Here is a 56,449-nt window from a genome sequence, read left to right as displayed (position 1 = left end):
TGGCAATCGTGCACCAACGTGGTGCACATATTCGGACTCCGTCGGCCAGATCCCTGCCGCCCGTCGCATGTAGAGCAGGTTCCGACGGGACCACCCTCGCTGCTCGGGGAACTCCCTCTTGAGATCAGCGGCCAGCCGGTCGACAACTTTCGACCCCCACCCGTCAACCGACTGCCGGTCCAAGATCTCGCGCCCGATCGACCAGTAGAGGCGCATCACCTCGGTGTTGGCCGCCCGCGCTGCTCTGAACTGCGTCTGGCGTACGCGGTCCTTCAGCCTGGCCAGGAGATCGCTGTACCCGACCAGCTGCAGGACCGAGTCATCGTCTGTCGTCATTGCACCAGTATGAGCCATTCGCGCCGAGCCGGGCCCGTCACCGCATCCCCTTGAGCGCGAGGTATCCCTCCGCGACCGCGACGTCGACAGCCCGCGGCACCGGCACGACGCAGTCCTGCGGTCCCACGGCGCCCGTGGCGACCTGCGCGAGGCACAGCGTCTGGAGCGAGAACCCGATGTCCATCGACTGGATCGAGTTCCCGCGGGCGCCGGGGCCGGCGAGGTTGACCATGTGACCGCTGCCGAGGACGTGCACTGTGCGGCCGTCGGCGAAGGTGACCGAGCGGACGTCAGGCAGGGTCTCGCATGCCGTCGCACCGGTCTGCGCCTCGATCGCGGCGAGGTCGATCTCGTCGGGCTCGTGACCGGCGTTGGCCAGGATCACGCCGTCGCGCAGCAGGTCGGTGTGCTCGGGCCCGAGGACCCGTCCGCCGCCGGTGACCGTGATGACCACGTCGGCGTCCGCGAGCGCAGTCTCGAGCGACGTCGTCCGGAAGCCGTCCATGAGCGCGCGCAGGCACATGACCGGGTCGGCGTCGACGACGGTCACCTGGCTGCGGGCATTGCGGAAGGTGTCGGCGACGCCGCGCCCGCACCACCCGTAGCCGACGACCACGACGCGCTCGCCGTGCGTGATCCGGTTGGTGAAGCGCAGGTAGGACTCGAGGACGCTCTGGCCGACGCCGTGCTGGTTCTCTGCGAAGGCCTTGATGGGGCTGTCGTTGATGACGAGCACGGGTAGCCCGAGCGCCGCGCGGTGCGGCTCGAGGACCTGTCGCCCGGAGGTGGTCTCCTCGGTGCCGCCGAGCAGCCCGGCGTAGGGGCGCTCGAGGTACCGCAAGAACAGGTCTCCCCCGTTGTCGAGGAGCAGCTGCGGTTCGGCGTCGAGGACCTCGTCGATGTGCCGGGCGCGCACGGCGCGGTCGCGGGTGGGCTCGCCGACCACCCGCACCCCGCTGGCGCGTAAGTGCGCGACGGTCCCGGGCTGCGTGGACCCGAGGTTCCCTGTCGCGACGACCTCGGCGCCTCCGGCACGCAGCGTGGCGACGAGGGCTGCAGTCTTGGGCTCGAGGTGGATCGCGGATCCGATGGTCAGCCCGTCGAAGGGGCGCGTCTGGGCGATCTCCTCGCGGATGCCGGCCATGAGCCGGCACTGCTCGTCGACCCAGGCGATGCGGGCGGCGTCGGTCATGTCGTGTCTCCTCGTCAGGCGCGGCGGGCGTCCCCTCCTGGGTCGCTGCGTCCGTCATACGTATGACGGCTACTGTAGGACCGTGCCCAGAACCCGGTCAACCACGAGCCCTGCCCGCGGCTCGACGACCGCGACGGAGGTCGCCCGGGCAGCCGGTGTCTCGCAGAGCGCAGTCTCGCTCGTGATGTCCGGCAAGGCCGCGGGGCGGATCGCCCCGGCGACGGCCGCGCACATCCAGGAGGTCGCCCGCTCGCTCGGCTACAGGCCCAACGTCGCCGCCCGCACCCTGCGCACCGGGACCTCGGGGCTGCTCGGCCTCGTCGTCCTCGACGCCTCGCACCCCTTCTACGGCCACATGCTCTCGGCCGCCGACGACGCCGCAGCCGGGCACGGCCTCGCCCTCACGATGATCCAGACGCGCGGGCACGAGGACACCTGGGAGCAACGGCTCGCCGACCAGCTGTCCTCGGGCCACCTCGCGGGCGCGATCGTCTGCGGGGAACGCTTGTCCGAGGGCTCGCCGCTGCGCGACAGGCACGACAGGCTCGTCTTCGTCGAGGTCCCCGAGCCCGGCATGCGGTCGGTCGTCCTCGCGACCGCAGCAGCGGCCGCGGACGCCGTCGCGCTCCTCGCCTCCCACGGCCACAGCGAGATCGCGTACCTCGCCGCCGACTATCCGTCGGCCGTCTTCGCCTCTCGCGTCGCCGACTGCACCGACGCAGCGCGGCGGCACGGCGTCACGCTCCGGACCGACCCGCGGTGGCGGGCGACCTTCGACGTCGAGTCTGCGACGGCAGCCGCCGGACGCCTGCTCGACGACGGCGCCCGAGCCGTCGTGTGCGACGACGACCTGCTCGCCCTCGCCCTGCACCGCGTGGCGGCCGAGCGTGGGATCACCGTCCCGGAAGACCTGGAGTTCGTCGGGGTCGGCGACCTCGATACCGCCCGGCTGGTGAGCCCCGAGCTCACGACCGTCAGGCTCCCCGCGACGAGCATCGCGGCTTCGGCGGTCACCCTCCTCCTCGACGCGCTCGCCGGGCGGGAGACCCCGGAGACCACGACCGTCGAGGCTCCGCTCGTCGAACGCGGGACCACCCGGTCCGTCTGAGCGCACGCCCACCCGCGAGCGCCTGTCCGCCAGTGCTAGCGTGCCCAGATGACCGCGCACGCCGACGCCTCCGACCTCTCCCTCGACGACCTCTGGCCCGTCAGCGCCCTGCGCGTCGTCTCCGCCGACGCGCTCGGCGACGGTCGCAGCCTCGAGCTGCGGTACCTCGACGACGAGCTCGTCGTCGACCTTGCCCGTCTCGCGTCACGGGGCGTGCACTCCCCCGACACGATGCCCTTCGACGTCCCGTGGACCCGTGGGACCCCCGTCGAGGTCGCCCGCAGCGTGCTCGCCTACCAGTGGGGCGCGAGGTCACGCCTCTCCCCGGAGTCCTGGGCGCTCGAGCTCGGTGTGCTCGTCGACGGCGTACCGGTCGGCATCCAGGCACTCCAGACCGACCAGTTCCTCGTGACGCGGACCGTCGAGACCGGTTCGTGGCTCGGCCTCGAGCACCAGGGGGCGGGGATCGGCACAGCCATGCGTCACCTCGCGCTGCACCTGGCCTTCGACGGCTTCGGCGCCCGCGCGGCGACCACGAGCGCGTGGGAGGACAACCCCGCCTCGAACGCCGTCACCCGCAAGGTCGGCTACGAGCGCGACGGAGCCCGCACCGAGGTGCGCGAGGGCGCGCCTGTCGAGAAGCTGCGCTACAGGATGCGCCGCGAGGCGTGGGAGGCCCGCCCGGCCGAGCAGCGCCTCGACGTGAGCTACGCCGGGGTCGAGGGCACCCGACGGTTCTTCGGCATCGACTGACCGACCCTGCGGGGGCGAGGAATGCGGGGTGCGAGCCCGCGACCTAGGCTGAGACCAACCTTCCCCGCAGGCGCGACGCGAGGAGCGCAGCCTCGGCGTCGAGGCACCGCCAGCGGCACCGCCGCCGCCCAGCACGAGGAGCTCGCATGAGCGCACCACACCCCACCGGGACCACGGCCGACGGCCCGCGCGGCCGCGAGGTCCGGCTCACCCGACGCTGGCAGGTCGACCCCGGCACGGTCTGGGAGCTCGTGACGGTCTCTGAGCGCCTCGAGCAGTGGGTCGGCCGCTGGGAGGGCGACCCACGCAGCGGCCAGGTCGAGCTCTTCATGACCGCGGAGGGCGACGACGTCGAGGGCGCCGAGTGCACAGTCGTCAGCTGCGACCCGCCGCGGAGCGTCGTCCTCGACACCGCGGTCGGTGACGACAGCTGGCACCTGAGCCTCACGGTCGACCACGACGCGACCTCGGGCATGACGACCCTCACCCTCGCCCAGCTGCTGGCCGACGGCGCCATGGCGGACATCGGGCCGGGCTGGGAGTACTACCTCGACCGCCTGGCCGCGGTGATCGAGGGCCGGGACGTCCACGCAGTCTCCTTCGAGGACTACCACCCGTCGATGAGCGACTACTACGCGGCACTCGCCTGAGGGCAGGCGGCTCAGCACCTCCGACCCCCTACAGCCGTCCCCGGCATGAGACTCTGTGTCCATGCTGGACAACGCCTCCCTGTTCCCGGGAAAGCACTTCATCTCCACGGTCCTCGAGGCACTGGAGACCAAGACCGCGATGAGCAGCGCCCTCGTGCGCCAGTACCTCATGCGCGCGGCCATGGCCGGGGTGATCATCGGTCTCATGTACGGCGTGAACTTCGCCGTGATCGCGGCCTTCGAGGAGGCCGGTGACGGTCTCTACCTCATCGGCAAGATCGTCGGTGCGCTGTTCTTCGGGTGGGCGCTGGTGTTCATCTACTACAGCAAGTCCGAGCTGCTCACCTCGAACATGATGATCGTGTCGATCGGGCTCTACCACCGGCGCACGACCGTCGGGAAGGCCCTGCGGATCCTCGGCCTGTGCTACGTCGGCAACATCGTCGGCGGCCTGCTCGTGGCGGTCCTGTTCAGGTTCTCGTCGTTGACCTCCGGGGCGACCGGCGAGCTCATGACCGACGCTGTCGACCACAAGCTCGGGTACCTCACCGAGGGGGTCACCGGCTGGACCGACCTGCTGATCCGCGCGGTCCTGTGCAACTTCATGATCAACATCGCGATGCTGCTGGTCTACAACGGGATCATCAAGGACGACCTCACCCGGTGCCTCGTCATGGTGATCAGCGTCTTCGTCTTCGCCTTCCTCGGCCTCGAGCACTCCGTCGCCAACACGGTCCTGTTCTTCGTGGTCGGCCTGCAGGACGGCATCGACGTGGGGCTGGCGGCCGGCAACCTCGGGATCGCGCTGCTCGGCAACCTCCTCGGCGGCGGTCTGCTCATCGGGCTCTACTACGCCTACGTCAACGACGACTCCCGCTTCGTCGCCCGGACCACGCCGGGGGCGTGACCGGGTCCGCGAGCAACCGGGCAGCAAGGCAGAATTCCCTCATGCCGATCTCCACCCTGCCCACGGTCTCGCGCCGCATCGCCGACGAGCTCGCCGTCGGCGAGCACCAGGTCTCCGCCGCGGTCGCCCTGCTCGACGGGGGTGCGACAGTGCCCTTCGTCGCCCGCTACCGCAAAGAGGCGACTGGAGGCCTCGACGACGCCCAGCTGCGTACCCTCGACGAGCGGCTGCGCTACCTGCGCGAGCTCGACACCCGCCGCGCTGCGGTCCTCGCCTCGATCGAGGAGCAGGGGAAGCTCGACGACACGCTCCGGGCGTCGATCATGGCCGCCGAGACCAAGTCCCGGCTGGAAGACATCTACCTCCCCTTCAAGCCGCGCCGGCGCACGCGCGCGCAGATCGCCCGCGAGGCCGGTCTCGAGCCGCTCGCCGACCTCCTGCTGGCCGAGCCCGGGCGCGACCCGGAGTCCGAGGCCGGGGCCTTCGTCGACGCAGACCGTGGCGTCGCGGACCGTCAGGCGGCGCTCGACGGGGCGCGCTCCATCCTCGTGGAGCGCTTCGCCGAGGACGCCGACCTCGTCGGCGAGCTGCGCGAGCGCGCCTGGAAGACCGGTGACCTCGCTGCCCGCGTGGTCGCCGGTCAGGAGACCGCGGGCGAGAAGTTCTCGGACTACTTCGACCACCGCGAGCGCCTCACCAGGGCGCCCTCGCACCGCATCCTGGCCATGTTCCGCGGCGAGAAGGAGGGCGTGCTGACCCTCGAGGTCGACCCCGACCCGCAGCCGGACGGGGCGCGCCCGGCGGGTGAGCAGTCCGTCTACGAGCGGACCATCGCCTCGCGCTTCGGCATCTCGGCGGCTGGGCGCCCGGGCGACGCGTGGCTGGCGCAGACCGTGCGGCTCGCCTGGCGCGGGCGGGTCGGGATCCGCGTGGACGTCGACCTGCGCCTGCGGCTGCGCGAGCGCGCCGAGGCCGACGCGATCGGCGTGTTCGCGGCGAACCTCCGTGACCTGCTGCTCGCCGCCCCTGCCGGGCCGCGCCCGACGCTCGGGCTCGACCCGGGCTTCCGCACCGGTGTGAAGGTCGCCGTGGTCGACGCGACGGGCAAGGCCGTCGACACCGCGGTGATCCATCCGCACCAGGGTTCGGGCCGCTGGGACCAGTCCCTCGCGACGCTGTCTGCGCTGGTGACCGCGCACGGGGTCGAGCTGGTCGCGATCGGCAACGGCACGGCCTCGCGCGAGACCGACAGGCTGGCGGGCGAGCTGGTCGGCAAGCACCCCGGCCTGACGAAGGTCGTGGTGTCCGAGGCCGGTGCCTCGGTGTACTCCGCGTCCGCCTACGCGAGCGCCGAGCTGCCCGGCATGGACGTCTCGCTGCGCGGCGCGGTGTCGATCGCGCGACGGTTGCAGGACCCTCTCGCCGAGCTCGTCAAGATCGACGCGAGGTCGATCGGTGTCGGGCAGTACCAGCACGACCTCCCGCAGGGCGACCTGTCACGGTCGCTCGACGCCGTCGTCGAAGACGCCGTGAACGGTGTCGGGGTCGACGTGAACACAGCATCTGTGCCCCTGCTGGCGCGGGTGTCGGGCCTGGGGACCTCGCTCGCGGAGTCGATCGTCGCGCACCGCGACGCCCACGGCGCCTTCCCCTCGCGCCGGGCGCTCAAGGACGTGCCACGCCTGGGCCCGAAGGCCTTCGAGCAGTCGGCAGGGTTCTTGCGGGTGCGGGGCGGCGACGAGCCCCTCGACGCCTCGGCCGTGCACCCCGAGTCGTACCCCGTGGCGCGCGCGATGGCGAAGAAGGCAGGGTGCGGTCTCGGTGATCTGATCGGGAGCACCGAGGTGCTGCGCGGGTTGCAGCCCGTCGACTTCGTGGACGAGAAGCACGGTCTGCCGACGGTCCTCGACGTCCTCGCCGAGCTGGAGAAGCCCGGTCGAGACCCTCGCCCGACCTTCGCGGCGGCGCGCTTCGCCGAGGGGGTCGAGAAGGTCGCCGACCTCGTCCCCGGCATGGTGCTTGAAGGGGTCGTCACCAACTGTGCAGCCTTCGGTGCCTTCGTCGACGTCGGCGTCCACCAGGACGGTCTCGTGCACGTCTCGGCCCTGTCGGACAGGTTCGTCTCGGACCCCCGCGAGGTCGTCAAGCCGGGTGACGTGGTCAGGGTCAAGGTGCTGACCGTCGACGTCCGCCGCGGCAGGATCGGGCTGACGCTCCGCCTCGACGACCCGGTCCCGGGTGCCGGCGGGGCTGAGGCGGACCCGGCTGCGCGCGCCGGGGCAGTCGGCGGCACGGGCGGCGGTGTGGGTGCGCCGAGGAGCAGAGGCTCCCGGAACGCCGCAGCGACCCGCCGTCCGGAGCAGGGCGGCGCGGCGTCCGACAGGTCGGCGAAGGGTCGCGACGGCAAGGGGGCCACACCCCAGGACCGACCCGCACAAGGAGGCGACCGCCGCCGCGACGGACGGCAGGCCGCCCCGGAGAGTGCGATGGCCGAGGCCCTGCGCCGAGCAGGCTTCGGCAAGAGCTGAGTCCTGGCGGCCAGCACCCGGCCCCCTGCTCGCTGCCTGCCACCTGCAGAACCCGCCCCAGGTCGCACAGACAGCGCCGAGGTCGTACGGACACGCCAGAATCAGGCCTGCGCGGGCAAGATTCGGCGTGTCTGTACGACCTCGGCGTCAGGCGTACGACCTCTGCGTGAGGACGACTCCCCCAGCCCGTCCGCTGAACGACCTCGTCCCGAGTACGCGCCGAGACGTCGAGGTCGTACGGACACGCCAGAGTCAGGCCTGCGCGGGCAAGATTCGGCGTGTCTGTACGACCTCGGCGTCAGGCGTGCGACCTCGGCGTGAGAGGGACCACCTCGGCGGGGAGGTGTGACTCCGTCAGTCCGTCAGGGCGGGGTAGTCGGTGTAGCCCTCGGGGCCGGAGGCGTAGACGGTGGCCTGGTCGAGCTCGTTGAGCTCGCGGCCCTCCTGCCAGCGACGGACGAGGTCCGGGTTGGCGATCACGGGGCGGCCGACGGCGACGGCGTCGGAGTGCCCGGCGACGACGATCTCGGTCGCCTCGTCGCGGCTGGTGATGAGACCGAAGCCGGAGTTGGCGATGGTCGACCCGCCGAAGCGCGTGCGCAGGTCGCGGACGAGGGCGCCCGTCGGCTCCTTGTGCAGGATGCTCAGGTACGCCAGGCCCAGCGGCGCGAGGGCGTCGACGAGGCTGCCGTAGACGGCCCGGACGTCGGCCGCGTCGGTCTCGAGCGCACCCTGGATGTTGTGCTCGGGCGAGATGCGGATGCCCACGCGGTCGGCGCCGATCGCCTCGGCCACGGCACGGACGGTCTCGACCACGAAGCGCACGCGGTTCTCGACCGAGCCGCCGTACTCGTCCTCGCGCTGGTTGGACGCCGGCGAGAGGAACTCGTGGAGCAGGTACCCGTTGGCGGAGTGCAGCTCGACACCGTCGAAGCCACCGACCTCCACAGCGTTGCGGCTCGCGGTCACGAAGGCCTCGGTGATGCCGTGGATCTCGTCGACCGTGAGGGCGTGCGGCACGGGGTACGCGACCTTGCCTGCGGGGGTGTGGGTCTCGCCGTCGATGGCGATCGCGCTGGGGCCCTCGACCTGGCGGTCGCCGTTGATCGCGGGGTGGGTGACGCGACCCGCGTGCATGACCTGCGCGACGATCTGGCCGCCACGCTCGTGCACGGCGTCGGTGACGCGGCGCCACCCGGCGAGCTGGGCGTCGGTGACGAGGCCGGGCTGACCGACGAAGCCCTGACCGGCGTGCGTCGGGTACGTGCCCTCGCTGACGATGAGGCCGACGCTCGCGCGCTGCGCGTAGTAGTCGACGACGATGTCGCCCGGGATGCCCTCGGAGCCCGAGCGCATGCGGGTGAGAGGCGCCATGACGACGCGGTTGGCGAGCGTCAGCGCACCGAAGGTCACGGGGGTGAAGAGGTCAGTCATGGGTGGTCCGTTCGTCGGGGAGAGATGACGTCGTCGCTGAGTGGGCGCCGGAGAGGCGCTCGGGCGCGTGCGACGACCCGCAGGTGCCAACCGTCAACTACTGCGGATGCTTCCAGAGGTGGCGCACATCACTGGTTTGCGACCCGGCACCGGCCTGCGACCCGGCACTGACCTCCGACCCGGCCATCCTCTCCACAGGTCCTCCTGGTCGCGTCGCTAGAGTCGTGGGGCGCGACCGGGACCCGCATGGTGCTCAAGCACCCGGGCCCGCAGCTCTCCGGGCGCACGCCCGGTCTGGGCACGTACCCAGCCCGAGCACCCCGCCGTCCGAGCACCGCCGAGGAGGAGACCCGCGTGACCCGACCGACCCGCGGAGCGCTGACCGGCCCGGCCGGTACGACCCACCCCGGCTCCCCGACCCACGCGACCCGAGCACCCCGCGCGGCCCGACGAGCCGGGTCCGCCGCTGCGCCAGGCACGGCCGCGAGCGCACTCCTCGTCCTGGCGCTGCTCGCGGGCTGCGGCGGCTCGCCGGACCAGCACTCCCCCTCCACGACGTCGTCGCCGAGCGCAGAGTCGACAGGCGAACCGACCACCGGGTCCGACACCGCGGGGCCCCCGCCCGCGCCGACCGAGGACCCGACGACCAGCCCGTCGAGCGACTCGTCGCCCGCCAGTCCATCCCTCGTCGTGCACGCAGACGTGTCCTCGGGCGTCGTCGTCCTCGACGACGAGACCGCGGGCCCGGGCCCGGAGACCGGTGAGCCTGCGACGGTCTCCTCAGTCCCGGACGCAGACACCGGCGCCGTCCTGACCCTCACGCTCCCCGACCCGCAGACCTCCGTCTCCCTCGACGTCCCTGCCGCTGCGGGCGGCGCCGCCCGCAGCGAGGCGGACCGCTCGGCGGCTGTCACGAGCGCCGACGACCGGCTCGTGCTCGGTGTGTCGTCCCCCGAGAGCACCGCCCCCGACGGGTCCCACCCACCGGTCCGCTGGTCGGCCGACGACGACGGACCACGCCTCGTCCTCGACCTCGGTGACGTCGACCCCGCAGACTTCCCGCTCGTCGTGACCACGCACCTGGGCGCCTCCGTCGTCGCGTCGACCTCGTGGGGCGAGCGCGAGGGCGGGCGGTCGCTCGCGGTCACCCCGACAGACTGGGGCCGGGTCTCCGGGGCGACCGGGAGCGTCTTCGCGTGGGCCGACCTGCTGGCCGCAGACCCGACGGCTGACACCCCCGGCATGGAGGAACAGCTGCAGTGCCACCTGCTCGGCGCGCGGGAGAAGGCCACCTGGAACCTCGAGCCGTGGCGCCCAGCCGTGAGCCTCGTCGAGTACGCGCTCGCACGCTGCAACCCGACCTGAGGCGCGTGCCAGCAGTCCACCGGGCGTACGCCGGGGCACGCTCACCCGGGCGCGCGGCCAGCACCCGAGGACGCGTCGTCCCCGACACCCCCGACCCGCACCCGGCCCGCCGAGGCCTCAGCCCTGCGCCGCCTCCGGCGCCGGTCGAGCGGGCCGGCTCGTGAGGGCGATCGCGACGCACACGAGCACCAGGCCGACGATCTCGAGCCCGTGCGGCACCTGCCCGAGCATCACGACGCCGACGAGCAGCGCCGAGACCGGGAGGATCGCGAGCAGGATCGCGAACTGCGCGGGGCGCAGCCTGCGGAGCACCACCTGGTCGATCGCATAGGGGATGACCGAGGAGGCGACCGCGACGCCGACGAGGGCCAGCGCGCTCTGCCACCCGCCGAGCAGCGGCAGCGCGCCGGGCCCCGCGAAGGGCGCGAAGACGAGCGCCCCGGCCACCATCGCGAGGGCGAGCGGGGCCAGCCCTGTCCCCTGGGCCGAGACCCGGCGCCCCAGCAGGATGTACCCGCCCCAGGCTGCCGCGGCCGCGAAGATCAGCACGAGACCGACGACAGCGCCCTCTCCCCCGGCGTCGACGGTCACCCCGGCGAGCAGCACGACACCGCAGAGCGCGAGCGCGATGGCCACGCGCTCGCGGACCCCCTTCCCGGTGAGCGCGGCGACCGCGACAGGGCCGAGGAACTCCATCGCGACGGCGTTGCCGAGCGGCAGGTGCTCGAGCGCCGCGTAGAAGGTGAGGTTCATGGTCGCCAGGACCACGCCGAAGAGCACGCAGGCCAGCAGCGTCTGCCGGGTCCAGCGGGTCCGCCACGGACGCCCCCACACGACGAGCACGAGGGCCGCGACGGCGATGCGCGCCCATCCGACCGAGACCGCCGACGCTGTGTCGAAGAGCCCGACAGCGATCCCAGCCCCGAGGTACTGGCAGACCCCCGAGAGCAGGAACAGCAGCGGGGCGGGGAGTCTGTGCACGTGCACACCTTCTCCCACGACCCGCCGCTCGTCCACATCGTCGAGCGCGGAGGCTCCGGCGTCGTGCGCCCGGCCCCCCTGCGGCCGGGTGCGCGACGGCTCTCGAGCCCTCCGCGGCTACAGGGTCTTCTTGGCCAGCGACTTCTCCGACACCGGTTCCTCGCCGCTCGCCCGCGCCACCCGCCGGGCCTCGCGCGCCTCGTCCTGGCGCTGCTTCTCGACGCCTGAGGCGATGGTCGCGCGGATGTGCTCCGGCCCGTAGCCGAAGCCGTCCACGAGGTCCTGCGCGTAGGGCCGCAGCCGCGCGACGAGACGGTCGATGTACGACGAGACCGTCCGTGCGCGCTGCCCCGAGAGGCGCCCGTGGATGAGGTACCAGGCGAGGTTCTTCTCGATCACCGAGAGGCCGAAGAGGTCACGGACCCAGGTGAGGACCAGCTGCGTGCCGGGGTCGTCGACGTCCCCGAGGGCCTTGCTGAAGGCTTCCCACTGCACCAGGTCGGCGTGGGCCCGGGCCGCCTCGATGAGCTCGTGCTGGTGCGCGTTGAACAGCGCCGCAGCCTCCTCCCGGGGCAGCTTCGCGCTGGGCCGCAGGGCTGCGGCGAGGTCGGCGACCATCGTGTCGACGCGGTCGGTGAGCAGCTCGCGCTGCGCCTGCTCCTCACGGAGGTGACCGGCCGAGCGGCGCACCTCGCCGCGGTCCTGGATCGCCTGCGCCACGCGGCTCAGCGGCGTGCGGTACAGCACGCTGTCGGCCGCCCGCTCGACGACGAACCTGGCCATGCCCACGCCGTCGATGCCCTTGAACCCGGCGGCGTAGTCGGCCAGGAGCCGCTTGCCCACGAGCTGGAGCAGGACGGTGTTGTCTCCCTCGAAGGTGACGTAGACGTCGAGGTCGGCGCGCAGCGAGACGAGCCGGTTCTCGGTGAGGAACCCTTGCCCGCCGCAGGCCTCACGCGCGGTCTGGAGCGTCTCGAGGGCCCGCCAGGTCGAGATCGGCTTGAGGGCCGCGGCCATGGTCTCGAGGTCTTCGCGGGCCTCGGGTGTGTCGGTCTCACCCGAGAACACGGCGTGGAAGAGGTCGAGCAGACGGTCGTGCGCGAAGTGCCCGGCATAGGCCTGGGCGACCAGGGGCAGCAGCCGACGCTGGTGCTCGCCGTAGTCGAGCAGCACGGTCTCGTCGGACCCCGTCGCGGACGAGAACTGGCGGCGCTCGTTGCCGTAGCGCACAGCCGTGGCGAGGGCGATCTTGCTGGCCACCCCCGCGGCGCCGTCGAGGGACACGCGTCCCTGGACGAGGGACCCGAGCATGGTGAAGAACCGACGTCCGGGACTCTCGATCGGCGAGGTGTACGTGCCGTCGGGGGCGACCTGACCGTAGCGGGCGAGCAGGTTCTCGCGCGGGACACGGACGTGGTCGAAGTGCAGGCGACCGTTGTCGATCCCGTTGAGCCCGCCCTTGAGCCCGTCGTCCTCTCCCCCGACCCCGTCGACGAACGCCCCGGTGCTGCCGTCGGGGAGGGTCTCCCGGATGGTCGTGTAGAAGGCGTGGACGCCGTGGTTGACGCCGTGGGTGACGAGCTGGGCGAAGACCACGGCCGCTGTGCCGTGCTGGGCTGCGTTGCCGAGGTAGTCCTTCCACGCCGCCCGGAAGGGCGTGTGGAGGACGAACTCTTCGGTGGCCTCGTCGTAGGTGGCTGTCGTCGCGATGCTCGCGACGTCCGAGCCGTGTCCGGTCTCGGTCATCGCGAAGGCCCCGGGGACGTCGATGCTCATCGCACCCGGGAGCAGCCTGTCGTGCTGCTCGGGGGTCCCCAGGTGCAAGATCGCCGCACCGAAGAGCCCCCACTGGACGCCGGCCTTGATCTGGAGCGACGGGTCGGCGACGAGCAGCTCTTCGAAGCCCGCGATGTTGCCACCTGCGTCGTCGGAGCCGCCGAGCCGCTCGGGGAAGGCCCGCAGCACCTCGGCCTCCTCGACGAGCAGCTTGAGCTGGCCGATGACCCGCTCACGCGCGTCGGCCATGCTCGCGCCCTCGACCTTGGCGAAGCGCGGGTCTGCGCCGATCTCGCGAGACCGCCGACGCAGCGCGGCCCAGCGGCCGAGCATGAGGGTCTGGAGCCCGGGGACGTCGACAGTCGGCTGGTCTCCGTCTGCGCGGGTGGAGGGACGGGCGGCGGGTCGGGTTCTCTGGCGGTCCGAGACGGTGGTCATGGCGGGACTCCTTGGTGCAGACGACGGTGTCTGGGGTGTCTGGGATAGCTGACTGCTGGGTGCGGGGGTCGGAGGGCTGGAGGGTCGCAGGGGACAGGGGGTCGCAGCGGCTAGAGAGTCGGAGGTCGGGGGGCGAGGGTCGGAGGGGTTGAAGGGCTGAGGGCTCATGGGGTCGTCGGCGGCCCGGCGACGGTGCCGGGGCCCGTGACGACGGACGGGGCGGACGTCCCGCCCGGGCCGTCAGGGCGCGCGGCGTCCGCGGGCGAGGACCCCGACAGGGCCTCCCCAGAGCCAGGCAGTCACCCTGTCGGTCACCTCGTCGCGGCTCAGGGCGTCGGGGGCGTCGCGGGCCGACATCCACCACTCGCCCGTCCCCCGGATGAAGCCCACGGCCCCGGCACCCCAGGCGGCGGCGTCGACGGGGTCTGCGTCCATCTCCTGGGCGAAGGGCAGCGCGACGATCTCGATGACCGAGTCCAGGAAGGGCAGCCCGGGGGCTGTCCGGGTCACGAAGTAGTAGACGTTCGGTGAGTGCTCGATCATCTCGAGGTAGACGGCGACCATGGACCGCAGGGCGTCACGCGGCGTCGAGGCCGTCCGGGCAGCGGAGGTGAGCGCCTCGCGCATCTGCGCCACCACGGCTTCTCCGACGGCCTGCTGCAGACCCGGCTTGTCGACGAAGTACCTGTAGACGATCGACTTCGACGTGCCGGCGCGCGTCGCGATCTCGTCCATCGACACCTCGGGGCCGACCTTGTGGACGGCACGTCGGGCGGCGTGGACCAGCTCGACGCGGCGCGCGGCGCGGTGGTCGTCCCAGCGGGTCGACCGTCCGTCGGGCGCCCCGTGGACGGCGGCCACGGCGCGGTCCACGCGCTCCCCTGCACCAGCGGCACCGGTGCTCGTGGCGGGCTCGGTGGCGTCAGCTGTCGCGGCTTCTTCGGTGGCGTGGCTCACGAGACCGACGGTATCAGGTACCTCCGGTCGCGGACAGTGGGACGGCGGGCTGTGCACGCAGCACGCGGTCCTCGCACCCGTCGCACCCAGGGCTCTCGACCCAGAGCTCTGAACCCGTAGCCCCGAGCCCCGAGAACCCAGCGCACCCCACCCCGGGCACGACGACGGCGCGACGGGTGTCCCGTCGCGCCGTCGTCGCCCCGCCGGTCTGTCCGGCGCGACCTGACCGAGGTGTGCGGACCTGCGGTCAGAGGTCTCTCGTGCCCCGGGCCTCGCGCTGCGTCAGCAGGCGGGACGCCGAGGCCGGCTCACATCCCGCGCGTGCCGAAGCGGTCCCGCCCGGCGTCCTGCGGCCCGAGCGACATCTCCGCGAGCACCTCCGCGCGCAGCCGGCCGTGGTTCTCGGGGTTCGGCGCCGCCGAGAGCAGCAGCTTCGTGTACTCGTGCTGGGGGTTCATGATCACGTCGTCGGCCGGGCCTCGCTCGACGATCTTGCCCTTGAACAGCACGATGATCTCGTCCGAGAAGTGCCGCGCCGTCGCGAGGTCGTGCGTGATGTACAGGACCCCGAGGTTGTCCTCGCGCTGCAGGCGGGCCAGCAGGTTGAGGACCGAGAGGCGGATCGACACGTCGAGCATCGAGACGGGCTCGTCGGCCACGAGGAACCGCGCCCCGGGTGCGAGCGCCCGTGCGATGGCCACGCGCTGACGCTGACCGCCCGACAGCTCGTGCGGGCTGCGGCGTGCATAGCCCGACGCCGGCGTGAGGCTCACGCGCTCGAGCAGCCTCTCGACCTCGGCGTCGGCCTCGGCTTGCCCCTTGACCCTCCCGTGCAGGCGCAGCGGCCGCTCGAGGTGGTGCTGGATCGTGTGGAAGGGGTTGAGCGACGCGAAGGGGTCCTGGAACACCATCTGCACGTCGTGCCTGTAGCTGGCCAGCCCCCGCCCACGGGTCGCGCTGACCTTCCCGTCGAGCAGGATCTCCCCGCTCGAGGGGGTCTCGAGCTTGGCGATCATGCGGGCGATGGTCGACTTGCCCGAGCCGCTCTCGCCCACGAGGGCGATGGTCTTGCCAGGCTCGAGCGTGAACGAGACGTCGTCGACGGCGCGGAAGCGCTTGCCGCGTCCGCCCTGCAGACGGAAGTCCTTGACCAGGTGCTTTACCTCGAGCGATGCCATGGTCACGCCCCCTCTCCGGTGCGGATGAACGAGCCGCGCTCGCCGGTCAGGCTCGGGAAGGAGCTGAGCAGGCGCTGCGTGTACGGGTGCTGGGCGTTCTCGTAGATGTTCTCGGCGGTGTCGAGCTCGACGATCTCGCCCTGGAGCATCACCGCGATCCGGTCGCTGATCTCGAGGAGCAGCGGCAGGTCGTGGGTGATGAAGATGACCGCGAAGTTGAACTCTTCACGCAGCCGCATGATCTCGCGCAGGATCCCGCGCTGGACGACCACGTCGAGGGCCGTCGTGGGCTCGTCCATGATCATGACCTGCGGGTTGAGGGCGAGGGCCATCGCGATCATCACGCGCTGGCGCATGCCGCCCGAGAGCTGGTGGGCAAAGCTGTCGAGACGGTTCGGGTCGACCCCGACCTTGCGGAGCAGCTCTTGCGAGCGCTCCTCCTTCTCCTTCTTGCTCATGCCCGGGCGGTGCGTGGTGAAGACGTCGAAGAGCTGGGCCCGGATGGAGATCACCGGGTTGAGCGAGTTCATCGCGCCCTGGAACACCATCGAGATCTTGTCCCAGCGGAAGGCGCGCAACGACTCGCCGTGCAGCCCACCGAGGTCGATGTCCGTGCCGTCGTGGTCGTGGAAGGTGACGGTCCCGGCCTTGAGGGCCGCGGGGGGACGCAGCAGCTGGTTGATGCCGTAGGCGAGCGTCGTCTTGCCGCAGCCGCTCTCCCCCGCGAGACCGAGGATCTCGCCGCGGTGGAGCGTGAGCGAGACGTCGCGGACTGCGTGGACCGCGGGCTCGACCTCGTAGTCGATCGAGACGTTGCGTGCGGTGAGGACGGGGTCGGCGGCACGGACCTCGCCGTCGGCACGGTGGCTGCCCTGGGCAGCGACGGGCGGGTTCACGAGGTCACCTTCTTCTGCTCGGCGCGGGCGGACTTGGCCGCACGGCGCGACTCCTTGTGCTTGCGGCGTGCCTCGCGGACGCTCTTGGCCTGGGCGGAGCCCGTGCGCAGCTTGGGGTTGATGATCTCGTCGATGCTGAAGTTGACGAGGGACAGCGCACCACCGAGCAGGGCGATGAGGATGCCCGGCGGGATGAACCACCACCACGCACCGCGGGTGAGCGCGGCGCCCTGCTGGGCGTCGTTGAGCATGGTGCCCCAGGTGACGCCACCGGTCGGGCCGAGACCGAGGAAGGACAGGCCTGCCTCACCGAGGATCGCGGCGACCACGGCGAAGAGGAACTGCGCGGCTGCGAGCGGCAAGAGGTTCGGGATGATCTCGACGAAGATGATCCGCCAGGGGTTCTCGCCAGCCACCCGGGCTGCAGCGACATAGTCCCGGTTGCGAAGGGAGCGCGCCTGGCTCCTCAGCACGATGGCAGAACCGGCCCAAGACGTCACTCCGAGCAGCACCGCGAAGAGCCAGATGCTGCGTCCAGGGATGTACGACGAGACGACGATGAGGAGCGGAAGCCCGGGGATCACGAGCATGATGCTGCTGATGAAGAACAGGACCTCGTCCGTCCAGCCACCGAGGTAACCACCCACGACACCGAAGAAGACGGACAGGACGACGGTGATGAAACCCGCTCCGAGGCCGATCAGCAACGAGCTCCGGCCTCCGTGCGCGAGCTGGGCCAGGACGTCGGCTCCGAGCTGCGTGGTCCCGAGCAGATGACCGCCCTCACCTGGCCTCAGGAGCGAGGCGTTGTCGAGTGCCGTCGGTGACTCCGTGAAGAACGGGACGATCACGGTGAAGAGCACGATGGCAATCACCATCGCGAGACCGATAGCGAGCTTTGGGGACCGCCGGAGCAGCTGCCCGAACCGCCGCCAGGCCCCTACCTTCTCGACCCGCCCAGCGGTCACCGCCGTCGGGGTCTCTTCGATGATCTGGGCGGGCGCGATCCCGCCACCGCTCGCCTGTGCTGCGAGCTGCTGCTCGCGGATGTCGTCAGCCATTGTTGCGCGCCCTCGGGTCGATGAGTCCGTAGAACATGTCCATGATGAAGTTCGCCGCGAGCACGGTGAGCGTGATCACGAGGAACACGCCCTGCATGAGCGCGTAGTCGTTGCCCTGGACAGCCTGGATCATGAGCCGCCCGAGCCCTGGGTAGGTGAACACCTGCTCCATGACGATCGACCCGGCGACCACGAACCCGAGGGAGATCGTGAACCCGGCGATCGAGGGGAGGGAGGCGTTGCGGACGGCGTAGGTCATGAAGATGCGCGACGGGCGCAGCCCCTTGGCCTCCGCGGTGGTGATGTAGTCCTCCGACAGCGTCGACACCGTCATGTTGCGCATGCCGAGCAGCCAGCCGCCGACCGAGCTGAGGATGATCGTCAGCGCCGGGAGCGTGCCGTGCCAGATCGCGTCCTTGAGGAAGGCGAAGCTCACCTCAGGGTTGTCGAAGGTCCAGGTGTCCCAGCCGCCGATGATCGGGAACCAGCCGAGGGTGACCGAGAAGATGTAGATGAGCAGCAGCGCGAGCCAGAAGTACGGCACGGACTGCATGAAGGTCGTCGCCGGGATGATGTGGTCGGCCCACGTCCCGCGCTTCCAGCCGACGTAGGCGCCGACGAAGATCCCGATGAGGAAGGAGATGAGCGTCGCGAGACCGACCAGTGCCAGCGTCCAGGGCAGCGCCTGGCCGATGAGCGTGGTGACCTGCTCCGGGTAGTTCGAGATGGAGACACCGAGGTCTCCGCGGAGGATGCTGCCGAGGTAGCTCCAGTACTGGGACCACAGCGACGCACCGTCCGAGGTGCCGAGGAGGAGCTCCACGCTCCGGATCATCGCCGGGGTGACCTCGCCGCCCTGCCGTGCAAGCTTCTGCAGCAGGATGGTCGCGGGGTCCCCCGGCAAGAGCCTGGGAAGGACGAAGTTGAGTGTGACGGCGAACCACAGCGTTGCTAGGTAGAACGCGAACCGCCGGACGTAGAATTTCATTGCTCAACACTTCCCATGCTGTCGGAGCTCCTCCTCGGTCGTTCAGGTCAGTCTGTCGGCGTCAGGTTCGTGACGACGAGACCCGAGGCCATCGCTCCCCACGACGGCGGGAAGGCGTAGAGGTCCTCGTCCGTCGGCCAGCCCGTGAAGTCCTTCACGTTCTGGAAGGTCATGGTCGAGTTGATGACCAGCGGGATGTACGGCAGGTCGGTGACGATCGCGTCCTGGATGATCGTGTACTGCTCCAGGCGGGTGGCGTCGTCGTCCGTGGCCGCAGCGGCCACGACAGCCGCGTCGACGTCGGGGTTGCTGAACCTCGAGAAGTTCCAGTCACCCTGCGGGACCGTGGTCCCCACGGGCTGGGTCTTGTCGGTCGTGAACCAGTCCAGGTAGATCTGGTACGGGTCCGCGACGTTGGTGCCGTTCATGCCGTGCACCATGAGCTGGAAGCTGCCCGAGGTCTTCTGCTCGTCGACCTCGGCCTGCGAGGCCGTCGACGCCGTGATCTCGATACCTGCGGCAGCAGCCTGCTCGGCGATGAGCTTGGCGGCGTTGTTGTAGTCGGTCCAGCCGTCGATCGACACGAGGGTCATCGCGACGCGCTCGCCGTCCTTGGCGTAGATGCCGTCGCCGCCCTTGGCGTAGCCGGCGTCGGTGAGGACCTTCTCAGCGGCAGCGGCGTCGGCCGTCTGCGGGCTCTCCTCGGGCATCCCCTCGGCGAGCCACTTCTCGTCACGGGGCATGAGGGCGAAGGTCGGCGAGATGATGCCGGCCTTCTCCGAGAACGCCTTCGAGTTGATCTCCGTGCGGTCGAGCACGAGGTTGATCGCCTGGCGGACGGCGACGTCCGTCTGCGGGCCCGTGCACCCGAGCTCGGCGTTCGAGCAGGTGTAGATGACCGTGGGGTCCTGCGGGGTGTTGACCATGGAGATGCGACCGTCGGCGGTGACGGGCTCGGTGTCCGCGATGAACATCGCGGTCCAGTCGATCTTGCCGGTGGTGAGCAGGCTCTGCGCCGAGTTGTTGTCGTTGATGCCGAGGTAGCGGAGCTTCTCGACAGTCGGCTTCCCCTCCTGCCAGTACTCAGGGTTCTTCTTCAGGGTGAAGGCCTGCGACGAGGTCGAGTCGACCATGTAGGGGCCGGTGCCGACAGCCTCTTCGTTGGCCCAGGAGCCCGCCTCTTCGACGGTCTTGTCCTTCCAGATGTGCTCAGGGACGACAGCGGCCATGAACAGTCCGGCGACGGTGGTGTACTGCGCGGTCTCGAACTTCGCGACGACCGTCGTGTCGTCGGTCGCCTCGGCCGAGATCAGGCCGAGCGGCTTGGCCGGCTCGTAGTTCCAGGTGAAGGCGACGTCCTTCGCCGTGAAGGGGGTGCCGTCGTTCCACGTGACACCCTCGCGGGTCTTCACGGTGATCTCGGTGCCGTCCTCGTTGAACTCGTAGCTCATGCCGAGCATCGGGACCGGGTCGCCCGCGGCAGCACGGTTGAAGTAGAAGAGGGGCTCGTAGATCGGTCCGAGCGTCCCGTTCTGGATGCCCGTGGAGTACGGGTTGAAGTTCGCCACGAGCGGGGTCTGCGACCCGGCCCAGACGTTGAGGACAGACTCCTCGCCGCTGCTCCCGCCGGAGCCGCCGTCCGAGTCGCTGCTGCACCCCGAGGCGATCAGGGCGACACTCGAGGCCAGCGCGACTGCCGGGAGCAGTCTCCTGAGGCCCTCAGTTCGGATCATCGTTAATCCCTTCGGTCGTGTGCGACGCCGCGACGCCGCTCGCCCCTCAACTGCTGCGAGGCTTTAGTAAGGGAACCTAACGAACAGACTCTGAAAACACTAACCCTCTCACCGACTGTTACGCAATCGAGACCCACGCCACACTCCTGGTCTAGGACCTTCACCCGCCCGGTCGGAGTCCGCCGAGGCCCCTGACCAGGCGTCAGGCTCAGGCTGTCGCGACGCGGAGCGCGTCGGCCGCGGCACGGGCCACCACCGGGTCCGTCACCTCGACGCCCGCACCTGCACCGCCCCCGACACCGCCGTCCGCCGCCACGATGCCCTTGGCCGAGAGGTGCACGGCGTCGACACCGACAGCCACCAGCGTCGCGACGTCGACAGGGCGCACACCTCCGCCCGCCATCACCTGCAGGCGGCCCGCCGCGACCTCGACCATCTGCTGGAGCTGCTCGGCGCCGTCGACGCTGCGCTCGGCCCCGCCCGAGGTCAAGACCCTCGTGACACCCAGCCCGCAGAGCGTCTCGACGGCCGCGAGCGGGTCGACGAGGGTGTCGATCGCCCGGTGGAAGGTCACCTCTGCGCCGCTCGCCGCCTCGACGAGCCGCGCGACCTGCTCGGCGTCGACCTCTCCCTCGGGGGTGAGCGCACCGACGACGACCCCCGAGGCGCCTGCGGCGACCAGCGCACGGACGTCGCGCAGGTGGACACCGAGCTCGTCGGCGTCGTAGACGAAGCCGCCCGCGCGGGCGCGGACGAGGGTGTGGACCTCGAGAGGGAGGTCGCGGCCGTCGGCATGCGTAGCCGATCGGGCCGCGTCGACCACGGCCTCGACCAGGCCGACGCTCGGGGTGAGCCCGCCTGTCGCGCCGAGCGCGACGCACAGCTCGACGCGGGCAGCGCCGACCTCGGCGGCGACCCTGACGCCGGCGACATCCTGCACGGCGATCTCCAGCACGGGCGTGCGTGGCATGTGGCGCTCCTTCTCGGGTGGTGGGGCGGCAGGACCGGACAGCGGGCCCGGGGGACGACGCGCTGTGGGCTGTGGGCTGTGGGCTGTGGACCCAGCAGGCGGACTCGCGATGCCGGACGCGGATGTGGTCACCCACAGATGCACCCTCCCAGCCCAGCCCGGCGCGCACCCCAGGTCGTCCCCGCTGGTCAGCGTAGGGCGTCCGTCCACAGGCCGCGCTCTCGCCGGGTCGACCGAGCCGGTACCAGGTACCGTGGGTGTCGGTAAGTCTTCGCCCTCCGAGGTGCTCCTCCGAGGCGCCGGAGACCAGCCGCACCAGAGCGAGACCCGAGCGACGACGCGAGGAGACTGACGTGCCCCGAAGGACCGCAGCAGGACAGGGCGAGAGCCCGACAGCCCAGGCCGAGGCGCGTCGCGCGCTCACGGACGCCGTGATCGTCGGGGGGAACCGCATCCCCTTCGCACGAGCGGGCGGGGCGTACGCGGACGTCGGGAACAAGGACATGCTGACCGCCGCGATCGACGGCCTGGTCGCCCGCTTCGGCCTCCAGGGCGAACGGATCGGGGAGGTCGTCGCAGGCTCTGTGCTCAAGCACCCGAAGGACTTCAACCTCACCCGGGAGTGCGTCCTGGGTTCGGCCCTCGCGCCCACGACCCCGGCCTACGACCTCCAGCAGGCCTGCGCGACGGGCCTCGAGGCCGTCGTGTCCGTGAGCAACAAGATCCGCCTCGGTCAGATCGACTCAGCGATCGCGGGTGGCACGGACACGATCTCCGACGCACCGATCGCCGTGAGCGAGGGCCTCCGCCACGCGCTGCTCAAGGCCTCCCACGCCAAGACCCTCGGCGCCCGCCTCAAGGCCTTCGCCGCCGTCCGTCCCTCCGACCTCGCACCCGCTCCCCCGCGCACCGACGAGCCACGCACAGGCCTGTCGATGGGCGAGCACCAGGCGCTGACGACAGCCCGCTGGGGCATCACCCGCGAGGCGCAGGACGAGGTGGCCCTCGCGAGCCACCACAACCTCGCCGCAGCCTACGACGGCGGGTTCTTCGACGACCTCGTCACCCCGTTCCGCGGGCTGACCCGCGACCAGAACCTGCGACCCGACACGTCGGCCGAGAAGCTCGGCTCCCTCAAGCCCGCCTTCGGCACCTCGCTGTCGACACCTGCCACCATGACCGCGGGCAACTCGACACCCCTGACCGACGGCGCCTCCGTGGTCCTCGTGGCCTCGCGCGACTGGGCCGACGAGCACGACCTGCCGATCCTCGCCCGGGTGGTCGACGCCGAGACCGCCGCGGTCGACTTCGTGCACGGCCACGACGGCCTGCTCATGGCCCCAGCGCACGCTGTCCCCCGCTTGCTCGCCCGCAACGGGCTGACCCTCGGCGACATCGACCTCGTCGAGATCCACGAGGCCTTCGCCTCGACCGTGCTCACCACCCTCGCCGCGTGGGAGGACGAGGAGTACTGCCGGACCGAGCTCGGCCTCGACGGTGCGCTCGGCTCCGTCGACCGCACCCGGCTCAACGTCGCGGGCTCGTCGCTCGCCGCAGGCCACCCCTTCGCCGCGACAGGCGGACGCATCGTCGCGACGGCCGCCAAGCTGCTCGCAGCACGCGCTGCCGAGACAGGGCAGGTGTCCCGCGCGCTCATCTCGGTGTGCGCAGCGGGGGGCCTGGGTGTCGCAGCACTGCTCGAGTCGGTCCCGGGTGACAGCACCACAAGCACGACGGACGGAGCAGACCAGTGAGCGACGGCTACATCTCCCTCGTCAACGGCGGCATCGGCGGCAAGGTCGCCAAGACCCTCGGTCTTCCTCGCCCCTCGGTCCTGCGCAGGTACACCGAGGGCGCGACGCTGACCGCCGGCCCCGTCCTGGTGCTCGGGTCGACCACAGGGACCGGTGAAGACTCCGACATCGTCGCGCAGCTGCTGCTGTCGACGGGCTTCGCAGCACCCGACCTCGAGGTGCACCGCGCTGTCCTGGGCACCGAGCACGTCAGCTGGGGCGCTGTGGTCCTCGTGCTGACCGAGGTCGAGCACCCTGACGACCTGTCGGGCCCGGCGCTCGACCTCGCCTCGACCCTGCGCTCCCTCGCTCCCGGCGGACGTGTCGTGACGATCTCCCGGGCAGCGACCGACGACGACGCGCCGGCGGTGGCCGCAGCCCGCCAGGGCGTCGACGGGCTGCTCCGCTCTGTCGCGAAGGAGCTCCGCGGCGGCTCGACAGCCAACGGCATCGTGCTGACCGACGACGTCGACCTCAGCGCACCGTCGGTCGGCGCGGCCCTGCGGTTCTTGATGTCCGCCCGTTCGGCGTACGTCGACGGGCAGTCCCTCACCGTCGGCTCGACGGCTGGTTCCTCCTCCGACTGGGACCGTCCGCTCGACGGCCGTGTCGCCGTGGTCACGGGTGCCGCGCGAGGCATCGGTGCAGCGATCGCCGAGACCCTCGCCCGTGACGGCGCACGGGTCGTGGTGGTCGATGTCCCTGCCGCCGGTGAGGCCCTCGTGGGGGTCGCCAACCGGATCAAGGGCACGGCGCTCCAGCTCGACATCACCGCGCCGGACGCGGGTGAGAAGATCATCGAGCACGCCGTCTCGCGGCACGGGAGCATCGACATCGTGGTGCACAACGCGGGGATCACGCGCGACAAGCTGCTGGCCAACATGACCCCTGAGAAGTGGGACGCGGTCCTCGCGGTGAACATCGCCGCGCAGCTGCACATCAACGACACCCTCATGCGCTCTCCCGCCTTCGTGGACGCACCGCGGATCATCTCGCTCGCGTCGACGAGCGGCATCGCGGGGAACCGGGGGCAGACGAACTACGCGGCGTCCAAGGCCGGGGTGATCGGCATGGTGCGTCCGACGGGGAAGCTCATGGCGAAGGTCGACGGCACGGCGAACGCCGTCGCGCCGGGGTTCATCGAGACCGAGATGACCGCACGGATGCCCTTCGCGACCCGCGAGGTCGCACGGCGACTCAGCTCCGTGCAGCAGGGCGGCCTGCCGATCGACGTCGCCGAGGCCGTGGCCTTCCTCGCGAGCCCAGCCGCCGGCGGGATCAACGGCACGGTGCTCCGGGTCTGCGGCCAGAGCATGGTCGGCGCATGAGCGACGACCGCGACGAGACTGCCCCGTCGAAGGCGAGCGGACTGCCGGGCGCTGCTGGTCCGTCGAGCTCGGCCGAGAGCCCCCGCACCACGACCACCCTCGCGACGGTCCCGAGCCTCGGTGGCCTGTACGCGCGGGCCCTGCGCCCACGGCGCTCGCCAGACCTTACGCACGCGACTCTGCCCGACGTCACGTACAGGGTGGCCGACGTCGTCGCAGACGAGGCGCAGCTCGTCGCCTACCAGCGCCTCCTCGGTGAACCCGTCGACGGGACGCTCCCTGCGGGCTTCGTGCACGTGCTCGCCTTCCCCGTCGCGACGGCGCTCATGGTGCGTGACGACTTCCCGCTGCGGCTCGCCGGGATGGTGCACCTGTCCAACGCCGTCACCGTCCACCGTACGATCTCGTCCGACGAGCGCCTGCTCGTCCACGCCCACGCCGAGAACCTCCGCCCGCACCGCAAGGGCACCCAGGTCGACCTCGTCACCGAGGTGTCGGCGCGCTACGGAGCCGGTGACAGCACCGAGGTCGTGTGGCGGGGTGTGTCGACGTACCTCGCCAAGGGCGCGGTCACGGGCGCGGGGGCTGACTCGAGACTCGAGGACGGCTCCGCCCACCAGTCCTTCACGCCGCCGACCCCGACGGCCCGCTGGCACCTGGACGCCGCGACAGGCCGCCGCTACGCGGCAGTCTCGGGCGACCACAACCCCATCCACCTCTCCGCGCTCACAGCCAAGGCCTTCGGCTTCCCGCGCGCGATCGCCCACGGCATGTACACGGCCAGCCGCGCCCTCGCCCAGGTCGGCCCGTCCCGCGGCGAGGCCTTCGACTGGACCGTCGAGTTCGCGTCCCCGGTCCTGCTGCCCGGGACTGTCGACGTCGCGGTGTCACCACGACCACACCGGTCGACGTCATCTCCCTCGGCAGCAACCCCGCACCACCGGGCGTCGAGCTCTCCGGGATACGACGTCGTCGGCTGGGACGCCCGCCGGACGAGGCTCCACCTCACCGGGACCGTCGTCCCGCTCGGCTGAGCACGCGAGCACGCGAGAACGCGCGCTGCTCGGTCGGCGGGCACGCGAAGACGTGAGCTGCTCGGTCGGCCGAGCACACAAGAACGTGAGCTGCCCAGTCGGCCCAGCACACAAGAACGCGAGCCGCTCGGTCGGCCGGGCACCCGAGATCGAGGCGCCCGGTGCTCGGCGCCCGGTGCACCCCGCGTCACTGCCCAGAGACGCGGGCTCACGGGACGCGGAGGATCTTCAGGGGGTCTCGTCGGGCGGCCAGCACAGCCGGCACGATCCCCCCGACGACTGCGACGAGGACCGCCAGACCTGCGACCCCACCGACGAAGGATGCCGGCGGCAGGGCTCCCGACAGCCTGTGGACGACCACGAGCCCTGCGACCACGCCGAGCAGCGCTCCAGCCACACCTGCGACAGCCACCTGCGTGAGGACGGCGACGACCAGTGCACTGCGGGTGGCCCCCAGAGCACGCCGTCGCCCGAGCTCGCGTCGTCGTGAGGAGGTGGAGCCATAGGTCGTCACCACGACGACGACCAGCCCGACACCCAGGACGAGCAGCATGGTCCGGCGGGCACTCGCCCCCAGATCACCTGAGACCACGGCCTGCAGCGCGACCGTGCCCTCCGGAGCATCCACCGCGAGCGCGGCAGGATCTGCGGCCGGGAGCGCATGGGGGAGCGCCGCACCGAGGGTCGAGACGTCGGCGGCGTCACGCGCCATGAGGTAGACGGTGCGCACCACGGCGTCAGCAGACTCCTCGGACGCGACGAGGACAGTCTCGTCGAGCCTGGCTAATGCACCGGTCCCGGCGACGACGCCGACCACCGGGACGGTGCTGCTGCCGTCGGCCGCCACGACGGACCCGACACCGTCGGCGAGGTGGAGCGCTGCCGCGGCCGCTCTTCCGGCGACAGCCTCACCGACCTCCGGCGCCCGTCCGGCGACGATCGCGAGCTCGGTCGGGAGCCGACCGTAGACAGGTCTGCTGGCGACGGCACGCTCGTCCGTGGGGTAGGCCGCGTTGCGGACGTCGGTCACCACCCCGAGACCGAGCACCCACTCGACAGCGTCGATCGCCCCGACCACCGGGAGTCCCGCCGCGACGATCCGCCCGCTCCCCGACTCGTCCACGACAGTGAGGAGCCTGGCACCCGTCCCGTCGATGCGCGCCACCACCTGCTGCTCGGCGACTGCGGCTTGCCCTGTCGTGACCAGGGCGGACGCGCACACGACGAGCACGACGAAGGCCATGGTCGACGTCGCGAGAGGCTGCGCGAGAGCCCCCACGACACTGTCGACGAGCAGCGCGACGAGACGTGGTCGGCCGGGAGAGAGCCCTCCTGGGCGCTTCGCGGTCGGGTCGCCCTGCTCACGAGGACGATCTCTCACGGGAGCACCAGGCGGTGGTCTGCGGTGTCGGCGAGCCTCTCGTCATGGGTGGCGACCACGACAGTCGCGCCGGTCCGTGCATGGTCCTGGAGTGCATCCCAGACCACCCCCGCCGACCCGGCATCGAGGTTGCCCGTCGGTTCGTCTCCCAGGACGACCCGCGGTGACGTCAGCAGCGCGCGGCAGAGCGCGACGCGCTGCGCCTGTCCGCCGGAGATCTCACCGGGCTTGTGCGACGCCCTGTGCTCGACCCCGAACCTCCCGAGGAGCACCTGCGCGCGCTCGACCTGCACGACTCGGTCCATCCCGGCGAAGAGCCCCGCGTCGCACACGTTCTCCAGGATGCTCCGTGCGGGGTCGAGCAGAGCGTCCTGGAACACGAACCCGATGTCTCGCGCCCGGATCCTCGACCGCTCGAGGTCGGTCAGACCCTGGGTCGGCACACCGTCCCAGAGCACGTCACCAGCAGTAGGCCGCACCAGCAGACCGAGCACGTACAGCAACGTCGACTTCCCCGATCCCGAGGGGCCCGTGACCGCCGTGAGCGCCCCAGGTGCGAAGGCTGCGGACAAGCCGGAGAAGACAGGTGCTGCGGCGCGCGGGTACCGGAGACCGAGCCCTTCGACGACGACCGTCACGGCTCGCTCCCGATCAGCCTGACCTCGTCACCGACGTCGACCCCCTCCACGACCGTCAGCCCGTCCCCTTGCGCTCGGACCTCGACGGCTCGACGCTCCCCGGCGGGAGTGGTGACGAAGGTGGTCCCGTCCCCCGAGGTGCGGACCGCGGATGTCGGGACGGCTGAACCCGTGGCCTCAGGGACGACGACCCTCTCGGCGCGGTACGTCGCGGCCGCAGGATCACGCGGCACGTCCGCGCACCTGTCGCCGCACAGCGCGCTCCCGTCAGGCGCCGCCAGGACGAGGAGCGCGTCTCCGCTCTCGGTGGTCCGTGTGCTGGCGACGACGGCCTCGACAGGCCCGGAGTCGAGAGCGACTCTGAGCGGACCAGAGGTGACCTGCTCGACCTCGTCGAGGGAGACGGTGATGCTGAGCTCGGGCACGTCGGACACGATGTCCAGGACTGGCTGCCCGACACTCACCCGCGATCCGACGCCGACCTCGTCGTCCAGGACGATGCGGGCCGGGAGCGACGGGAGGTAGACGACGTCGCCGGCGCGGACGATCCCGTCGGCCTCGACGCCCAGCGAGCGCTGCCACTCTCGGACGGCGCTCGCGGTCACCTCGTCGAAGATCCCGTCGCCCGCAGCAGCCGTGAGGTGTCCGGTCTCGCGCAGGAGAGCCTGGACCTGGCCGACGTCGCGCCCCTGCATGCTCTGGGAGAGATCGCGGAAGGACGGGACCTCGCCGAGTCCGACGACCACCGGGCGGAGGTCGACCGTGTAGACGACGGTCCCCGGAATGACTGCCTCTGCGCCATCGACGTGCTGCGTCGTCACGACCCCCTCGCTCGCTCCTGCGCCGGCGGGGGTCTGCGTCCACTCTCCCCGCACGACGTAAGGGACGGATCGCCCGACAGTCGCCTCGACGACGGTGACGGTGAGGTCACCCGAGGCGACCACGTCGACTGCGGGTGGCTGGAGGGTCGCACGCGCACACACGAACCCGACTCCGGCCGCGCCCACGAGCGCGAGGCCCCAGAGCACCCGCCGTGCGTGGACCGACTCCCGGGCGTCCCTCGGCCTGTCCCGTCGAGGACCCCTCACCCCGGCTCCCTGGGGTCGAGCAGGATCAGCTTCTGGCTGCTGGCCGGGCAGACCTCCAGCAGCCTGAGCACCTCGTCAGTCTCGACCGCCCAGGAGCCACCGTCCCCGGTCTCGGTCAGCTCTGCGTAGGGCGAGTACTCCACGCTCCCCGAGACCCAGGCTTCCCTGCTCGGGGGCTCAGGGATCGAGTGCCCTTCAGCCTCCAAGCAGGTGATGACGTCGAGCATCCGGTCATACTCGAGATCACGGTCGTCCGAGAGGTAGCTCTGCTCCGGGACGAGCGCTGTGCACTCCTCCCAGGCTTCGTCAGCAAGCTCAGCCTCACCAGGCAGCGTCTCACCGCTCTCACTGGTCGGAGGCTGGATCGCGACCTTGCCAGCATGCGTCAAGACCGACTGCCCACGATCTTCGAGGCAAGCTGTCATGGCGCTCATGTACTCCTCGTCTTGTGCGACGACGTCCGCCATCCACCCTGGCGGCGAGTAGCGGAGTCCTTCTGATTCGTCTGTGGCTGTCCCGCACCCACTCAGGCAGAGCACCGCTAGGACCGCCACCGACTGGGTGCGCCGCATCACACGCAGGCGTAGCTACCCGAAGGAGTAGTGGCAGACGAGACCGACCACGTCCCCATAGCGGACTTCCCGCGGAGTGCGACCCGGTCTCCCGTTCGCAGGTTTCGCACCTCGACCTTGGTCACCGACGGCGCGGTGAGCACCAGCGTCCCGTTCGCACGCATCGTGCCCTGCGCCGTGACCATCTTCCCCGGCGACGTCGACGCACAGTTCCCATACCCCGACACCAGCCCTGCAGATGCAGGGGAAGCGATGCCTAGACCGGCAGCCGTCAGGGCAACCACGCTCAGCATCGTCAGAAGTCGTCTCTTCATCATCGCTCCGTCCGCGCCTAGCAGCGCACCTGTGCGCCGCAAGGCAGTCATGTGCCCGAATAACTCGTCCTGCGACGATATGGGCACCAGAGGCTTCTGTATAGGTTTGCGGCATATTGCACTACAGAAGTGCTGGATCGACAGCCCCACACCTTCGCCCGACTCACCGCCGCCCCACCCGCTCCAGCGCCGCGAGCGCAGCAGCCCGCCCCGTCCGGGTCGCACCGATGGTCGAGGCCCCGGCGCCGTACCCGGCCAAGAACACCCGGGGATCCCGGGGGACATGCACGCCGTCCGTCGCGATGCCGCCGCTCGGCTCGCGCAGGCGAAGCGGCGCGAGGTGGTCGACGGCCGGCTTGAAGCCGGTGGCCCAGAGGATGACGTCGGCCTGGACCTCGCCGTCCTCGAACACGACACCTGCCGGCGTGATCCGCGTGAACATGCCCCGGGAGACGAGCACGCCGTCGTCGATGCCCTGCTGGTACACGGGCGTGAGAGCGAGCCCAGTCGCGCCGACGACACTCAGGGTCTGCAGGCCGGCGGAGGTCCGCTCGACGACCCGCCGCTCGACATCGCGACCCCACTCCTGGTCGAAGCTGCGGACGTCGAAGACCGGCGGGCGCCGGGTGGCCCAGGTGGTCGTGGTGACCTCGGCGATCTGCAGCAAGAACTGGACGGCGGAGGCCCCTCCCCCGACCACCACGACGTGCTTCCCGCGGAAATCCTCGGCCGACACGAAGTCGTGGGTGTGCAGCTGCCTGCCGAGGAAGGTCTCGCGCCCCGGGTAGGCGGGCCAGTGCGGACGGGTCCACGTACCCGTCGCACTGACGACGGTGCGGGTGGTCCACGAACCGGCGTCGGAGGTCACGACGAGAGGTGACGTCCTGTCGACACCACGGTCGTCGACCTGACCGGCCCCACCTTCGACGACCTCACCACCCTCCCCTCTGACGAGCGGCCTGACCTCGCGCACCCGCACAGGGCGGACGACGTCGAGCCCGAAGCGCTCTTCGTACGCCCCGTAGTACCTGGAGACGACGGCGGACGCGGGCTCGGCCGGGTCAGGGTCGCCGAGCGGGAGGCCAGGCAGGTCGTGGATACCGTGCGCAGCACCGAGCGTCAGGGAGTCCCAGCGCTCGCGCCACGCTCCCCCGGGCCCGTCGCCCGAGTCGAGCACGACCATGTCCTCGCCGGGCACCAGCCCGCGCCGTCGCAGGTGGTGGGCGGCCGACAGCCCTGCCTGACCAGCCCCGATCACGACGACGTCGTACACGTGCACTCCTTGGTTGAAGGTTCAAGCACTACGGTAACCGCGTCGGTCCACCGGATGTTCCCGGCCAGCTGGAGAACACACGGCGCCGACAGACAGTCGCCTGCGATCTAGCCATACCTCTGAACGAGTGCGAAGACACTGCAGGCGCCGCCAGCCTCGACGAACAAGGGCGTAGAGGAGCGACCCGCACCGTCACCGAGCCGGGTTGGCGAGCCGGTCCAGACAGCCCTCGTCTCATCTCTCACCCATGACCTTCGTCCCGCTTCGTGACCTCTATCCCGATTACGGTTTTACCGCACCATCCGCCATCTCTCCGTCCAGAGCGCGACGACCGAGGCCAGCCCCACCCCTCGAGCCGCCACCCATGACCCAGAAGAGGAAAGTTGCTACTTACCTTCTTTCGCGACCACCTCTGGGACATCGTTTTCCTCTTAGGATCCACGTCCCTGACGGCCGCATTCGGTGCCCTGGTCGGCAGGCTCCAGAAACCTCCCGCAGACAGGGCGGGTCCCGATGCAGAACTTTGACGGCACGAGCCTGGCTTTTACCATTCTCGGCATCCTCCTCGGCACCCCTATCGCCCTAGCATTCTCGCCGTTGCTCGGGGGGCACGGACACGGTCGAGTCTCCCTCAACAGCGCAGTGGCACACTCCCTCGCGACGACCGATTGGCACGTCGTCGCAAGAATTCGAGCACAGTTCCCTTCAGGCGGCAGCACCAAGACGAGGACGAACGATGAAGAACTCGCGGCAGCCCTCGTCGCCCTCGTCGTCCTCGTGACTATCGTGACCGCGTACGTGAGAAACGCAGTCCTCATCGCGGGGCTGATGGCAGGACTCTCAATCCTGGCCACGGTCGTAGTCACTATCACCTTCACCGTGCTGTGGTGCCGCGGCGCAGTGGACGGCAGAGGCATCGCCGCGCGCCTCGCAGCCGTCTATATTGCAGTGATCGCCGGAGTCCTCTCAGCACTCTGGCTCGTCGAGCCTCCGCTCCACGCGGACGCTCTGGACGCCCTGGACGCCCTGGCGACAGCTCTACGCGATGGTGGCTCCATCTTCGATGCCGATGGCGTGCACGTCGGAGTCATCGTGACCCAGATGTTCGCAGCCCTATTCACGTTCGGCCTGCTCATAGCCTGCATCGCACTTGGCCTAGGCTCGGTCGCCGCGGTGTACGTGCACTCCAGCAGTCGACCGCGCTGGCTCTGGAAGTTTGCTTTCTGGACCAATCGGTGGGCGATGCACGCATTGACGTGGTGGACACTATTCATCCTTGCCTCTTTGTCCTTGATCATGACCAGCGGACTGGGATTCGACTGGTTGACGAGTGCATTCGCCTGGATCAACGAGAGGATCGACGCCCTGCTTCCTGCGACACCGGCTCCGGCTCCGGCTCCGAACTAGGCCAGCGCGGCGCGTCTCGATGGCGCAGCATCACCGAGCGTCCCAGGGCCCCGACTCGCGGACACATCGGCTGTCAGGCGCTCGTGAGAGGCTGGTCGCATGCCTGAACCGGACACCCTCGGCACCGCCGCAGCCTTCAGCCCAGAGGCCTATGTCGAGGTCCTGACCTTCGACGGGACCGACCTGAGCGGCATCGACGCCGTCGACTCCCGCATCATCGAGTGCAGCTTCACCGGGACGGACCTGTCGGGCGCCGAGCTCGCCTCGTCACGCGTGAGCGACTGCTCCTTCGACACGGTCAACGCAGCGACCCTCGACATCTCGAGCGGCGACTGGCAGGACACCCAGGTCCGCGCGAGCCGCCTCGGCGGCGTCCAGGCCTACGGCTCGCAGTGGTCGCGCGTCGCCTTCCACGGCACCAAGATCGACTACCTCAACCTGCGCGAGGCCCGCCTCGCGGACGTCACCTTCACCGACTGCGTGATCGGAGAGCTCGACCTCTCCTCGGCGCGCGGCACCCGGATGAGCTTTGTCGGGACGCGCATCGCCCAGCTCACCCTGAGCCGGGCAACCCTGACCCGGACCGACCTGCGCGGCGCGGAGCTCGGTCAGCTGACAGGCATCGCGGGCCTCAAAGGCACGACGGTCAGCACCGACCAGTTCCTCGACCTCGCCCCGCTGCTCGCGGCACACCTAGGCATCTCGATCCAGTGAGACCGGAACGCCAGGTCGCCCCGACCGCTGGAGCGCGCTCTCGACACTCACTGAGGGCATCAGACGCAGAGCCGAGTCCCGTCTCCGCGAACCACAGCCAGAGCTGTCCAGCCCCTCGGAAGTCTGAGGCTCAGCGCCTGCCACCGAGATGTCGTCGAACGAGCACCCACGCGATCAAGAGGGCCGACGCGACCACCACCGCACCGGAGAGGACCTGGAGGTAGGTCACGACCGGGCTGGCCGAGCCAGCCGCAGCGGCGCCCGGGACGACAAGCAGGATCACGAGCCCAGCGACGAGGCTCTGGCGGCGCCCGGCCACGAGGGCGGCGACCTCGCGCCCTAGCTGACGCACTTGGACCCCTTCCCCACGGCAAGCTCGAGACGGGACGGGCACAGACCGTTGAGCGCGATGTATGTAGCGCCTGCGACGAGGAGTCCCGCAACAGCTGCGCACGCAGGAATTCCGACACCCGGGATCGCGCAAACCAAGATGCCCAGGCTCGTGGCACCCCCGCCGGCGAGCACGGCCTGGTCAGTCCGGTTGAGATAGACGTAGAACGTCCATCCGAGCCCGACCGAGAGCCTAGAGGTCCGCTGCCCTTCGATGAGGGGCGCCTGATCGACGTCGTCCGGGACCGAGACGATGAGGCTCCCGGATCCGAAAGGAACGAGCTGGGCTCCGCCACCTCCCGCCTCCGTCGCCGCGAACTCCGCGACAGGAAGCTCATCGAACACTGGTGACTCGGTTGCCGTCGCAGGCGACACAAGGCCAACTGTCATCAAACCCGCGACGACCAAACCGGCTATGGACTTCTTGATATTACGGATCTTGTGCCTCCAATATACGCAAGTCATCATTGACCTGCTATAAGTGACACTACACCTAAAAAGGACTTTCAAGCGCACGGGCGGCTCCACCGGGTATTAAGCGCACGCGACGAAGCCTGCCGGGTGGACCCGCCGGCACGGCTCCGCCCCGGCCGGGTGGACCAGCCGGGGCGGAGTGCCGGGCGGGCTCCAGGAGCGCCCGCGGCGGCGAGCACGGCACGCAGCCGTGAGATCGTGACGGTCAGGCAGGCAGCGCTCAGGCGTCGACGAGCGATCCTGCGCGCGCAGCCGAGGCCTGCGGCTCCGGGACAGGGCCGCAGCCGGCAGCCCCTGCGATGAACCCAGCCGCAGCCGTGGCGATGAGACCAGACAGACCGGATCCCTCAGGCAGCGGACGCGGGTCGTCGGCGACGGTCCAGCAGGCGTCGACGATCTCGTAACGAGCAGTCGGGCCGTCAGTCACGTAGGTCTCGAGGGCGGCGACCAGACGGTCGACCTCCTCCTGCGTGGTCCCGACGCCCACGCTGGCCCGCACGGCACCCGAGGCGTAGCCGAGCCGGGCGAGGAGCGGGTGGGCGCAGAAGCGACCGTCGCGCACGCCGATCCCGTGCTCGGCCGAGAGGTAGGCAGCCACGAGGCCCGGGTCGTGCCCGACGACCGAGAAGGTCACCACGCCGACAGGGTCGGACGCGTCGGCCCAGGCCCGGACCACCTGGACGCCCGGGATGGACTCGAGGCCGCTCACCAGGCGCTCGCGCAGGTAGGCCTCGTGCGCCTCGAGCGTGCCCGCGGGCAGCGACGCGAGGGTCTCGCAGGCCGCGGCGAGGGCCACGGCGCCGATGACGTTCGGCGAGCCGGCCTCGTGCCGCGCCGGGGCGTTCGTCCACTGCACCTGGTCGAGGTCGACCTGGCGGACAGCCCCACCACCGGCGAGATAGGGCGTCCCGGCGTCGAGCCAGTCGCGACGGCCCACGAGGGCCCCCGACCCGAAGGGCGCGTACGTCTTGTGGCCCGAGTAGGAGATGTAGTCGACCCCGGTCTCGGCGAGCGAGAAGCGGCGGTGCGGCACCAGCTGAGCGCCGTCGATCGCGACGCGAGCCCCGGCCTCGTGGGCGATCGCGACCACGTCGGCGACAGGCAGCAGCTCGCCGGTGACGTTCGACGCCCCGGTGAGCGCGAGCAGCGCGTAGGGCGCCCGGGCGAGCTCGGCCCGGATCGCCTCGAGGGTCTCAGCCACGGTCTCCGCACCGTGCAGCACCGTCGCGCCGCCGGCCGACCGCTGCCACGGGAGGAGGTTGGCGTGGTGCTCGACGTCGAGGACGAGCACCCGGCCAGGCCTGCCGTCAGCGTCGGCCGGGACGCAGCCGGCGAGCAGGTTGAGCGAGTCTGTCGTGTTGCGCGTGACGACCGTGACGTCGTCGGGCCGGGCACCGACGAAGGCGCCGATGGTCTGGCGCGAGGCCTCGTAGAGGGCCGTCGACACCTGCGAGAGGTAGCCCGCGCCGCGGTGCACGGAGGCGTAGAGCGGCAGCACCTGGGTGACGCGGTCGGCGACGGCCTGGAGCGCCGGGGCGCTCGCTGCGCAGTCGAGGTTGGCGTAGGTGACCGTCCGGCCGTCGACGAGCGGGACGAGGGTGTCCGAGCCGACGACGGGCAGGCAGGACTGGGCTTCATGGGTGGCAGACATAGATCCTCCAGGACGTGGTGGGGATCGACGCACCTGGGTTCGACCGATTCCCGCGCTTGCCGGAGACCATCTGGTTCCGGCCAGGTCGTCACCCGGGGCACCCCACCGCGGAGGAGGGTTGCCGGCCAGCAAACCGGGGTTACGCGCTGGCACTCATGACCTGCGTCAAGGATTGGCGAGGTTTCCGGGGGTGTCAATCAGCGAGCGCAGTCTGTCTTGCATGCTGGACGGGCTGTCTCATTCTGGGGGTCGGGGGTGATGCTCAGAGGGACAACCATCCAGAGCGGCTGAGTGACCTGGCACGACGACGCCGCAGCAACCCCTCCGACGAGCTCGACGTCGGGGCGAGGGTGCTACCGCCACGGACCGATGGAGGCATGACATGAGCTACGCAGGCGACCTCACCCCGCAGCAGGCCTGGGACCTGCTCGAGACCACCCCCGACGCCGTCCTCGTCGACGTGCGCACGGTCGGCGAGTGGCAGCAGATCGGCGTCCCCGACCTCTCCCCGCTCGACGGTGACCGCGAGGTCGTCTTCACCGAGTGGGCGACGGCCTTCGGCCCCAACCCGCGCTTCCTCGACCAGCTGGCCGAGGCCGGCCTCACCCCGGGTGACGGCCGCCCGGTGATCTTCCTGTGCCGCTCGGGCAACCGCTCGATCGGTGCGGCGGTCGACGCGACGGCAGCCGGCTTCGGTCCGTCGTACAACGTGCTCGAGGGTTTCGAGGGCGACACGGACCTCTCCGGTGGGCGGACCGTCAACGGCTGGCGCCTGCGCGGCCTGCCGAGCACCACCTACACCGCCGGGGAGTGAGCCTCGATGACGACCACCCCTGAGAGCACGGCCGGCACGTCCGCCGCAACCGTCCCGTCATCCGACCCGGCTCGCCCTCCGCGCACGGTCCGTGCCGCGACCGCCGCTGTCCGCGGCGGCCAGGTCCGCTCCGAGTTCCAGGAGACCTCAGAGCCGATCTACCTCACCCAGGGCTACGTCTACGCGCAGGCCGCCGACGCCGAGGCCGCCTTCAAGGGCGAGACCGACCGCTTCATCTACTCCCGCTACGGCAACCCGACGGTCCACATGTTCGAGGAGCGCCTGCGACTCCTCGACGGCGCCGAGGCCTGCTACGCGACGGCGACAGGCATGTCCGCAGTCTTCACCTCCCTCGCGGCCCTCGTGAAGTCCGGGTCGCGCATCGTCTCGGCCCGAGCGCTCTTCGGGTCGACGGTCGTGATCTTCGACGAGATCTTCGCCGACTGGGGCGTCACGGTGGAGTACGTCGACGGCCACGAGACCGAGCAGTGGGAGGCGGCCCTGGCCACCCCGGCCGACGTCGTCTTCTTCGAGACCCCGTCCAACCCGATGCAGGACATCGTCGACGTCGAGCGGGTCTGCGAGCTCGCGCACGCCGCCGGCGCTGTCGTCGTCCTCGACAACGTCTTCGCGACGCCGATCCTGCAGAAGCCCTTCGAGCTCGGCGCCGACGTCGTGGTGTACTCGGCCACCAAGCACATCGACGGGCAGGGCCGCGTGCTCGGCGGGGCTATCCTCGGGTCGAAGGAGTACATCGAGGGACCTGTCCAGAAGTTCATCAGGAACACCGGACCCTCGCTCAGCCCCTTCAACGCCTGGGTGCTGCTCAAGGGACTCGAGACCTTGCCGATCCGTGTCGCGGCGCAGACCGCCGCAGCGCTGCGGGTCGCCGAGCACCTCGAGACGCTGCCGGGGATCACCCGGGTCCGCTACCCGTTCTTGCCGTCGCACCCGCAGCACGAGCTCGCCCGCAAGCAGCAGACCGGCGGCGGGACCGTCGTCACCTTCGACCTCGCTGTCCCCGAGGGCACCGACCCGGAGTCGGCCAAGAAGCGCACCTTCGCCTTCCTCGACGCCCTCGAGGTCATCGACATCTCGAACAACCTCGGCGACGCGAAGTCGCTCATCACGCACCCCGCGACGACCACGCACCGCAGGATCGGCCCTGAGGGCCGCGCCGCTGTCGGCATCGCCGAGACGACGGTGCGCCTGAGCGTCGGGCTCGAAGACGTGCAGGATCTCATCGAGGACGTGGAGATCGCGCTCCAGGCGTGAGGGCGGCGCGCGCCGTCGCCAAGACGACTGAGCCACGAACCGGCTGACCAGCGACATGCCGCGGCTAGGACCGCAGCGCCCTCGCCTCGTCCGCAGCAGGAGTGGTGAAGGCTCGGCTCACCGTGGACTCGGTCGGGTCCTCGATCCCTAGCTCGGCAGCGATGTCGGGCCACTGGACGACGGCCTCCGCCACCTCCCGCACGACCCGCTCTGCGCCAGGGACTTCCATGCCGAAGGCCGAGGCGTGGGCGAGCAAGGTCTCGATGCTCCGCCCTGCCCCCTCCCCGACCCTGCGGACCTGTGTGCTCTGCATCGCGGTGTAGACCGGAGGGAAGGGGTTGACGTCGAAGACCGGCGAGAGCCTCCATCCGGCACCAACCCTCAGCAACCCGTGGTTCTTCATGTGGTCGTCGACGTTGTTGACGAGCAGTGTGACGACCACACGTCTGAACAGGTCGGCCCTGTCAGCGCTCGGGTCGTCGCTGACATCTCCGAGGAGGTCGACGAGCTCGACGTAGTCGACCTCCTGGGTGGTCGTCTTCTCGACGAGCGAGTGGGCAGACATGTATCCCACCCGTCGTCCGAGATGATCGCGGTCGAAGCGCTCGAGCACCAGGATGCTCCGATCGTCCGAGATCCGGTGCAGCTCGGACCGCGGGACAGGTATCCCTGCCCGCCGGGCGATCTCCAGCGCCACAGCCTCCCAGGCCATCACGTCCCAACGGTCTTCGTCGGAAGGAAGCTTCGCCAGGTGGAGCGCCCCGTCCTCCGACCGGACGGTGGCCTTCGGGCGGGCTCCACCCATGGAGGTCCCAGCTCTCGTCAGCAGCTCGAGGTCCTCGTCGGTCGGCTCGTCTGACACTGCGCGTCGCGTGGACTCGACAAGCCTCGGCAGGTCGACAAGGGTCGGGACGTCACCGTTCGGCGCGGACTCGAAGGTCTCGCCGCCGTCCACGGAGTACCTCAGCGCCCCGAGCCGTGTGGCATCCCGTGCCATGAGCAGGAAGTCACCCTCATGGAGACTCCGGGCAGCTCGCCGTTCGCGGACCGCAGCCTTCCGCTCGGCAGCGAAGAGAAGTGTCCGCCCCCAGTGGTCCGGCCCGCTGTCCGCCAGAGCGCCGGGGACCAGGCGCTCGGTGGCGAACGTCATCGGCCCTCGGAGGAGTGGCATCTCTGGGCACAGCGCATAGCCGGACGGGCTGTCGAGCCAGTCTCGCGAGTACTCGAAGACCGTCGACATGAGCGGGTCCCCGTCTCGGCGGGTCCTGAACGACGCCTGCCCGACCCGGAGAGAGGTCCCGTCCGGCAGGTCGCTCCAGACCTCTACCTCTCGGCTCACGACCGCATCCTCACACGGCGAGGCAGGCCTTCCGCCACGCGCGCTCGCCCCAGCTCGGTCGACATCGGATCAGTCGCGGCGATCACGGCCGGGGAGAGCCCCAGGACGCGCAAGACTGCCATCACGTTGCCTAGCTGCGCGGTTCCCTCGCCACGCTCGATAGAACGCAGCGTCCCTCGGGTCACCCCCGCTCGCTCTGCGAGCAGCTCTGCCGTCAGCCCTTGGACCTTGCGCATCGTCGCGAGATTCTCGCCCAGGTCACGCAGATCACGCGACGTCCGTACTGAAGACACTTTCATCATGACCCCTTAGTGGTGCCTGAGGATACCACTCTCGGCCTTATCGGTCGCCCTGAGCTCCACTAAGTCACACCGAGCCGTCGATCTCGGCCATGCGGGCAGCTGCGGCGTCGCGACGACGCACGGGGCCCCAGCCGACGTATCGGCTGGGGCCCCGTGAACAGTGTGACGCAGAGGCGCGGTGGCGCCGATGGAACGCGAGGCGCTGGCCCGGTGCGGCCCGCGCAGGGCGCGTCAGGCGGTGACGAGCGTGCCGAGCACCGAGGTGAAGAAGGTCAGCCCGTCGGTCCCGGCGCGGGGTCCGGCCTCGGCGGCCGTCCCGAACCCGACCTCGACAGCGTGCTCGGGGTGCGGCATGAGGCCGACGACGTTGCCGGCGGCGTTCGTGATGCCGGCGATCCCGCGGCGCGAGCCGTTGGGGTTCTCGCCCGCGTAGCGGAACACGACGCGGCCCTCGCCCTCGAGCTCGTCGAGGGTGCGCTCGTCGGCGACGAACTGCCCGTCCTGGTTCTTGAGCGGGATGGTGATCTCCTGGCCGGCACGGAAGCCGCGCGTCCAGGCGGTGTCGGCGTTCTCGACCGTGAGGCGCTGCTCGCGGCACAGGAAGGACAGCGACTCGTTCTTGATCATCGAGCCGGGCAGCAGGTGCGACTCGGTGAGGATCTGGAAGCCGTTGCAGATGCCGAGGACGGGGAGCCCGCCCTTCGCGGCGTCGACGAGGACGTCCATGACGGGCGCGAAGCGGGAGATCGCCCCGGCGCGCAGGTAGTCCCCGTAGGAGAACCCTCCAGGCAGGACCACGGCGTCGACCCCGTGGAGGTCGGCGTCGGCGTGCCACAGCGGGACTGCGGTGCCACCGGCGATGCGGACCGCGCGGGCAGCGTCGCGGTCGTCGAGCGTGCCGGGGAAGGTGATGACGCCGATGCGCGCGCCAGTGAGGACGTCGCTCATGCCTGGGCGCCCTGGACGGCGTCGAGGCTCGCGGCGTCGACGACGGCCACGACGTCTTCGATGATCGGGTTGGAGAGCACCGTCGCTGCGGCCTCGCGGGCGGCGGCCAGGACCTCGTCGGTCACCGGTCCCTCGACCTCGAGCTCGAAGCGCTTGCCCTGGCGCACGCTGGTGAAGCCTGTGAGACCGAGGCGCGGCAGGGCGTTGGCGACGGCCTTCCCCTGCGGGTCGAGGATCTCGGGCTTGGGCATGACGTCGACGACTACGCGTCCCACGGGGGCTCCTAGTGCTCGGTTCTGGTCACGCGAGGGCGTGAGGGCGGAAGCGCGCGAGGCCCCGGCCGAGAGACGGCCAGGCGGTCCTCTGAGTGCTTCGCGCACAGTTTATCGCGAGGCTGCGCGCGGGCGTGCGCGCGTCTCGCGGTACGCCTCAGCGTGGCATCACCGGCACCCCGCTGATCTCCGGGGCTGCTGCCCCTCGGGGTCAGCGCTCGGCCGACCCGACCTCCGCGGCCTCGTCTAGCCAAGCTGCCAGGAGCGGGCTGGCCGGGTTGAGACGTCGCGCGCTCTCCGCACCGGTCTCGTCCGGCGGCATCGTCGTCACGAGGAGCAGAACATCTGCCCGGGCGTCCCCCGCCGCGAAGAGACCGTCGGCGTCTAGGGCTCGGAGGGCCGCCTCCATCGATGCCAGTCGGAGGTCGTACTCTGCCTGGGCCTGCTCTGCAGACATGTCGAAGAGATCGCCACGCGCCGTGAAGAGCTCCTCGAGCCCAGCGAGGTGCTCGTCTCCGTAGACGGCGAAAGGGCTGTCCGGCAGGTCCCACCGGGTCGCGTCGTCCGGGGTGACGATGAGATACGGCCGGAGCGCCTCACCGCTGGTGGCGAGCGCGTAGACGCAGAACGGTCCGGGGTGCTCGTCGTGGAGCTGCTGGACTGCGAGCCGCGTCCCGTGGACGATCTCGGCAGTCAGGGCAGGATCGGGAACCGAGGCCGCCGAGACGTCAGGTGCGGTCACGACCGGTCGGGTCAGCCCTCGGCCTTGCCGCGGCGCCAGTAGCCCATGAAGGCCACGGAGCGGCGGTCGATGCCCAGGTCGCTCACCAGGTGGCGGCGGAGCAGCTTGATGACGCCAGCCTCACCGGCGATCCAGGCGTAGCAGTCGGTCAGCGGGCGCGCCGAGTCTTCGACCGTCGGCACCTCCCACAGGATGTTCTGGTCGACGTCCACATCGTCCAGCTCGGCCGCGGCGGGGCGGGCCGGGAGGGTGATGCGCTCGATCGGCACCTCGTGGCACGACATGTCGCACAGCCCGGCAGCCTGCTTGGCGGCGCAGAGCTGCATGTGGGACCGGACGGCGCGGTCGAGGAGGCTGCCGTGCTCGACCGGCGCGGCGCCGCGTCGGCTGCGCGGCAGCCACGTGATCGAGACACCCTCGGCCAGGTCGAGCGGCAGCGCGTCGCCCTCGAGCGGGACCTCGACGAAGGCGTGCGCCTGCGTGCCGAGGGGCAGCGACTCGAGGATGGAGCAGATGGCGGGGGCGGCGGTCTCGTCGCCGGCGAGCAGCAGCGTGCTCGCGGAGGCGGGCGGAGCCCACTCGATGCCTGACGGCGGTCCGTCGTAGCGTGCGTTCGGACCGATGAGGACGCAGGGCGTGCCGACCTCGGCGGTCTTCAGCCAGCGGGCGGCCGGTCCGTCGTGGCCGTCCTCGGAGACGTGGACGACGAGGTCGATGTCGATCTCACCGAGCCCGACGTGCGGGCGGACGGCGCGGACCGTGTAGGTGCGCAGCGGGCAGCGGAGCTCGTCGGGAAGCTCGCGCCACGCGGCGTACCAGCTGTCACCCTCGAAGTCTGCGGCGTCCGGGCGGTGGCCGGCCTCGTTGGGGAGCACGAGCTTGATGCGCTGGTCGAGACCGTCGGTGCCGAAGGCAGCGGCGTCAGGCCCCGTGAAGGTGATGCGGACGAAGGACGGGCTCAGCTGCTGCACCCGGGAGACCGTGACGTCGAAGACGCGGTACGCGGGCTCGGCGCTCGTGACGGTCTCGGTCGTCGCTGTCGTCGTCATGCTTCGAGTATGGCATGCCTAACCTTCGGCAGGTAAGGCTTCACTGGCCACTCGTCCTGTGGAAGATCCCACACGATCGTCGCTCGTCAGGTGCCGTGGAGGCGGTGCGGTGCGCTCACGTACCCGGTCGCGGCACGGAACTCGACCAGCTCTTGGACTGCTGCAGCACGCTCTGCTCGAGGTCGGAGCTCGGGTGGGACCCAGCCGCTCACGTGCTTGCGCCACACCTGTCGCGCCTTCGCCCGAGGCCACGCGACGGTGCTCACGACTCCCAGGACGAGGTAGGCGGGCCACGCGCTCAGCGCAGACAGGACGACCTGCGTATCCCTCGACACGAGCGAGATGATGGAGAAGATCAGAGCCAGGATCACCATGTATCCCGCGTACCACCGGGCCCCGTGCAGGCGTCCCAAGAGATCGTCGATCATCCAGACTCTGTACTGGCCTGGGAGATCGCTCTCGAAGACCCTGTACCGCAGCCACGGCACCAGGGGCGGGTGCTCACGCAGGCGCAGCGACCAGCCGGCGCGGAGCACCGAGAGCCCATCCCGGAGCCTGACCACTCGTGCGTCTGGCCCCGCGAGGTCGAGCAGCGTCCCCACGAGGTCCTCGCCGTAGGCGTAGCGCCACCGGCGCGGATACGCCCGCAGCCACAGCCGTGCGGAGAGCTCGCGCCGCGACGCGCGACGGTCGACGTCAGACATGCGCCCCACCACCAGCAGGACCAGCCTCACCGTCGGCACGCAGCGCCGCTCGGTACTGGGCCAGCTCGACGTCCGCCTTCCAGCGCTCGGCCCGCGGACGCAGCTCACGCGGGAGCCAGGTGCTGATCTGACGCCGCCAGACTCGGCGCGGGGCCACGCGGGGCTGCAGCACCGCGAGCAGGACGACTGTCAGACCGAACATGATCGGGAGATCCCACGAGTCTGGGATCAGCACGGACCTGAGGGACGGTATGGCGGCACTGAGGATGAGGAAGAGTGCCGCCACGGTGACGAAGCCGACCGCTGCCATGCGCGCCGTGTAGAACCTGTCGAGCAGGTCGTCCATCACCCAGTACCGGTAACGGGCAGGCAACCTCATCTCGAAGAACCTGTACCCCAACCACGGCAGCAGCGGCGGGTGCTCCCGCCAGCGGAGTGACCACCCGGCTCTGACGACCGACACGCCGTCGCGCACCCGCACTGTCCGTGCGTCAGGCCCGGCGAGGTCGAGCAGCGTCCCCACGAGGTCCTCGCCGTAGGCGTAGCGCCACCGGCGCGGGTACGCCCGCAGCCACAGCCGGGCAGTCCGTTCAGCCGTTGTCATCCTGGAAGTCCCCCTGCCAGTCATGGTTCACGCACCCCCGAGCACCGGGCGGTTGAGCCCTCGGGGTCGGTCGAGCAGCCGCTGGGCGCGGGCCGCGAGGCGCGCGAGGTTCTCGGTCTCGGCCTGCGCGGCCTGCGCGCCGAGGCCGGTCGCGCGGTAGTACCTGCGCAACCGGCCGTCGACGATCTCTTCGCCGTCGGCGGCGACCATCCCGGCGGCGAGCAGCCTGTCGAGGTTGCCGTAGAGCGTCCCCGCGGCGAGCGTGACGTCGCCCCCGGACAGCTCGGCCACCTGCTTGATGACTCCGTAGCCGTGCTGGCGCTCGTCGACGAGTGTGAGCAGGATGAGGTACGCCTGCTGCGTCATCCGGAACGGGGTCATGCCACGACGCTAACGGTCCCGATATATATCGTCAAGCGATACGTGGCTCCGAGCAGCTCAGACCTTCGCGTGCTTCGCGCGCCCGAAGGAGTACACCCCGTACGCGGCGAACCCGATCGCGACGAGCGTCAGCAGGACAGGACCGTAGGGCAGCCCGGCGAGCGCGTGGAGCGCGGAGTCGAGCCCTTCAGCCTGCTCCGGGTCGCTCTGCACGGCGGCGACGACGAGCAGCACTCCGACGACGCCGAGAGCCGCGCCCTTGCCGATGTACCCGATGCGTCCGGCCCGGCGGACCCAGCGGCTGGGGCTCGACTCGAGGTCCTCGAGGAACTTCTCCTTCCAGCCCTTCACCACGTGGTAGACCCCGACAGCCACCACACCGAGGCCGACAACACCGACGAGGGCGCGGCCGGCACCCGACGACATGAGGCTGGAGGTCGCGCCACCAGACCCGCCACCCGAACCGCCGCTCGACCCGCTCGTGAGCACAGACACCGTGGTGAAGGCCAGCACGCCGTAGGTCACGGCCTTCGCGGCCGCCTTGATGCGGTCCTTCGCCTCGCCCCAGGCGACAGCCTCGGTGATCTGCCACAGCGCGAGGAGCACGAAGCCGACGAACAGCACCCACAGCAGCACCTGACCGGCTCCGTCGCCGGCGAGCTTCTGCAGGGCACCCTCCTGGTCGGCCTGCTCACCGCCCGAGGTCCACGCGAGCTGGACGGTCACCCAGGCGAGGAGCAGGTGCAGGACACCGCTCGCGCCGTAGCCGAGCCGTGCGCCCTTCTCGACGAGAGGGTGGTCCCCGGCGCGGGAGGCTGCACTCTGAACGTTTCCAGTCATGGGTCGAGACTGGCATCGGGTGACTCGCAGCGCACGCCCAGCCGGGGCCGACGTGACGACCGCCACGTCGCTGCAGGCTCGTCGCAGGCGCCCGCCGGGACACCTCAGGCGAGGCCCCGCGTCACGTGACAGGGCCAGGCGTCGCTCGTGCGCAGCCCGCTCCGCCTGAGCGAGCCGCGCACGTCAGCCCTGCTCCTAGAGCTCAGCCCCGGTCAGCCGCCTGTACGCGTCGAGGTACCTCTCGCGCGTCGCCTCGACGACCTCGTCAGACAGCGCGGGCGGCGGGGTGCCCGCGTCCTTGTCCCACCCGGACTCTGCCGACACGAGCCAGTCGCGGATCGGCTGCTTGTCGAAGCTCGGCTGCGCCTGCCCGGGCACCCAGCGGTCTGCTGCCCAGAAGCGGGAGGAGTCCGGCGTGAGCACCTCGTCGCCGAGGATGATCTCGCCCGTTGCCGGGTCGACCCCGAACTCGAGCTTGGTGTCGGCCAGGATGATGCCGCGCTCCCGGGCGATGCTCTCGGCCCGCGCGTAGACGGCCAGGGTCAGGTCGCGCAGCCTGGTCGCGTCCTCCAGCCCGATGGTCGAGGCCACGACCTCGAAGCTGACGTTCTCGTCGTGCTCCCCGACCTCGGCCTTGGTGGCCGGCGTGAAGATGGGCTCGGGCAGCCGCGACCCGTCCACGAGGCCCTCGGGCAGCGGGACCTCGCACACCGACCGGCTCTGGCGGTACTCGACCAGCCCAGACCCTGTGAGGTACCCGCGGACGACGCACTCGACGGGGAACATCTCGAGACGGCGGCACACCATGGCGCGTCCCGCGACGGCGTCGGGGACCAGACCGTCACCAGGCATCGCCGACGCCTCGGTGCTCACCACGTGGTTCCCGACGATGTCGGTCAGCTGCTCGAACCACCACAGGCTCAGCTGCGTCAGGACGGTCCCCTTGTCGGGGATCCCGGGGCTGAGCACGGCGTCGTAGGCGCTCACGCGGTCCGACGCGACGACGAGGACGACGTCGCCGAGCGGGTGCACGCCGCCGTAGTGCGACAGGTCGGGCTCGTAGAGGTCACGGACCTTGCCGGAGTAGACGTGCCGCCACCCCGAGAGCTCGAGGGGCGCGTCGCCCTGCGCCTGCGCGCTCATCGTGCGTCCGCCGCAGCCTGCTCGGCGATGTCCGTGCGGTGGTGCGAGCCGGGCAGCACGATGCGGTCGACACCGGAGTACGCGAGGCGCCGCGCCTCGGAGAGGCTCTCGCCGACGCCCACCACGGAGAGCACACGCCCGCCGGCGCTGCGCAGCACGCCCTCGTCGTCGGTCGCCGTGCCGGCGTGCAGCACGTGCACGCCCGGGAGGTTCTCGGCCTCGCCGACACCTGTGACCGGGCCGCCGGTCCGTGGGGCGGCCGGGTAGCCGTCCGAGGCCACCACGACCGTCACCGCGGCGTCGTCGCGCCAGCGGAGCGCCGGGAGGTCGGCGAGCCGACCCGTCGACGCGGACAGCAGCAGCTCGGAGAGCGGGGTCTCGAGGCGCGAGAGCACCACCTGGGTCTCCGGGTCGCCGAAGCGCGCGTTGAACTCGATGACGCGGGTGCCGCGGCTGGTGAGCGCGAGCCCGACGTAGAGGACCCCGACGAAGGGGATGCCGCGCGAGCGCATCTCGTCGATGGTCGGCTGCGCGATCGCCTCGACCACCTCGGCGGTCAGCCCCTCGGGCGCCCACGGCAGCGGGCTGTACGCGCCCATGCCGCCGGTGTTGGGGCCGGCGTCGCCGTCGAAGGCGCGCTTGAAGTCCTGCGCAGGGGCGAGCGGCACGACGGTCTGGCCGTCGCTGATGCAGAAGAGCGACACCTCGGGCCCGTCGAGGAACTCTTCGACGACGACGCGCGGGTCTCCCCCGCGGTCCGGGTTGGCGAAGCACTCCTGCGCGTGGCGCAGCGCCTCGAGCCGGTCGCTCGTCACCACGACACCCTTGCCGGCGGCGAGGCCGTCGTCCTTGACGACGAAGGGCGGACCGAAGTCGTCGAGGGCGTCACCCACCTGGTCGACCGTCGAGCAGACGTGAGCCTTCGCGGTCGGCACGTGGGCTGCGGCCATGACGTCCTTGGCGAAGGCCTTCGAGCCCTCGAGCCGCGCGGCGTCGGCGCTCGGGCCGAAGACCGGGGTCCCGGTCGCCCGGACGGCGTCGGCGACACCGGCGACGAGCGGAGCCTCGGGTCCGACGACCACGAGGTCGGCGCCGATCTGCTGCGTCAGCTCGGCGACGGCGCGACCGTCGAGGGCGTCGACCGTGTGCAGCGTGGCGAGGGCGGCGATCCCCGGGTTCCCGGGCGCCGCGTGCAGCTCGTGCCGTCCCCCGGCGGGGGCCTCCTGCGCGAGCGAGTGGACGATGGCGTGCTCACGAGCACCGGACCCGACGACGAGAATCTTCACGAGACGGGAGTCTACTGACCGAGCCCGCAGACGACAGCGGGTAGGACCCGTCCTGAGACAGGTCCCACCCGCGCGTGCCCGGCAGCCCTGGCAGCCCTGGTAGCGAGATCGTGACTTCGGAGCGAGATCGATGCCCCGGAAGGCCGAGCTCGCTCCGAAGTCACGATCTCGGGGCTAGGAGCCCCGATCCAGCTGGGCCAGGCCGGGGCTGGAAGCTGACCTCAGTCGTCGATGAGGTCGTGGCGCTGGATGGTGGCCTCGCGGCCGGGGCCGACGCCGATCGAGGAGATCCGTGCGCCCGACATCGCCTCGAGGGCGAGGACGTAGGCCTTCGCGTTCTCGGGGAGCTCGTCGAAGGTGCGGACGCCGGAGATGTCCTCGGTCCAGCCGGGGAACTCTTCGTAGATCGGGGTCGCGTGGTGGAAGGCGCTCTGGTCTGTCGGCATCTCGTCGTGGCGGACACCGTCGACGTCGTACGCGACGCAGACCGGGATCTTCTCGATGCCGGTGAGCACGTCGAGCTTGGTCATGACGAGGTCCGTGAGGCCGTTGACGCGCGAGGCGTAGCGGGCGATCACGGCGTCGTACCAGCCGCAGCGACGGGCGCGACCAGTGGTCACGCCGACCTCGCCGCCGACGCGGGCGAGGAACTCGCCCCACTCGTCGAAGAGCTCGGTCGGGAAGGGCCCCTCGCCGACGCGGGTCGTGTACGCCTTGATGACGCCGACCACGCGGTCGATCCGGGTCGGGCCGACACCCGCGCCCGTGATGACACCACCGGCGGTCGCGTTCGAGGACGTGACGAAGGGGTACGTGCCGTGGTCGATGTCGAGCATCGTCGCCTGGCCACCCTCGAAGAGGACTGTCTTGCCCTCGTCGAGAGCCGTGTTGAGCACGAGCGAGGTGTCGGCGACCATCGGGCGCAGACGCTCGGCGTACTGCATGAGCTCCTCGACGGTCTCGTCGACGGTGATCGCGCGGCGGTTGTAGACCTTCACGAGCAGGTGGTTCTTCTGCTCGAGGGCGCCCTCGACCTTGGCGCGCAGGATCTTCTCGTCGAAGAGGTCCCACACGCGGATGCCGACGCGGTTGATCTTGTCGGAGTAGGTCGGGCCGATGCCGCGGCCGGTCGTGCCGATCTTCCGCTTGCCGAGGAAGCGCTCGGTGACCTTGTCCATGATGCGGTTGTACGGCGCGATGACGTGCGCGCTGCCCGAGACGAGCAGGCGGGAGACGTCGACGCCGCGCGCGATGAGCGCGTCGAGCTCTTGGTAGAGGACCTCGATGTCGATGACGACACCGTTGCCGATGACGGGGGTGACGCCTGGTGAGAGGATCCCGGAGGGCAGCAGGTGCAGGGCGTACTTGTCACCGTTGATGACCACGGTGTGCCCGGCGTTGTTCCCGCCGTTGAACTTCACGACGTAGTCGACCCGAGAGCCGAGCTGGTCCGTCGCCTTGCCCTTGCCTTCGTCGCCCCACTGGGCACCGACGACGATCACGGCTGGCATGGAATCCCCACCTTCAACCTGCCTGTCTGTGGCAGCCGCAGCGGCTCGACTTCGCGCTGGTGCTCAGGACTCTCGGGCGGCAGTGACCCGATCTCCCCGGCGAGTTTACCGTCCGGAACCCCCGGACGCACGGGTCGTCCCACGACTGCAGGCCCGCGGTGAGACGAGACCGCCGGCCGCCTCTCCTCGAGGACGGCCGGCGGACGTCGCGCGGGCGGGGCGGCACGGTGCTGTCGGTGCAGTGCGACCCGGCGCTGTCAGGGCACCGGGCGCAGGCAGGTCAGCCCAGCAGAGGCGCGTCCCTCAGCACGGCTGGCCCATCCGTCAGCGCAGCGCGGCGACGGCGTCGGCCGAGACGCCAGAGTCGACGAGGAAGGTCTGGCAGCGTGCTGCCTCGTCGTCCTCGCCGATCGCGGCAGCTGCCTCCGCGAGCGCGAGCAGCGCCCGCAGGAATCCCTGGTTCGGCGCGTGCGTGACGGGGATCGGGCCCTGGCCGCGCCAGCCTGCGCGGCGCAGGGAGTCGAGGCCGCGGTGGTAGCCGGTGCGGGCGAAGGCGTAGGCGGTGACGTCGTCCCCGCGGTCGAGCGCGGCCTCAGCGAGGAGCGCCCAGGCGTAGGAGGAGGACGGGACGTCCCGCGCGACGTCCTGCGCGCTGCGTCCGCCGTCGATCTCGGCGCGTGCCGCGACGTCGGGGTGGTCGGCGCCGAGCAGCGTGGGTGCCGGGCCGAGGAGGTTCGAGGACGGGTCGAGGGGTGCGTGGCTCATGGGTCCCATTGTGCCCCGGCGGAGGCGTCAGGGCGCCGGCGCGATGGACCCTGTGGACAGAGGCGCCCAGGAACTCGACGGAGCCGTTGCCGAGTCGTGACCGGACCAGGGTGCGACCCTGGGAGGGCGTCGATAGAGTCGGGCCTCATGATCGAGATCGCAACATCCCCGGCGACCACCACGCTCGTGATCGCCGGCGACCTCGACCTCGCCGAACGTGACCAGTTCCCCGAGATCGCCGCGCGTGTGGTCGGTCTGCGGCGTCAGCTGCTGGTCATCGACATGTGCCGGGTGACCTTCATGGACTCCACGGGCGCGGCCTTCCTCATCTCGCTCGCCGACTCCGGCCGCAAGCGCGGCGGTGCGACGGTGCTGCGCGGCTGCGACGACCGCGACCTCTTCGTGCTCGAGGTCTGCGGCGCGCTCGAGCTGTTCCGCATCGACCCAGACCACTCCTGCGCCCCCGAGACCCCGGCCACGGGCGTCCCTGTCGTCGAGCACCGCTGACGCGCGAGCCCCGCTCGCGCCGCACCCACGCTCGCCCGGCTCCTCCGTGAGCGTCGCGTCGCCGCAGGCCCGCGCCCTGCGCCCACCGCCAGGGTGAAGCTCACCCGGTGTGGAGCACTCCCCATGTCCTCGACGCGCGCCGAGCCTCTAGGGTCTCCATGATGAACGAGCAGAGACGCGCAGCAGCGACGTCCACCAGGCACGGACGCAGGAACCAGACGATGGAGAGCACGTGGCACAGCTACGCATGACCGGGCACAGGGTGCTGGTCGCAGACCTCAGGGGCGAGACCATCCGAGCCGTCACAGGCTCGATGGTCGCCTACGAGGGGGACGTGACCTTCAAGAACGCCGGCATGGGCGGGGGTGACGGCTTCAAGGCCGCGTTCAAGCGCAAGATGACGGGCGAGTCGTTGTCCTTCATGGAGGTGACGGGCCACGGCAGCGTGCACTTCGCGGTCGACGCCCAGCACATCACGCTGGTGCAGCTCGAGAACGACACGATGAGCGTCGAGGCCTCCCAGCTGCTCGCGATCGACGGCCAGGTCCGCATGGACGTGAAGTTCTCGGGCCTGCGCGGTGCGACGTCGGGCCAGGGCCTGTTCACCACGACCGTGTCGGGCACGGGCACGATCGCGCTGCTGTCCGCGGGTGGTCCGCTCATCGCTCTCGGGGTCACCCCGCAGACCCCGCTGGTCGCCGACCCCGACGCCTTCGTCGCGTTCCAGGGCCAGCTCAACCAGAGCTTCGTCACCGACGTGACGTGGCGGTCCGCCGTCGGCGGCGGCAGCGGCGAGGCGTTCTCGTTGCGCTTCGACGGCCACGGCGTCGTCTACATCCAGCCCGAGGAGCGGTAGAGATGGTCATGGAGATCGAGAACGGCAAGGTCCTCAAGACGACGATCACCCCCGGTGCTCAGCTCACGGCCCGCAAGGGCAGCATGCTGTACTACCGCGGCGACGTGCGCTTCGTCCCGCACTCGATGGGCGGTGGCGGCGCCATGCCCGGCTTCGGTGCGATGGCCGGCGCGGCCGGCCGCATGATGCAGGGTGAGCACGTCGCCCTGATGACGGTCGAGGGTCAGGGCGAGTCGTACTTCGGGCACGACGGCCTGTACATCGACATCGTCCAGCTCGACGGCGCCAACCAGCTGACCGTCGAGGCGAGCCGGCTGCTCGCCTACGAGGGCTACCTGCAGACGGCGATCGTCCCGCTCACGCAGCAGGGCGGCATGCGCGGCGCGGTCCGCGGCGCCGTGACAGGGCAGGGCATGTTCACCACGCAGCTCAGCGGCCAGGGCTCGGTCGCGGTCCTCTCGCACGGCGGGACCTTCTCGCTCGAGGTCGGCCCCGGTCACCCCGAGGTCGTCGTCGACCCGCAGGCCTACGTCGGCCACCGCGGGCCGATCACCGTGGACCTCACGGCCAAGGTCGGGTTCCGCGACGTGGTCGGCAAGGGGTCCGGCGAGGCCACACAGCTGAAGTTCACCGGCCAGGGCACCGTGTGGGTCCAGGCGTCCGAGCAGAAGTTCTGAGCAGGAGACACGACATGAGCATCCAGATCCTCGACCCGTCGACCCTGCCGACGAACGACAACCTGCCGGGCAACTCCTACGCCTTCTGCGTCGACCTCGACGGCACGCCGTGGTTCACGTCCAAGGGCGCGATGATCGCGTACTACGGCACCGTCCAGTTCGAGCCGCTGAGCCGGACGAGCGTGACAGGCATGGTCGCCTCGCAGTTCTCCTCGCCGCTCTACGCCGACGACTGGGTGATCGCCCAGGGCCGCGGCAAGCTGATCCTCGGCGACCGCGGCTTCGACATCAACTCCTTCGACCTCGACGAGGGCAACCTGACGATCCGCGCCTCGAGCCTGCTCGCCTTCGAGCCTGGGCTGAGCCTCAAGCAGTCGATCGTCCCCGGGTTCCTCACGCTGCTCGGGACGGGCAAGTTCCTCGCCTCGTCGAACGGCCCCGTGATGTTCGCGGAACCGCCGCTGCGCGTCGACCCGCAGGCCCTCGTCGGGTGGGCTGACACGCCGGCGCCCTCGCACCACTTCGACGCCGAGTGGATGAGCTCGTTCCTCAGCGCCGCGGCAGGGTTCTTCGGCATGGACTCGGGCGAGGAGCGCCAGTTCGACTTCACAGGGACCGGCACGGTGCTCATCCAGTCGAGCGAGAAGGTCCTCGACGACACCCACATGTTCCGCCACGTGGAGTCGCAGACCGCGAGCCTGAGCCAGGTGAGCCTGCAGCAGCTGCACAGGTCGATCGGCGCACGCCTGCAGCAGTGACACCGGCGGCGCCGGCCTGGGGTGCGCCCCCGGCCGGCGCCGCCCTCTGGCGCGCGCAGACGCCTCAGCGCCCTGCGGCGCACGCACCTACAGCACCAGCCTCCACGGCCTACCTGCCCGGACAGCCCACCTGCCCAGCGGCCCACCCGCTCTCGGACGAGACGCGCTCAGGAGGTCTGCGTGGTCTGGGTGGTCTGCGGCCGCCGCACGGGGACAGGTCGCACCTTCGCCCACACGAGCTTGCCCGTGCCGCTCGGACGCCAGCCCCAGTCGGCGAGCCGCTCGACGATCTGCATGCCGTAGCCCCCGAGCCTGTTGGCGTGGCCGTCGGTCGTCACGGGCGGCGACGGGTTGGAGTCCTCGACCTCGATGCGCAGACCGTCGCCGGTGTCGAACAGGCGCAGCGCGATGTGCCCCCAGCCGTGCAGGACGCCGTTGGCGACGAGCTCGGAGACGACCAGCTCGGCGCTCGAGACGTCAGCGAGCTCCCACGCCTGGCAGGTGCGCAGCACGGCGTGCCGGGCCCGCCCGATCGACGCGGGCTCGCTCGGCAGCAGCCATCGGCGCGACCGCGGGCTGACAGCGGGCGCGAGGGCGTCACGCTCAGGGTCGGGGACCCGGACCACGACGACGGCCACGTCGTCCTCGGCAGCCTCGGCCAGCCGGGCGAGGAGGTCTTCGCCGATGCCCGCAGCGTCGGTCGCGGTGATGCTCGAGGCCACCTCGGTCAGCGCCGCCAGGCCCGCCCGCAGCGGTCGGTCGCGGCGCTCGATGAGCCCGTCCGTGTAGAAGAGCAGGGTGTCGCCCGGCTCGAGGGTGGTCGCGGCAGTCGACCTGGCGCGGGAGCCGAAGCCGACGAGCGCACCCGCCGCACCGTCGAGGGGCGTGACGGCACCCCGCCGCACCAGCAGCGGCGGGAGGTGCCCGGCCCGGGTGTACTCGAGCCGCCAGCGCAGGGGGCGCTCACCGTCTGTCCGCTCTCGCCCGTCGCGCGCTGTCAGCGCACCGGTCGTCCGGCGCAGCGTCGCGTAGACGAGGCTGGCCGAGCGCTGCACGCGCATCCCTGCCACGAGGTGGTCGACCCGCTCGAGGACAGGTCCCGGGGTCGCGAGCTCGAAGGCGTAGGAGCGGACCACCGAGCGCAGCTGCCCCATGGTCGCCGCAGCCTCGATGTCGTGACCCGCGACGTCGCCGATCACGAGGCCCACGACCTCGTCGTCGATCTGCACGATGTCGTACCAGTCGCCGCCGATCTGCGCGTCGTCCGACGTCGGCGCGTAGTACGTCCAGACGTCGAGACCGGTGACCTCGACCTGCTCGGGGAGCATGGACCGCTGGAGCGTCTCGGCGAGCTGGTGCTCGCGGGTGTGCAGCCGGAGGGTGTCGATCCCGACGGCGACCCTGTCGACGAGAGCCCTCACGAGCTTAGCCGACGTGGCCGGCTCGATGCTGTCGACCGCCGGCAGCGAGACGAAGAGCCCGAGGACCGACCGTCGCCCCGGGATCCCTACGACGCGCGCCACAGGCACGAGCGGACCGTCACCGTCGGCCTCGGTCAACCCTGCGCGCTCGCGCACCTGCTCTGCGACGTAGGCGGCGTCGCTCCCGGCCGGGTAGCCGGTCGACAGCGGGAAGTCGAGAGGGCCGTCGACGAGGCCCTCGACGAGCTCGCGCAGCGGGTCGATGAAGGTGGTCGGCCCTGTCGGCGCCGCCGCCGACTCCCCCTCCACCTGCGCGTCGCCGAGCGCGTCGGTCGCAGGCTGTCTCCGCCGAGGGCGCGAGAGCACGGCGGCCGGGACCCCCTCGGAGTACCGGAGCCCGTTCTCGTCGAGGAAGAACCCGCCCCACGCGACGACGCCACGGCTGTAGGCCGCCGAGATGTCTCGCAGGACGAAGGGGTACTCCATGTCGTTGAGGAGCCTCGACACGCCGCTGACGACCTCGAGCACGATCTCTGCGGTGCCGAGGCGACGAGAGGTCTGGGCACGGCTCGCGACGTCGCGCACCTGTCCCGACACGTCACTGAGCAGCACGAGCCACGCCTCGACGGCACCGTCCTCGTCGCGCACCTGGGAGAGCGTGTACTCGCACCAGATCTGACCACCGTCGGCGCGGACGTTGAGCATCCGCCAGGTCACCGGTGTCCCGGCCGCCGTCGGCGACATCGCCGCGTGCAGGGCCTCGACGTCGAGCGGGGTCCCGCCCTCGGCCTCCAGGACGCTCAGCGGCAGCCCGACCACAGCCGCCGGGTCGTGGCCGGTGAGCCTCTCGAAGGAGGCGTTGGCCCAGAGGATGGTGGGGACGTCGACGCTCGGGTCGAGCAGCGCTGCTGCGACCCCTGCGTGCTCGAGCGCGCGGTCGCGCAGGCCTGCGACGACGCCCGTGGCGTGGTCTGGCGCGCCCCTCTGCGCACCGTGACGTGGCGTCGCGGAATCCACTCGTACCCCTCCAGGTCCTCGGTGAGGACAGCATAGAGGGTGGGACTCGAGCGACGGCGGACCCTCACCGGCGGCCGGCGACGGCACGCAGACTTCCTCCGCACTGCCCTCATGAGGGGCCAGATCGCACGCAACTAGTCATCGAGGCGCTCTCAGGTCACAATGGTCACCTGTCGAAGGGAGCATCGTGGGCGAAGCCAACACCCCGCACGCTGCCGGTTCCACCGGACCGGCGGCATCGCCAGGACGCGACGACGTCGCGCTGGCGAGCACGAACGAGATCGAGCCTGGGTCCGTGCACGTCATCGTGGACGAGACCCACGCGCGCGTGGTCCTCTCGGGAGAGATCGACGCCGACCTGTCGGCCGACCTCCAGCAGGCGACCGAAGACGTCCGCGAGTCCGGCCTGCCGGTCGACGTCGACGTGCACCACGTGACCTTCATGGACTCCTCGGGCGTCGCGTTCCTCGCGCGCCTCACCTCTGTGACACCCGGCCGGGTCCGGCTGCACAACGTCCCGCCGACCGTGAAGTTCTTGCTCGAGGTGACCAGCATCGGGACGATGCTCGACATCGTCGAGGACGAGACGACCGCTGCGGAGCCGGCCGAAGGCTGAGCCCCGCCGCACGATGAAGAAGGGCCCCGGTGGATGTCCACCGGGGCCCTTCTCACGTGCGGTCAGCCAGGTCAGCCGATCGACTGGCCCGCCGAGCGGAGCTGCTGGGCAGCCTCGACGATGCGCTGAGCCATGCCGGCCTCAGCAGCCTTGCCCCAGGCGCGCGGGTCGTAGGCCTTCTTGTTGCCCACCTCGCCGTCGACCTTGAGGACGCCGTCGTAGTTGCGGAAGAAGTGGTCCGCGACAGGACGCGAGTACGCGTACTGGGTGTCGGTGTCGACGTTCATCTTGATGACGCCGTTGTCGACAGCCTCGGAGATCTCCTCGGCGGTCGAGCCGGAGCCACCGTGGAAGACGAGGTCGAAGGGGTTCTCCTTGCCGATGACCGAGCCGACACCCTCCTGGATCTCCTTGAGGAGCGACGGGCGCAGCTTGACGGCACCGGGCTTGTAGACGCCGTGCACGTTGCCGAAGGTGAGGGCCGTGAGGTAGCGGCCCTTCTCGCCGGTGCCGAGGGCACGGACGGTCGCGAGGCCGTCTTCGACGGTCGTGTAGAGCTTCTCGTTGATCTCGGCCTCGTGGCCGTCTTCCTCGCCACCGACGACGCCGACCTCGATCTCGAGGATCGTGCGGGCCGCGACGGAGAGCTCGAGGAGCTCCTCGGCGATGATGAGGTTCTCCTCGAGCGGCACGGTCGAGCCGTCCCACATGTGCGACTGGAACGTGGGGAGCTTGCCGGCCTTGACCTGCTCGGCCTCGAGGGCGAGGAGCGGGCGGACCCAGGAGTCGAGGTTCTGCTTGGCGCAGTGGTCCGTGTGGATCGCGACGGTGATGCCGTAGCCCTTGGCGACCTCGTGCGCGTAGGCGGCGAGGGCGAGCGAGCCCGCGACACGGTCCTTGACGGTCGAGCCGGAGGCGTACTCGGCGCCGCCGACCGACACCTGGATGATGCCGTCGCTCTCTGCCTCAGCGAAGCCCTGGAGGGCCGCGGTGACGGTCGAGGACGACGTGATGTTCACGGCCGGGTAGGCGAACTTGCCTGCCTTCGCGCGGTCGATCATCTCGGCGTAGACCTCGGGGGTTGCGATGGCCATCGATAGCTCCTGTGAGAGAGGGGGGATTCTGAACGACTTTCGTGCCAAGTCTGTCACGAAACCGGGGGTGCGTGCCTGGGCCGTTCGGCCTGTGGTCGCGGGGGTCCCAGCGGGGCTGGCGGGTCGGACCCGCTCAGACCACGGCGTGCTGCTGGACCCAGGCGTGCATCGCGACCGCGGCAGCCGCCCCGGCGTTGATCGAGCGCGTGGAGCCGAACTG

55 protein-coding genes and 2 riboswitches (2 of these 57 running past the window's edge) are annotated in these 56,449 nt (G+C 70.7%); of the genes, 18 read left to right on the top strand and 37 right to left on the bottom strand.

Annotation, left to right across the window (positions count from 1 at the left end):
* Positions 1–336 carry the 5' portion of a PDDEXK nuclease domain-containing protein gene (locus ASG53_RS01295; protein WP_056127431.1) on the bottom strand. The gene continues 723 nt to the left of window position 1, outside the view, so the window shows 336 of its 1,059 coding nt (coding positions 1–336); it begins with the start codon at positions 334–336; its stop codon lies beyond the left edge, outside the window.
* 37 nt (positions 337–373) lie between these two features.
* Complete coding sequence (locus ASG53_RS01290) at positions 374–1,528, bottom strand: adenosylhomocysteinase (RefSeq protein WP_056127429.1); 1,155 nt, start codon at positions 1,526–1,528, stop codon at positions 374–376.
* 82 nt (positions 1,529–1,610) lie between these two features.
* Between ASG53_RS01290 and ASG53_RS01285 the strand changes: the two genes are divergently transcribed.
* The 5 genes from ASG53_RS01285 to ASG53_RS01265 all read left to right on the top strand — a co-directional run bounded on the left by ASG53_RS01285 (position 1,611) and on the right by ASG53_RS01265 (position 7,474).
* Complete coding sequence (locus tag ASG53_RS01285) at positions 1,611–2,636, top strand: LacI family DNA-binding transcriptional regulator (RefSeq protein WP_162246121.1); 1,026 nt, start codon at positions 1,611–1,613, stop codon at positions 2,634–2,636.
* A 48-nt stretch (positions 2,637–2,684) separates the two neighbouring features.
* On the top strand, positions 2,685–3,389 hold the full coding sequence (locus ASG53_RS01280; protein WP_056127424.1) for a GNAT family N-acetyltransferase: 705 nt from the start codon (positions 2,685–2,687) through the stop codon (positions 3,387–3,389).
* A 146-nt stretch (positions 3,390–3,535) separates the two neighbouring features.
* Positions 3,536–4,039 (top strand): SRPBCC domain-containing protein, encoded by a 504-nt coding sequence (locus ASG53_RS01275; RefSeq protein ID WP_056127421.1) that lies wholly within the window; start codon positions 3,536–3,538, stop codon positions 4,037–4,039.
* 61 nt (positions 4,040–4,100) lie between these two features.
* Complete coding sequence (locus tag ASG53_RS01270) at positions 4,101–4,946, top strand: formate/nitrite transporter family protein (RefSeq protein WP_056127417.1); 846 nt, start codon at positions 4,101–4,103, stop codon at positions 4,944–4,946.
* Between the two features lie 41 nt (positions 4,947–4,987).
* The gene (locus ASG53_RS01265; protein ID WP_056127414.1) at positions 4,988–7,474 is read left to right on the top strand and encodes a Tex family protein; all 2,487 of its coding nucleotides are present in this window, start codon (positions 4,988–4,990) and stop codon (positions 7,472–7,474) included.
* A 354-nt stretch (positions 7,475–7,828) separates the two neighbouring features.
* Here the strand turns inward: ASG53_RS01265 and ASG53_RS01260 are convergent, their stop codons facing one another.
* A complete protein-coding gene (locus ASG53_RS01260; protein ID WP_056127411.1) occupies positions 7,829–8,908 on the bottom strand; it encodes an alkene reductase in 1,080 nt (359 codons plus the stop codon).
* Between the two features lie 354 nt (positions 8,909–9,262).
* Between ASG53_RS01260 and ASG53_RS01255 the strand changes: the two genes are divergently transcribed.
* Positions 9,263–10,273: a DUF2599 domain-containing protein gene (locus ASG53_RS01255; RefSeq protein ID WP_162246120.1), complete on the top strand. Its 1,011-nt coding sequence runs from the start codon at positions 9,263–9,265 to the stop codon at positions 10,271–10,273.
* Between the two features lie 117 nt (positions 10,274–10,390).
* Here ASG53_RS01255 and ASG53_RS01250 read toward each other — a convergent pair whose 3' ends face one another.
* The 9 genes from ASG53_RS01250 to ASG53_RS01210 all read right to left on the bottom strand — a co-directional run bounded on the left by ASG53_RS01250 (position 10,391) and on the right by ASG53_RS01210 (position 21,251).
* Positions 10,391–11,254, bottom strand: coding sequence for an EamA family transporter (locus ASG53_RS01250; protein ID WP_327286098.1), 864 nt, complete (start codon positions 11,252–11,254; stop codon positions 10,391–10,393).
* Between the two features lie 117 nt (positions 11,255–11,371).
* On the bottom strand, positions 11,372–13,468 hold the full coding sequence (locus ASG53_RS01245; protein WP_056127406.1) for an acyl-CoA dehydrogenase family protein: 2,097 nt from the start codon (positions 13,466–13,468) through the stop codon (positions 11,372–11,374).
* A 240-nt stretch (positions 13,469–13,708) separates the two neighbouring features.
* On the bottom strand, positions 13,709–14,425 hold the full coding sequence (locus ASG53_RS01240; protein WP_308507569.1) for a TetR/AcrR family transcriptional regulator: 717 nt from the start codon (positions 14,423–14,425) through the stop codon (positions 13,709–13,711).
* Between the two features lie 308 nt (positions 14,426–14,733).
* Complete coding sequence (locus ASG53_RS01235) at positions 14,734–15,603, bottom strand: ABC transporter ATP-binding protein (RefSeq protein ID WP_056127402.1); 870 nt, start codon at positions 15,601–15,603, stop codon at positions 14,734–14,736.
* Between the two features lie 2 nt (positions 15,604–15,605).
* Positions 15,606–16,499, bottom strand: a complete 894-nt coding sequence (locus tag ASG53_RS01230; protein WP_056127400.1) for an ABC transporter ATP-binding protein — start codon at positions 16,497–16,499, stop codon at positions 15,606–15,608.
* On the bottom strand, positions 16,496–17,560 hold the full coding sequence (locus ASG53_RS01225; RefSeq protein ID WP_056127397.1) for an ABC transporter permease: 1,065 nt from the start codon (positions 17,558–17,560) through the stop codon (positions 16,496–16,498). Before ASG53_RS01225 ends, ASG53_RS01230 begins: the two co-directional genes overlap by 4 nt.
* Positions 17,553–18,548 carry an ABC transporter permease gene (locus tag ASG53_RS01220; RefSeq protein ID WP_056127394.1) on the bottom strand — a complete coding sequence of 332 codons (996 nt, stop codon included), beginning with the start codon at positions 18,546–18,548 and terminating at the stop codon, positions 17,553–17,555. The genes ASG53_RS01225 and ASG53_RS01220 overlap by 8 nt, the downstream gene beginning before the upstream one ends.
* 47 nt (positions 18,549–18,595) lie before the next feature.
* Positions 18,596–20,281, bottom strand: a complete 1,686-nt coding sequence (locus tag ASG53_RS01215; protein WP_056127382.1) for an ABC transporter substrate-binding protein — start codon at positions 20,279–20,281, stop codon at positions 18,596–18,598.
* Positions 20,282–20,489: 208 nt separating this feature from the next.
* Positions 20,490–21,251 (bottom strand): copper homeostasis protein CutC, encoded by a 762-nt coding sequence (locus ASG53_RS01210; RefSeq protein ID WP_056127379.1) that lies wholly within the window; start codon positions 21,249–21,251, stop codon positions 20,490–20,492.
* Between the two features lie 353 nt (positions 21,252–21,604).
* Between ASG53_RS01210 and ASG53_RS01205 the strand changes: the two genes are divergently transcribed.
* From ASG53_RS01205 to ASG53_RS01195, 3 genes are read left to right on the top strand one after another with little or no spacing between them, the layout of a single operon-like run.
* On the top strand, positions 21,605–23,005 hold the full coding sequence (locus tag ASG53_RS01205) for an acetyl-CoA C-acetyltransferase (RefSeq protein WP_056127375.1): 1,401 nt from the start codon (positions 21,605–21,607) through the stop codon (positions 23,003–23,005).
* The gene (locus tag ASG53_RS01200; RefSeq protein ID WP_056127372.1) at positions 23,002–24,372 is read left to right on the top strand and encodes a 3-oxoacyl-ACP reductase; all 1,371 of its coding nucleotides are present in this window, start codon (positions 23,002–23,004) and stop codon (positions 24,370–24,372) included. The genes ASG53_RS01205 and ASG53_RS01200 overlap by 4 nt, the downstream gene beginning before the upstream one ends.
* Complete coding sequence (locus ASG53_RS01195; RefSeq protein WP_082543697.1) at positions 24,369–25,406, top strand: MaoC/PaaZ C-terminal domain-containing protein; 1,038 nt, start codon at positions 24,369–24,371, stop codon at positions 25,404–25,406. Before ASG53_RS01200 ends, ASG53_RS01195 begins: the two co-directional genes overlap by 4 nt.
* Before the next feature lie 208 nt (positions 25,407–25,614).
* Here the strand turns inward: ASG53_RS01195 and ASG53_RS01190 are convergent, their stop codons facing one another.
* The 5 genes from ASG53_RS01190 to ASG53_RS01170 form a co-directional block, all read right to left on the bottom strand.
* Positions 25,615–26,787: an FtsX-like permease family protein gene (locus ASG53_RS01190; protein WP_156382624.1), complete on the bottom strand. Its 1,173-nt coding sequence runs from the start codon at positions 26,785–26,787 to the stop codon at positions 25,615–25,617.
* Positions 26,784–27,425: an ABC transporter ATP-binding protein gene (locus ASG53_RS01185; RefSeq protein WP_056127365.1), complete on the bottom strand. Its 642-nt coding sequence runs from the start codon at positions 27,423–27,425 to the stop codon at positions 26,784–26,786. Before ASG53_RS01185 ends, ASG53_RS01190 begins: the two co-directional genes overlap by 4 nt.
* Complete coding sequence (locus ASG53_RS01180; protein WP_056127362.1) at positions 27,422–28,453, bottom strand: peptidoglycan-binding protein; 1,032 nt, start codon at positions 28,451–28,453, stop codon at positions 27,422–27,424. Before ASG53_RS01180 ends, ASG53_RS01185 begins: the two co-directional genes overlap by 4 nt.
* Positions 28,454–28,509: 56 nt before the next feature.
* A complete protein-coding gene (locus ASG53_RS01175) occupies positions 28,510–28,980 on the bottom strand; it encodes a hypothetical protein (RefSeq protein WP_056127359.1) in 471 nt (156 codons plus the stop codon).
* Between the two features lie 582 nt (positions 28,981–29,562).
* Entirely contained in the window at positions 29,563–30,672 is a 1,110-nt protein-coding gene (locus tag ASG53_RS01170) for an FAD-dependent oxidoreductase (RefSeq protein ID WP_056127355.1), read from the bottom strand.
* Between the two features lie 513 nt (positions 30,673–31,185).
* Between ASG53_RS01170 and ASG53_RS01165 the strand changes: the two genes are divergently transcribed.
* Together ASG53_RS01165 and ASG53_RS01160 are read left to right on the top strand one after the other, a co-directional pair.
* A complete protein-coding gene (locus ASG53_RS01165) occupies positions 31,186–32,079 on the top strand; it encodes a hypothetical protein (RefSeq protein WP_056127351.1) in 894 nt (297 codons plus the stop codon).
* A 99-nt stretch (positions 32,080–32,178) separates the two neighbouring features.
* Entirely contained in the window at positions 32,179–32,793 is a 615-nt protein-coding gene (locus ASG53_RS01160; protein ID WP_056127348.1) for a pentapeptide repeat-containing protein, read from the top strand.
* Between the two features lie 130 nt (positions 32,794–32,923).
* Here ASG53_RS01160 and ASG53_RS01155 read toward each other — a convergent pair whose 3' ends face one another.
* From ASG53_RS01155 to ASG53_RS01145, 3 genes are all read right to left on the bottom strand, one after another.
* Positions 32,924–33,145, bottom strand: a complete 222-nt coding sequence (locus ASG53_RS01155) for a hypothetical protein (protein ID WP_056127345.1) — start codon at positions 33,143–33,145, stop codon at positions 32,924–32,926.
* A complete protein-coding gene (locus tag ASG53_RS01150; RefSeq protein ID WP_056127341.1) occupies positions 33,133–33,528 on the bottom strand; it encodes a hypothetical protein in 396 nt (131 codons plus the stop codon). The genes ASG53_RS01155 and ASG53_RS01150 overlap by 13 nt, the downstream gene beginning before the upstream one ends.
* Before the next feature lie 349 nt (positions 33,529–33,877).
* The gene (locus ASG53_RS01145) at positions 33,878–35,308 is read right to left on the bottom strand and encodes an aminotransferase class V-fold PLP-dependent enzyme (protein ID WP_056127336.1); all 1,431 of its coding nucleotides are present in this window, start codon (positions 35,306–35,308) and stop codon (positions 33,878–33,880) included.
* A 47-nt stretch (positions 35,309–35,355) separates the two neighbouring features.
* Positions 35,356–35,469: riboswitch (SAM riboswitch) on the bottom strand.
* Positions 35,470–35,579: 110 nt separating this feature from the next.
* Positions 35,580–35,684: riboswitch (SAM riboswitch) on the top strand.
* Positions 35,685–35,690: 6 nt separating this feature from the next.
* Here ASG53_RS01145 and ASG53_RS01140 point away from each other — a divergent pair.
* Together ASG53_RS01140 and ASG53_RS01135 are read left to right on the top strand one after the other, a co-directional pair.
* Positions 35,691–36,122, top strand: a complete 432-nt coding sequence (locus ASG53_RS01140; protein WP_056127333.1) for a rhodanese-like domain-containing protein — start codon at positions 35,691–35,693, stop codon at positions 36,120–36,122.
* A 6-nt stretch (positions 36,123–36,128) separates the two neighbouring features.
* The gene (locus ASG53_RS01135; protein ID WP_056127329.1) at positions 36,129–37,397 is read left to right on the top strand and encodes an O-succinylhomoserine sulfhydrylase; all 1,269 of its coding nucleotides are present in this window, start codon (positions 36,129–36,131) and stop codon (positions 37,395–37,397) included.
* Between the two features lie 64 nt (positions 37,398–37,461).
* Here ASG53_RS01135 and ASG53_RS01130 read toward each other — a convergent pair whose 3' ends face one another.
* The 14 genes from ASG53_RS01130 to ASG53_RS01065 form a co-directional block, all read right to left on the bottom strand.
* The gene (locus ASG53_RS01130) at positions 37,462–38,736 is read right to left on the bottom strand and encodes a type II toxin-antitoxin system HipA family toxin (RefSeq protein ID WP_056127325.1); all 1,275 of its coding nucleotides are present in this window, start codon (positions 38,734–38,736) and stop codon (positions 37,462–37,464) included.
* Positions 38,733–39,035 (bottom strand): helix-turn-helix domain-containing protein, encoded by a 303-nt coding sequence (locus tag ASG53_RS01125; protein WP_056130429.1) that lies wholly within the window; start codon positions 39,033–39,035, stop codon positions 38,733–38,735. The genes ASG53_RS01130 and ASG53_RS01125 overlap by 4 nt, the downstream gene beginning before the upstream one ends.
* Before the next feature lie 234 nt (positions 39,036–39,269).
* Positions 39,270–39,986 (bottom strand): phosphoribosylformylglycinamidine synthase subunit PurQ, encoded by a 717-nt coding sequence (purQ, locus tag ASG53_RS01120; RefSeq protein WP_056127322.1) that lies wholly within the window; start codon positions 39,984–39,986, stop codon positions 39,270–39,272.
* Positions 39,983–40,261 carry a phosphoribosylformylglycinamidine synthase subunit PurS gene (gene purS, locus ASG53_RS01115; protein WP_056127318.1) on the bottom strand — a complete coding sequence of 93 codons (279 nt, stop codon included), beginning with the start codon at positions 40,259–40,261 and terminating at the stop codon, positions 39,983–39,985. Before purS ends, purQ begins: the two co-directional genes overlap by 4 nt.
* A gap of 208 nt (positions 40,262–40,469) precedes the next feature.
* A complete protein-coding gene (locus ASG53_RS01110) occupies positions 40,470–41,000 on the bottom strand; it encodes a DUF4303 domain-containing protein (protein ID WP_056127315.1) in 531 nt (176 codons plus the stop codon).
* 11 nt (positions 41,001–41,011) lie between these two features.
* Entirely contained in the window at positions 41,012–42,049 is a 1,038-nt protein-coding gene (locus ASG53_RS01105; RefSeq protein WP_056127312.1) for a siderophore-interacting protein, read from the bottom strand.
* 86 nt (positions 42,050–42,135) lie between these two features.
* Entirely contained in the window at positions 42,136–42,753 is a 618-nt protein-coding gene (locus ASG53_RS01100; RefSeq protein WP_082543856.1) for a hypothetical protein, read from the bottom strand.
* A complete protein-coding gene (locus ASG53_RS01095) occupies positions 42,746–43,357 on the bottom strand; it encodes a hypothetical protein (protein ID WP_082543695.1) in 612 nt (203 codons plus the stop codon). Before ASG53_RS01095 ends, ASG53_RS01100 begins: the two co-directional genes overlap by 8 nt.
* Before the next feature lie 27 nt (positions 43,358–43,384).
* A complete protein-coding gene (locus ASG53_RS01090) occupies positions 43,385–43,738 on the bottom strand; it encodes a PadR family transcriptional regulator (protein ID WP_235533787.1) in 354 nt (117 codons plus the stop codon).
* Positions 43,739–43,795: 57 nt separating this feature from the next.
* On the bottom strand, positions 43,796–44,578 hold the full coding sequence (locus ASG53_RS01085; protein WP_056127302.1) for a DUF1206 domain-containing protein: 783 nt from the start codon (positions 44,576–44,578) through the stop codon (positions 43,796–43,798).
* 195 nt (positions 44,579–44,773) lie between these two features.
* Positions 44,774–45,721, bottom strand: a complete 948-nt coding sequence (locus ASG53_RS01080) for a phosphoribosylaminoimidazolesuccinocarboxamide synthase (RefSeq protein ID WP_056127298.1) — start codon at positions 45,719–45,721, stop codon at positions 44,774–44,776.
* A complete protein-coding gene (gene purD / locus ASG53_RS01075; RefSeq protein ID WP_056127296.1) occupies positions 45,718–47,007 on the bottom strand; it encodes a phosphoribosylamine--glycine ligase in 1,290 nt (429 codons plus the stop codon). The genes ASG53_RS01080 and purD overlap by 4 nt, the downstream gene beginning before the upstream one ends.
* A 221-nt stretch (positions 47,008–47,228) precedes the next feature.
* A complete protein-coding gene (locus ASG53_RS01070) occupies positions 47,229–48,518 on the bottom strand; it encodes an adenylosuccinate synthase (RefSeq protein WP_056127293.1) in 1,290 nt (429 codons plus the stop codon).
* A gap of 324 nt (positions 48,519–48,842) precedes the next feature.
* Positions 48,843–49,283 carry a DUF3151 domain-containing protein gene (locus tag ASG53_RS01065; RefSeq protein ID WP_056127289.1) on the bottom strand — a complete coding sequence of 147 codons (441 nt, stop codon included), beginning with the start codon at positions 49,281–49,283 and terminating at the stop codon, positions 48,843–48,845.
* 147 nt (positions 49,284–49,430) lie between these two features.
* On the opposite strand from ASG53_RS01065, the gene ASG53_RS01060 reads away from it, so the two are divergent.
* The 4 genes from ASG53_RS01060 to ASG53_RS01045 all read left to right on the top strand — a co-directional run bounded on the left by ASG53_RS01060 (position 49,431) and on the right by ASG53_RS01045 (position 52,081).
* Complete coding sequence (locus ASG53_RS01060) at positions 49,431–49,790, top strand: STAS domain-containing protein (protein ID WP_056127286.1); 360 nt, start codon at positions 49,431–49,433, stop codon at positions 49,788–49,790.
* Between the two features lie 232 nt (positions 49,791–50,022).
* Positions 50,023–50,646: an AIM24 family protein gene (locus ASG53_RS01055; protein ID WP_235533785.1), complete on the top strand. Its 624-nt coding sequence runs from the start codon at positions 50,023–50,025 to the stop codon at positions 50,644–50,646.
* Positions 50,647–50,648: 2 nt separating this feature from the next.
* Complete coding sequence (locus ASG53_RS01050; protein ID WP_056127282.1) at positions 50,649–51,323, top strand: AIM24 family protein; 675 nt, start codon at positions 50,649–50,651, stop codon at positions 51,321–51,323.
* A 14-nt stretch (positions 51,324–51,337) separates the two neighbouring features.
* Positions 51,338–52,081: an AIM24 family protein gene (locus ASG53_RS01045; protein ID WP_056127279.1), complete on the top strand. Its 744-nt coding sequence runs from the start codon at positions 51,338–51,340 to the stop codon at positions 52,079–52,081.
* Positions 52,082–52,248: 167 nt separating this feature from the next.
* Here ASG53_RS01045 and ASG53_RS01040 read toward each other — a convergent pair whose 3' ends face one another.
* The gene (locus ASG53_RS01040; RefSeq protein ID WP_056127277.1) at positions 52,249–54,519 is read right to left on the bottom strand and encodes a SpoIIE family protein phosphatase; all 2,271 of its coding nucleotides are present in this window, start codon (positions 54,517–54,519) and stop codon (positions 52,249–52,251) included.
* A gap of 187 nt (positions 54,520–54,706) precedes the next feature.
* Between ASG53_RS01040 and ASG53_RS01035 the strand changes: the two genes are divergently transcribed.
* Positions 54,707–55,135 (top strand): STAS domain-containing protein, encoded by a 429-nt coding sequence (locus ASG53_RS01035; protein WP_235533783.1) that lies wholly within the window; start codon positions 54,707–54,709, stop codon positions 55,133–55,135.
* Between the two features lie 71 nt (positions 55,136–55,206).
* Here the strand turns inward: ASG53_RS01035 and fbaA are convergent, their stop codons facing one another.
* Positions 55,207–56,229, bottom strand: coding sequence for a class II fructose-bisphosphate aldolase (fbaA, locus tag ASG53_RS01030; protein ID WP_056127275.1), 1,023 nt, complete (start codon positions 56,227–56,229; stop codon positions 55,207–55,209).
* 133 nt (positions 56,230–56,362) lie between these two features.
* Positions 56,363–56,449, bottom strand: the final stretch of a protein-coding gene (locus ASG53_RS01025) for a TrmH family RNA methyltransferase (protein ID WP_056127272.1). Its footprint extends 591 nt past the window's final position; the window shows 87 of its 678 coding nt (coding positions 592–678); its start codon lies off the right edge, out of view — the gene reads right to left on this strand; its stop codon occupies positions 56,363–56,365.

The sequence above is a fragment of the Sanguibacter sp. Leaf3 genome, from assembly GCF_001425965.1.
Classification (GTDB): domain Bacteria; phylum Actinomycetota; class Actinomycetes; order Actinomycetales; family Cellulomonadaceae; genus Sanguibacter; species Sanguibacter inulinus.
The sequence above is the reverse complement of the archived record's forward strand: the minus strand, read 5'-3'. Positions and strand labels throughout refer to the sequence as shown.

Coding starts and splice junctions, on each gene's coding strand:
- ASG53_RS01290 (WP_056127429.1), bottom strand. CDS start 1,528: ATGACCGACGCCGCCCGCATCGCCTGGGTCGACGAGCAGTGCCGGCTC.
- ASG53_RS01280 (WP_056127424.1), top strand. CDS start 2,685: ATGACCGCGCACGCCGACGCCTCCGACCTCTCCCTCGACGACCTCTGG.
- ASG53_RS01275 (WP_056127421.1), top strand. CDS start 3,536: ATGAGCGCACCACACCCCACCGGGACCACGGCCGACGGCCCGCGCGGC.
- ASG53_RS01270 (WP_056127417.1), top strand. CDS start 4,101: ATGCTGGACAACGCCTCCCTGTTCCCGGGAAAGCACTTCATCTCCACG.
- ASG53_RS01265 (WP_056127414.1), top strand. CDS start 4,988: ATGCCGATCTCCACCCTGCCCACGGTCTCGCGCCGCATCGCCGACGAG.
- ASG53_RS01260 (WP_056127411.1), bottom strand. CDS start 8,908: ATGACTGACCTCTTCACCCCCGTGACCTTCGGTGCGCTGACGCTCGCC.
- ASG53_RS01245 (WP_056127406.1), bottom strand. CDS start 13,468: ATGACCACCGTCTCGGACCGCCAGAGAACCCGACCCGCCGCCCGTCCC.
- ASG53_RS01235 (WP_056127402.1), bottom strand. CDS start 15,603: ATGGCATCGCTCGAGGTAAAGCACCTGGTCAAGGACTTCCGTCTGCAG.
- ASG53_RS01225 (WP_056127397.1), bottom strand. CDS start 17,560: ATGGCTGACGACATCCGCGAGCAGCAGCTCGCAGCACAGGCGAGCGGT.
- ASG53_RS01220 (WP_056127394.1), bottom strand. CDS start 18,548: ATGAAATTCTACGTCCGGCGGTTCGCGTTCTACCTAGCAACGCTGTGG.
- ASG53_RS01215 (WP_056127382.1), bottom strand. CDS start 20,281: ATGATCCGAACTGAGGGCCTCAGGAGACTGCTCCCGGCAGTCGCGCTG.
- ASG53_RS01210 (WP_056127379.1), bottom strand. CDS start 21,251: ATGCCACGCACGCCCGTGCTGGAGATCGCCGTGCAGGATGTCGCCGGC.
- ASG53_RS01195 (WP_082543697.1), top strand. CDS start 24,369: ATGAGCGACGACCGCGACGAGACTGCCCCGTCGAAGGCGAGCGGACTG.
- ASG53_RS01175 (WP_056127359.1), bottom strand. CDS start 28,980: ATGGCGGACGTCGTCGCACAAGACGAGGAGTACATGAGCGCCATGACA.
- ASG53_RS01165 (WP_056127351.1), top strand. CDS start 31,186: ATGCAGAACTTTGACGGCACGAGCCTGGCTTTTACCATTCTCGGCATC.
- ASG53_RS01160 (WP_056127348.1), top strand. CDS start 32,179: ATGCCTGAACCGGACACCCTCGGCACCGCCGCAGCCTTCAGCCCAGAG.
- ASG53_RS01145 (WP_056127336.1), bottom strand. CDS start 35,308: ATGTCTGCCACCCATGAAGCCCAGTCCTGCCTGCCCGTCGTCGGCTCG.
- ASG53_RS01140 (WP_056127333.1), top strand. CDS start 35,691: ATGAGCTACGCAGGCGACCTCACCCCGCAGCAGGCCTGGGACCTGCTC.
- ASG53_RS01135 (WP_056127329.1), top strand. CDS start 36,129: ATGACGACCACCCCTGAGAGCACGGCCGGCACGTCCGCCGCAACCGTC.
- ASG53_RS01125 (WP_056130429.1), bottom strand. CDS start 39,035: ATGAAAGTGTCTTCAGTACGGACGTCGCGTGATCTGCGTGACCTGGGC.
- purQ (WP_056127322.1), bottom strand. CDS start 39,986: ATGAGCGACGTCCTCACTGGCGCGCGCATCGGCGTCATCACCTTCCCC.
- ASG53_RS01105 (WP_056127312.1), bottom strand. CDS start 42,049: ATGACGACGACAGCGACGACCGAGACCGTCACGAGCGCCGAGCCCGCG.
- ASG53_RS01100 (WP_082543856.1), bottom strand. CDS start 42,753: ATGTCTGACGTCGACCGTCGCGCGTCGCGGCGCGAGCTCTCCGCACGG.
- ASG53_RS01095 (WP_082543695.1), bottom strand. CDS start 43,357: ATGACAACGGCTGAACGGACTGCCCGGCTGTGGCTGCGGGCGTACCCG.
- ASG53_RS01090 (WP_235533787.1), bottom strand. CDS start 43,738: ATGACCCCGTTCCGGATGACGCAGCAGGCGTACCTCATCCTGCTCACA.
- ASG53_RS01085 (WP_056127302.1), bottom strand. CDS start 44,578: ATGACTGGAAACGTTCAGAGTGCAGCCTCCCGCGCCGGGGACCACCCT.
- ASG53_RS01080 (WP_056127298.1), bottom strand. CDS start 45,721: ATGAGCGCGCAGGCGCAGGGCGACGCGCCCCTCGAGCTCTCGGGGTGG.
- ASG53_RS01070 (WP_056127293.1), bottom strand. CDS start 48,518: ATGCCAGCCGTGATCGTCGTCGGTGCCCAGTGGGGCGACGAAGGCAAG.
- ASG53_RS01065 (WP_056127289.1), bottom strand. CDS start 49,283: ATGAGCCACGCACCCCTCGACCCGTCCTCGAACCTCCTCGGCCCGGCA.
- ASG53_RS01060 (WP_056127286.1), top strand. CDS start 49,431: ATGATCGAGATCGCAACATCCCCGGCGACCACCACGCTCGTGATCGCC.
- ASG53_RS01050 (WP_056127282.1), top strand. CDS start 50,649: ATGGTCATGGAGATCGAGAACGGCAAGGTCCTCAAGACGACGATCACC.
- ASG53_RS01045 (WP_056127279.1), top strand. CDS start 51,338: ATGAGCATCCAGATCCTCGACCCGTCGACCCTGCCGACGAACGACAAC.
- fbaA (WP_056127275.1), bottom strand. CDS start 56,229: ATGGCCATCGCAACCCCCGAGGTCTACGCCGAGATGATCGACCGCGCG.